This window comes from Paenibacillus sp. OK060 (assembly GCF_900101205.1).
Classification (GTDB): Bacteria; Bacillota; Bacilli; order Paenibacillales; family Paenibacillaceae; genus Paenibacillus; species Paenibacillus marchantiae.
In genome coordinates, this window is the sequence record NZ_FNFR01000015.1 from 1 (window position 1) to 57,671 (window position 57,671).

56 protein-coding genes and 1 riboswitch (1 of these 57 running past the window's edge) are annotated in these 57,671 nt (G+C 47.6%); of the genes, 3 read left to right on the top strand and 53 right to left on the bottom strand.

Annotated features, from left to right (window positions below; genetic code table 11):
• Positions 1-435 precede the first annotated feature (435 nt).
• Positions 436-993 carry a hypothetical protein gene (locus tag BLS14_RS30665; protein ID WP_342671838.1) on the bottom strand — a complete coding sequence of 186 codons (558 nt, stop codon included), beginning with the start codon at positions 991-993 and terminating at the stop codon, positions 436-438.
• 77 nt (positions 994-1,070) lie between these two features.
• Between BLS14_RS30665 and BLS14_RS30670 the strand changes: the two genes are divergently transcribed.
• Positions 1,071-1,670 (top strand): TetR/AcrR family transcriptional regulator, encoded by a 600-nt coding sequence (locus BLS14_RS30670; protein WP_063568393.1) that lies wholly within the window; start codon positions 1,071-1,073, stop codon positions 1,668-1,670.
• A 150-nt stretch (positions 1,671-1,820) separates the two neighbouring features.
• On the opposite strand, the gene BLS14_RS30675 is transcribed toward BLS14_RS30670, so the two are convergent.
• The 37 genes from BLS14_RS30675 to pth form a co-directional block, all read right to left on the bottom strand.
• Positions 1,821-3,158, bottom strand: a complete 1,338-nt coding sequence (locus BLS14_RS30675; protein ID WP_063568394.1) for a TrkH family potassium uptake protein — start codon at positions 3,156-3,158, stop codon at positions 1,821-1,823.
• Between the two features lie 190 nt (positions 3,159-3,348).
• Positions 3,349-4,866 carry a lysine--tRNA ligase gene (gene lysS, locus BLS14_RS30680; protein ID WP_072735838.1) on the bottom strand — a complete coding sequence of 506 codons (1,518 nt, stop codon included), beginning with the start codon at positions 4,864-4,866 and terminating at the stop codon, positions 3,349-3,351.
• A 121-nt stretch (positions 4,867-4,987) separates the two neighbouring features.
• A complete protein-coding gene (greA, locus tag BLS14_RS30685; RefSeq protein ID WP_053778901.1) occupies positions 4,988-5,464 on the bottom strand; it encodes a transcription elongation factor GreA in 477 nt (158 codons plus the stop codon).
• A 244-nt stretch (positions 5,465-5,708) separates the two neighbouring features.
• Positions 5,709-6,728 carry a tRNA dihydrouridine synthase DusB gene (dusB, locus tag BLS14_RS30690; protein WP_090811973.1) on the bottom strand — a complete coding sequence of 340 codons (1,020 nt, stop codon included), beginning with the start codon at positions 6,726-6,728 and terminating at the stop codon, positions 5,709-5,711.
• 113 nt (positions 6,729-6,841) lie between these two features.
• Positions 6,842-7,045: a helix-turn-helix domain-containing protein gene (locus BLS14_RS30695; protein ID WP_063568397.1), complete on the bottom strand. Its 204-nt coding sequence runs from the start codon at positions 7,043-7,045 to the stop codon at positions 6,842-6,844.
• Entirely contained in the window at positions 6,997-7,545 is a 549-nt protein-coding gene (gene folK, locus BLS14_RS30700) for a 2-amino-4-hydroxy-6-hydroxymethyldihydropteridine diphosphokinase (protein WP_072735836.1), read from the bottom strand. The genes BLS14_RS30695 and folK overlap by 49 nt, the downstream gene beginning before the upstream one ends.
• A 9-nt stretch (positions 7,546-7,554) precedes the next feature.
• On the bottom strand, positions 7,555-7,917 hold the full coding sequence (folB, locus tag BLS14_RS30705) for a dihydroneopterin aldolase (protein ID WP_053778905.1): 363 nt from the start codon (positions 7,915-7,917) through the stop codon (positions 7,555-7,557).
• Between the two features lie 102 nt (positions 7,918-8,019).
• Complete coding sequence (gene folP, locus BLS14_RS30710) at positions 8,020-8,883, bottom strand: dihydropteroate synthase (protein WP_090955690.1); 864 nt, start codon at positions 8,881-8,883, stop codon at positions 8,020-8,022.
• Positions 8,880-9,764: an aminotransferase class IV gene (locus tag BLS14_RS30715; protein ID WP_090955692.1), complete on the bottom strand. Its 885-nt coding sequence runs from the start codon at positions 9,762-9,764 to the stop codon at positions 8,880-8,882. Before BLS14_RS30715 ends, folP begins: the two co-directional genes overlap by 4 nt.
• Before the next feature lie 2 nt (positions 9,765-9,766).
• On the bottom strand, positions 9,767-10,342 hold the full coding sequence (pabA, locus tag BLS14_RS30720) for an aminodeoxychorismate/anthranilate synthase component II (protein ID WP_063567564.1): 576 nt from the start codon (positions 10,340-10,342) through the stop codon (positions 9,767-9,769).
• A 48-nt stretch (positions 10,343-10,390) separates the two neighbouring features.
• On the bottom strand, positions 10,391-11,962 hold the full coding sequence (locus BLS14_RS30725; RefSeq protein WP_079697643.1) for an anthranilate synthase component I family protein: 1,572 nt from the start codon (positions 11,960-11,962) through the stop codon (positions 10,391-10,393).
• A gap of 141 nt (positions 11,963-12,103) precedes the next feature.
• Entirely contained in the window at positions 12,104-13,042 is a 939-nt protein-coding gene (cysK, locus tag BLS14_RS30730) for a cysteine synthase A (RefSeq protein ID WP_063567563.1), read from the bottom strand.
• Positions 13,043-13,380: 338 nt separating this feature from the next.
• Positions 13,381-14,331 (bottom strand): peptidyl-prolyl cis-trans isomerase, encoded by a 951-nt coding sequence (locus BLS14_RS30735; RefSeq protein ID WP_072735833.1) that lies wholly within the window; start codon positions 14,329-14,331, stop codon positions 13,381-13,383.
• Positions 14,332-14,355: 24 nt separating this feature from the next.
• Positions 14,356-15,246 carry an Hsp33 family molecular chaperone HslO gene (gene hslO, locus BLS14_RS30740; RefSeq protein ID WP_072735832.1) on the bottom strand — a complete coding sequence of 297 codons (891 nt, stop codon included), beginning with the start codon at positions 15,244-15,246 and terminating at the stop codon, positions 14,356-14,358.
• A 95-nt stretch (positions 15,247-15,341) separates the two neighbouring features.
• Entirely contained in the window at positions 15,342-16,112 is a 771-nt protein-coding gene (locus BLS14_RS30745) for a type III pantothenate kinase (RefSeq protein WP_072735831.1), read from the bottom strand.
• A gap of 6 nt (positions 16,113-16,118) precedes the next feature.
• The gene (gene nadC, locus BLS14_RS30750) at positions 16,119-16,985 is read right to left on the bottom strand and encodes a carboxylating nicotinate-nucleotide diphosphorylase (RefSeq protein WP_090955694.1); all 867 of its coding nucleotides are present in this window, start codon (positions 16,983-16,985) and stop codon (positions 16,119-16,121) included.
• Complete coding sequence (gene nadB / locus BLS14_RS30755; protein ID WP_090955697.1) at positions 16,982-18,601, bottom strand: L-aspartate oxidase; 1,620 nt, start codon at positions 18,599-18,601, stop codon at positions 16,982-16,984. The genes nadC and nadB overlap by 4 nt, the downstream gene beginning before the upstream one ends.
• A gap of 36 nt (positions 18,602-18,637) precedes the next feature.
• The gene (gene nadA, locus BLS14_RS30760) at positions 18,638-19,576 is read right to left on the bottom strand and encodes a quinolinate synthase NadA (RefSeq protein WP_024633731.1); all 939 of its coding nucleotides are present in this window, start codon (positions 19,574-19,576) and stop codon (positions 18,638-18,640) included.
• 298 nt (positions 19,577-19,874) lie between these two features.
• Positions 19,875-21,920 (bottom strand): ATP-dependent zinc metalloprotease FtsH, encoded by a 2,046-nt coding sequence (ftsH, locus tag BLS14_RS30765; protein ID WP_063567558.1) that lies wholly within the window; start codon positions 21,918-21,920, stop codon positions 19,875-19,877.
• Between the two features lie 101 nt (positions 21,921-22,021).
• Positions 22,022-22,561: a hypoxanthine phosphoribosyltransferase gene (gene hpt / locus BLS14_RS30770; RefSeq protein WP_024633729.1), complete on the bottom strand. Its 540-nt coding sequence runs from the start codon at positions 22,559-22,561 to the stop codon at positions 22,022-22,024.
• Positions 22,562-22,614: 53 nt separating this feature from the next.
• A complete protein-coding gene (gene tilS, locus BLS14_RS30775) occupies positions 22,615-24,054 on the bottom strand; it encodes a tRNA lysidine(34) synthetase TilS (RefSeq protein ID WP_063567557.1) in 1,440 nt (479 codons plus the stop codon).
• A gap of 44 nt (positions 24,055-24,098) precedes the next feature.
• Complete coding sequence (locus BLS14_RS30780; protein WP_024633727.1) at positions 24,099-25,046, bottom strand: serine/threonine protein kinase; 948 nt, start codon at positions 25,044-25,046, stop codon at positions 24,099-24,101.
• Positions 25,030-25,782, bottom strand: a complete 753-nt coding sequence (locus tag BLS14_RS30785) for a vWA domain-containing protein (RefSeq protein ID WP_064641402.1) — start codon at positions 25,780-25,782, stop codon at positions 25,030-25,032. Before BLS14_RS30785 ends, BLS14_RS30780 begins: the two co-directional genes overlap by 17 nt.
• Before the next feature lie 85 nt (positions 25,783-25,867).
• Positions 25,868-28,375, bottom strand: coding sequence for a stage II sporulation protein E (spoIIE, locus tag BLS14_RS30790; RefSeq protein WP_170867968.1), 2,508 nt, complete (start codon positions 28,373-28,375; stop codon positions 25,868-25,870).
• A gap of 502 nt (positions 28,376-28,877) precedes the next feature.
• On the bottom strand, positions 28,878-29,411 hold the full coding sequence (locus tag BLS14_RS30795; RefSeq protein ID WP_063567555.1) for a S1 domain-containing RNA-binding protein: 534 nt from the start codon (positions 29,409-29,411) through the stop codon (positions 28,878-28,880).
• 198 nt (positions 29,412-29,609) lie between these two features.
• Positions 29,610-29,945 carry an FtsB family cell division protein gene (locus BLS14_RS30800; protein WP_063567554.1) on the bottom strand — a complete coding sequence of 112 codons (336 nt, stop codon included), beginning with the start codon at positions 29,943-29,945 and terminating at the stop codon, positions 29,610-29,612.
• 12 nt (positions 29,946-29,957) lie between these two features.
• Positions 29,958-30,527 (bottom strand): spore cortex biosynthesis protein YabQ, encoded by a 570-nt coding sequence (yabQ, locus tag BLS14_RS30805; protein ID WP_063567553.1) that lies wholly within the window; start codon positions 30,525-30,527, stop codon positions 29,958-29,960.
• Positions 30,524-30,808 carry a sporulation protein YabP gene (yabP, locus tag BLS14_RS30810; protein WP_053778920.1) on the bottom strand — a complete coding sequence of 95 codons (285 nt, stop codon included), beginning with the start codon at positions 30,806-30,808 and terminating at the stop codon, positions 30,524-30,526. The genes yabQ and yabP overlap by 4 nt, the downstream gene beginning before the upstream one ends.
• A 179-nt stretch (positions 30,809-30,987) precedes the next feature.
• Positions 30,988-31,266 (bottom strand): RNA-binding S4 domain-containing protein, encoded by a 279-nt coding sequence (locus tag BLS14_RS30815; RefSeq protein ID WP_024633720.1) that lies wholly within the window; start codon positions 31,264-31,266, stop codon positions 30,988-30,990.
• Entirely contained in the window at positions 31,266-31,538 is a 273-nt protein-coding gene (locus BLS14_RS30820) for an HU family DNA-binding protein (RefSeq protein WP_017691362.1), read from the bottom strand. The genes BLS14_RS30815 and BLS14_RS30820 overlap by 1 nt, the downstream gene beginning before the upstream one ends.
• Before the next feature lie 303 nt (positions 31,539-31,841).
• A complete protein-coding gene (gene mazG, locus BLS14_RS30825) occupies positions 31,842-33,335 on the bottom strand; it encodes a bifunctional methyltransferase/pyrophosphohydrolase YabN (protein ID WP_090955699.1) in 1,494 nt (497 codons plus the stop codon).
• A gap of 249 nt (positions 33,336-33,584) precedes the next feature.
• Positions 33,585-35,285: a putative polysaccharide biosynthesis protein gene (locus tag BLS14_RS30830; RefSeq protein ID WP_090955701.1), complete on the bottom strand. Its 1,701-nt coding sequence runs from the start codon at positions 35,283-35,285 to the stop codon at positions 33,585-33,587.
• Between the two features lie 189 nt (positions 35,286-35,474).
• On the bottom strand, positions 35,475-36,017 hold the full coding sequence (spoVT, locus tag BLS14_RS30835; protein WP_024633717.1) for a stage V sporulation protein T: 543 nt from the start codon (positions 36,015-36,017) through the stop codon (positions 35,475-35,477).
• Between the two features lie 319 nt (positions 36,018-36,336).
• Positions 36,337-37,479 carry a peptidylprolyl isomerase gene (locus BLS14_RS30840; RefSeq protein WP_063567550.1) on the bottom strand — a complete coding sequence of 381 codons (1,143 nt, stop codon included), beginning with the start codon at positions 37,477-37,479 and terminating at the stop codon, positions 36,337-36,339.
• On the bottom strand, positions 37,463-40,990 hold the full coding sequence (gene mfd, locus BLS14_RS30845) for a transcription-repair coupling factor (protein WP_063567549.1): 3,528 nt from the start codon (positions 40,988-40,990) through the stop codon (positions 37,463-37,465). The genes BLS14_RS30840 and mfd overlap by 17 nt, the downstream gene beginning before the upstream one ends.
• Before the next feature lie 278 nt (positions 40,991-41,268).
• Positions 41,269-41,499, bottom strand: a complete 231-nt coding sequence (locus BLS14_RS30850; protein ID WP_024633714.1) for an anti-sigma-F factor Fin — start codon at positions 41,497-41,499, stop codon at positions 41,269-41,271.
• A gap of 98 nt (positions 41,500-41,597) precedes the next feature.
• A complete protein-coding gene (gene pth / locus BLS14_RS30855) occupies positions 41,598-42,158 on the bottom strand; it encodes an aminoacyl-tRNA hydrolase (RefSeq protein ID WP_063567548.1) in 561 nt (186 codons plus the stop codon).
• Positions 42,159-42,519: 361 nt separating this feature from the next.
• Between pth and BLS14_RS30860 the strand changes: the two genes are divergently transcribed.
• A complete protein-coding gene (locus BLS14_RS30860) occupies positions 42,520-42,720 on the top strand; it encodes a hypothetical protein (RefSeq protein ID WP_064641977.1) in 201 nt (66 codons plus the stop codon).
• A 109-nt stretch (positions 42,721-42,829) separates the two neighbouring features.
• On the opposite strand, the gene BLS14_RS30865 is transcribed toward BLS14_RS30860, so the two are convergent.
• From BLS14_RS30865 to BLS14_RS30925, 13 genes are all read right to left on the bottom strand, one after another.
• The gene (locus BLS14_RS30865; protein ID WP_017691370.1) at positions 42,830-43,783 is read right to left on the bottom strand and encodes a ribose-phosphate diphosphokinase; all 954 of its coding nucleotides are present in this window, start codon (positions 43,781-43,783) and stop codon (positions 42,830-42,832) included.
• Between the two features lie 101 nt (positions 43,784-43,884).
• Entirely contained in the window at positions 43,885-45,276 is a 1,392-nt protein-coding gene (glmU, locus tag BLS14_RS30870; protein WP_371121682.1) for a bifunctional UDP-N-acetylglucosamine diphosphorylase/glucosamine-1-phosphate N-acetyltransferase GlmU, read from the bottom strand.
• Positions 45,277-45,668: 392 nt separating this feature from the next.
• Complete coding sequence (gene spoVG / locus BLS14_RS30875) at positions 45,669-45,953, bottom strand: septation regulator SpoVG (protein WP_017691372.1); 285 nt, start codon at positions 45,951-45,953, stop codon at positions 45,669-45,671.
• Positions 45,954-46,141: 188 nt separating this feature from the next.
• Positions 46,142-46,969, bottom strand: coding sequence for a pur operon repressor (gene purR, locus BLS14_RS30880; RefSeq protein ID WP_064641410.1), 828 nt, complete (start codon positions 46,967-46,969; stop codon positions 46,142-46,144).
• 98 nt (positions 46,970-47,067) lie between these two features.
• On the bottom strand, positions 47,068-47,922 hold the full coding sequence (gene ispE / locus BLS14_RS30885; protein ID WP_063567568.1) for a 4-(cytidine 5'-diphospho)-2-C-methyl-D-erythritol kinase: 855 nt from the start codon (positions 47,920-47,922) through the stop codon (positions 47,068-47,070).
• Between the two features lie 149 nt (positions 47,923-48,071).
• Positions 48,072-48,248 carry a small, acid-soluble spore protein, alpha/beta type gene (locus BLS14_RS30890; RefSeq protein WP_053778930.1) on the bottom strand — a complete coding sequence of 59 codons (177 nt, stop codon included), beginning with the start codon at positions 48,246-48,248 and terminating at the stop codon, positions 48,072-48,074.
• A gap of 223 nt (positions 48,249-48,471) precedes the next feature.
• Positions 48,472-48,747 (bottom strand): biofilm formation stimulator Veg, encoded by a 276-nt coding sequence (veg, locus tag BLS14_RS30895; protein WP_053778931.1) that lies wholly within the window; start codon positions 48,745-48,747, stop codon positions 48,472-48,474.
• Between the two features lie 153 nt (positions 48,748-48,900).
• The gene (gene yabG, locus BLS14_RS30900) at positions 48,901-49,797 is read right to left on the bottom strand and encodes a sporulation peptidase YabG (protein WP_063567545.1); all 897 of its coding nucleotides are present in this window, start codon (positions 49,795-49,797) and stop codon (positions 48,901-48,903) included.
• 59 nt (positions 49,798-49,856) lie between these two features.
• Complete coding sequence (rsmA, locus tag BLS14_RS30905) at positions 49,857-50,759, bottom strand: 16S rRNA (adenine(1518)-N(6)/adenine(1519)-N(6))-dimethyltransferase RsmA (RefSeq protein WP_063567544.1); 903 nt, start codon at positions 50,757-50,759, stop codon at positions 49,857-49,859.
• Positions 50,760-50,763: 4 nt separating this feature from the next.
• Positions 50,764-51,309, bottom strand: a complete 546-nt coding sequence (gene rnmV / locus BLS14_RS30910) for a ribonuclease M5 (protein WP_024633704.1) — start codon at positions 51,307-51,309, stop codon at positions 50,764-50,766.
• 156 nt (positions 51,310-51,465) lie between these two features.
• The gene (locus BLS14_RS30915) at positions 51,466-52,650 is read right to left on the bottom strand and encodes a 3D domain-containing protein (protein ID WP_063567543.1); all 1,185 of its coding nucleotides are present in this window, start codon (positions 52,648-52,650) and stop codon (positions 51,466-51,468) included.
• Positions 52,651-52,923: 273 nt separating this feature from the next.
• Positions 52,924-53,177: riboswitch (cyclic di-AMP (ydaO/yuaA leader) on the bottom strand.
• Between the two features lie 241 nt (positions 53,178-53,418).
• Positions 53,419-54,189: a TatD family hydrolase gene (locus BLS14_RS30920; RefSeq protein ID WP_176854894.1), complete on the bottom strand. Its 771-nt coding sequence runs from the start codon at positions 54,187-54,189 to the stop codon at positions 53,419-53,421.
• Between the two features lie 328 nt (positions 54,190-54,517).
• Positions 54,518-55,798: an HD domain-containing protein gene (locus BLS14_RS30925; protein ID WP_063567542.1), complete on the bottom strand. Its 1,281-nt coding sequence runs from the start codon at positions 55,796-55,798 to the stop codon at positions 54,518-54,520.
• A 319-nt stretch (positions 55,799-56,117) separates the two neighbouring features.
• Between BLS14_RS30925 and BLS14_RS30930 the strand changes: the two genes are divergently transcribed.
• Positions 56,118-56,372, top strand: coding sequence for an AbrB/MazE/SpoVT family DNA-binding domain-containing protein (locus BLS14_RS30930; protein ID WP_024633700.1), 255 nt, complete (start codon positions 56,118-56,120; stop codon positions 56,370-56,372).
• A 290-nt stretch (positions 56,373-56,662) separates the two neighbouring features.
• Here the strand turns inward: BLS14_RS30930 and rsmI are convergent, their stop codons facing one another.
• On the bottom strand, positions 56,663-57,544 hold the full coding sequence (gene rsmI / locus BLS14_RS30935; protein ID WP_063567541.1) for a 16S rRNA (cytidine(1402)-2'-O)-methyltransferase: 882 nt from the start codon (positions 57,542-57,544) through the stop codon (positions 56,663-56,665).
• Positions 57,545-57,671, bottom strand: partial view of a tRNA1(Val) (adenine(37)-N6)-methyltransferase gene (locus BLS14_RS30940; RefSeq protein ID WP_063567540.1) — the 3' portion only. Its footprint extends 653 nt past the window's final position; only the last 127 of its 780 coding nucleotides appear in the window; the start codon falls outside the window, past its right edge — the gene reads right to left on this strand; it ends in the stop codon at positions 57,545-57,547.

Here is a 57,671-nt window from a genome sequence, read left to right on the forward strand (position 1 = left end):
CAGTCCGAAGACGTGTACCGATTTCTCAGCGTCGATCTTGCAAGCAAGATCGTTACTCACTCGTTGTTCAGTTTTCAAAGATCAAACTTGTTTCACTGCCGTGTGTTGTTCACCTCAGCAACTTTTATATCTTATCACATCCGAACCAACTTTGCAAGCTCTTTTTTTAAGTTTCTTTCGAAGCTTATTTCATTCGCTTGCCGCACCTTGTTTCTCATGTTTTCTTGGCCGGAATTAGAATATACCATGTAGAGATTCGGAACGCAAGCTTTATTTTCAATAAATTATATTCAGTCTCTCGTATAGCTATTCACTTAATGCCGGAGTTATTTAAGATCCCTTCAATCCTTATTAAACACTCTCTTCCCAGAACATGTGATTCACCTTTCCTCCATGGATAATCCGCATGTTCCTCCCGCCCTATCCGATTATATGTTACTTCAATTTCTCCACAGGCATCTTTCGCGGCCATAAGCTATAACTGAAGCTGATTATAAAATCGATCCCCAGTATAATCCCCCATACTCTTATGAGATTAGAAAATGCCGCAGTACGCTCCGTATCCCCAATCCACCAGATCATCGCGAGCAAGAACAAGCTACCTATGCCCCAAGCCAATAGATGTCTAAGCCATCCCACTCTTTCACGACTAGCATGCTCGCTACCATACACCTTGCTGCTCCGAGGATTATCCCCTCCCTTAAACCAGTAAAGGAAATAACGATCAGCCCAAGCGATCATCTGATGACCATAAGCAATACTCACACCTATATATATAGCTGCAATGCCGTGAACCATACTTGCCGTAGCACCCCGTTGAAGATCCATCACCGTCGCTACCATAAGAAGAACATCCACAATGGGCGTTGCCATTAACAGCGCGACCCCTGTCCGTTTCATCCCAAACAGATAACGCACACTTAGACCTGAAGCGACAAATACCCAGAAGGCAATCTCACATCCAATAATAAAATAGGCAATCAAACGATCCACTCCTTTTATAATACGAATGTATTAAATATAATTTAACACGTTTGTATTATAATAATCAACAATGATATAATCTTTTTATGCCTAAAATAGTTGATCACGATAAACAACGTCTGCTCGTAGCCGAAGCGGCTTGGCGTGTCATCCGAAGAGATGGCATGGAACAGGCCTCCGTTCGAAATATTGCGGTAGAAGCTGGAATATCGGCCGGGTCTATGCGCCACTACTTTTCAACCCAATCAGAACTACTCCTATACGCAATGAATCTGGTATCCGAACGTGTATCGAATCGAATCACACAGATTTCCTTTGATGCATCTCCTTTGGAGAATATGAAGCTTCTGTTGTTAGAACTCTTGCCAAGTACGGATGAAAAAATGGCCGAAATGGAGGTGTGGTACGCTTTTACAGCCAAGTCCAAGACTGACCCTGTTCTCAAAGAGCATGCCGACAAAGTATATGATGAACTCAGACACGCGATGGCTAAAGTTATCACCTACCTCATGGAACTCAATCTCTGCCGAACAGACATCGACAAGGAACTGGAAATTGAAAGGCTGTACGCACTGGTCGACGGTTTGGGTATTCATGCGATTCTTCGTCCTGACCAGATGAACACCAAGATTATGGAGAACATCCTTACCACACATCTTGCAACGTTATGCCGGGATGCAGAATAACATTCGATCCCATAATTAAATACAGCTCAATCCTTCGTACCAGCAAGAAACAAGTAATTGCTTCTATGAAACAAAAAAACCGTCAGGCATTAGTTGTAACTAACCTATTCCATGATAGGGTTAGTCCTAGATGCGTGACGGTTTTTCTTTTTATCCAATAATAATCCGGCCCTCCGGATGGCGATACAGCTTTTTCTCTTTGCGCGGACGAAGCGCGTATGCAATGGTTAGTGGTCCAATACGTCCGATAAACATCGTGAAGGCGATAATCACTTTTCCCCATACCGTTAATTCATGTGTTACTCCCACCGACAGACCTACTGTCCCAATCGCCGAGGCCGCTTCAAACATAAGTGAAAGGAACGGTGCATCCTCTGTGGTAAGTAGTAGCATTACTACAACCATGAATATGATCAAGGAAACCATAATAATCGTCAATGCTCTCATCAGCAAATCTTTCGGAACACGCTGACGGAAAAATACAATATCTTTATTGCCACGAATCATGGCATACACCGCTCCAATCATGATCAGGAACGTTGTCGTCTTGATCCCACCCCCGGTTGATCCCGGAGATGCCCCAATGAACATCAACAGAATGAAGAAGAACTGAGTGGCCTGCCTCATCTCGGTAATATCAATGGTGCTCGTACCCGACGAACGTGTAGAGACCGATTGGAAGAACGAGGCGTATATCTTTTCACTCCAACTTAGAGACGCCAGTGTGTGTCCATTGGTGAACTCAAATACAAACAGTACAATTGCTCCAATACCAATCAGTGCACCTGATACGGACAATACCAGTTTGGACTGCAACGATAAGCGACGGCGCTTGCGGAACTCAAACAAATCATTCAGCACCACAAAGCCGAGTCCACCCGATACAACCAGCACGGAAGCTGTCAGGTTAAACAACCAGTCCCCTGTATAATACTGAAAACTGTTGCCAAACAGATCGAAACCACCATTATTAAATAATGAAACCGAGTGAAACGCCCCATAGTATACCGCCTGCCAAAAGGGCATCTCCGTTGCCCAGCGTAGTGCCAATATAACAGCAGCCACCCCTTCAATGGTAAACGAAAAAATGAGCACTTTGCGGATAATACGTACAATGCCTTCCATACTGTCAGCGTTGATAGCCTCTTTCAGCAGAAGCCTGTCCTTTAGCGAGATACGCTTACCCAATACTAATGCAAACAACGTTGCGATGGTCATGAAGCCAAGTCCACCTAGCTGCATAAGCACCATAATCACGATTTGACCAAACAGGTTGAAAGTCGTCCCTACATCCACAACGACCAGCCCGGTTACACATGCAGCAGAGGTAGAAGTAAAAAGCGCATCAATAAACGCCAAATGCTCGCCGCTTTGATTGGAGATAGGTAACATGAGCAGAATCGTACCGATCATGATAATAAGCATAAAACCACCAACCAGAATCAATGGGGGTGATAGGAATTTAGCAATGTGAAGCCTAAACTTCATGGAGGGCACCTCTTTTAACATAATACAAGCAGGTAGGCGAACAAATTCTGTCACCACACTTTGGTAAGACATGTTGTTTCGACGAATCTGTCACTTCGATGCCTATGTAAACCTAAAGAGGAACTTGCCACCAGCATCATACTGAACGGCAGGTTCCTCTTCTATTATGAACGAGTTAAACGTTCCTTATTTAATCCTGTGTACGAGGACGCATATGCGGGAAGAGCAGTACGTCACGAATAGACGGCGAGTTGGTCAACAACATGATCAGACGGTCAATACCGATCCCCAGTCCACCTGTTGGTGGCATACCATATTCGAGCGCACGGATGAAATCATCATCCATTTCGTGTGCTTCGTCGTTCCCGTGTTCTTTCTCCAGCAATTGTGCCTCAAAGCGCTGACGTTGATCGATTGGATCATTCAGCTCCGTAAATGCATTTGCATGCTCACGTCCAACGATAAACAGCTCGAAGCGGTCCGTGAAACGTGGATCTGAATCGCTCTTCTTCGCCAGCGGAGAAATCTCAACCGGGTGCCCCATAATAAAGGTTGGTTGAATCAATGTCTCTTCTACAAAATGTTCGAAGAATGCATTCAGAATATGACCAAATGTCATATGCTTTTCAACCGGAACTTTATGTTCTTTCGCCAAACGATGAGCTTCCTCGTTCGTCATGTGCACGGAGAAGTCCACGCCTACAACTTCCTTAACCGCGTCTACCATCGTTACACGGCGCCATTGTGGTGTAAGATCCACTTGATAGTCTGCATATTGGATAACTTGCGTACCAAGCACTTCCTGTGCGATGTGAGCAACAAGATTCTCAGTCAAACGCATAATATCCTGATAATCGGCATATGCCTCATAAAGTTCAATCATTGTGAACTCAGGGTTATGACGTGTCGACATCCCTTCATTACGGTATACACGGCCGATCTCATATACCTTCTCCAGACCGCCTACAATCAGACGTTTCAGGTGAAGCTCAATCGCAATCCGCATGTACAATTCCATATCAAGCGCATTATGATGCGTGATGAATGGACGCGCAGCGGCACCACCAGCGATGGTGTGCAGCGTCGGAGTTTCGACTTCCAGATAGCCCAGAGAATCTAGGTAACGGCGCATCGACTGAATGATTTTGGAACGAGTAATGAAGGTCTGCTGCACCTCACGATTCATAATCAGGTCAACATAGCGCTGGCGGTAACGCAGCTCTACATCCGCGAGTCCATGATATTTATCCGGAAGTGGGTAAAGTGACTTGGACAATACTTCGAGATTTTGAACTTTAACCGAAGTTTCACCTGTCTTGGTTTTGAAGATTACCCCAGAGACACCTACAATATCCCCTAAATCGAGCAGGCTGAACGCGGCGTATTTGTCTTCCGGTACAGTATCCTGACGAACATAGATCTGGATTCTGCCGCTCAGGTCCTGAATATGTGCAAAGCTCGCTTTACCCATTCCCCGCTTCGCCATAATCCGTCCGGCAATACTGACTTCGATGTGCTTCTCTTCCAGCTCTTCCTTGGTCAGTTCTTCATACTTCTTCAGAATGGAGCCGGCTTCTTCCGTACGTACGTATTTTTGGCCAAAAGGGTCGATCCCCAATTTGCGGAGCTCGTCCAATTTGTCGCGGCGAATTTGTAAAAGCTCACTTAGTTCGGTTTCGGTTTCCTGATTCAAGACTTCATCCGTCATGATCTATATTCATCTCCTTATTTACATTGCAGGCATCTTCAGAGGTATTCTGCCTCAAATGTTGAAAAAAGCTTCCCTAAGGAAGCTTTTGTCTCTGTACCCGACTGCTTCATTGCTTATATTACTTTTTGATGTCTACAATTTTATATTGAATTACGCCAGCAGGCACACTTACATCAACAACCGTACCTTTTTTCTTGCCCAGAATGGCTTTGCCAACAGGGCTTTCGTTCGATATTTTGTTTTGCAGCGGATTGGACTCCGCAGAACCTACAATCGTATATTCCGTGATATCACCGAATTCCAGATCTTCTACAGTGACTGTTGCACCCACGCTTACAGCTTCGGTATCGATCTCGTCGCTGTTGATAATCCGTGCGTTCCGAAGCAATTTCTCCAACGTAATAACGCGGCCTTCAATGAAAGCCTGTTCGTTCTTCGCGTCTTCGTATTCGGAGTTTTCACTAATATCTCCATACCCGATGGCTACCTTAATCCGTTCAGCCACTTCGCGGCGCTTCACTGATTTCAGCATTTCCAGTTCTTCTTCAAGCTTCTTAAGACCCTCTGGTGTAAGGATAACTTCCTTATCGCTCATCTCAACCGATTCTCCTGTCATGGGAATAATTTGATTGCACGGCAACGGAACCAGTGCTGTTTACAGAGCTCCGCCCGCATACATCTTCAAAACTATATGAAGTTCTCCGGAGAAACAGAACGTTCCTCCTGATGCACTAGCCTTATGACGCACATGGCGAATTTATACTGTGAAATTATAGGGTAACGGTCTCGAAAAGTCAATGTTACGCCCCCTATAGCTGTAAACGTTTTACAGCAGGAGATCAGGATGCATTTTCGGCTAGTGCTGGTTCTGACTCCAGATTGCCTTCCATATGCAGCTGGCCTACAAAGTTCTCCAGAATGTGCACCATCTCATCACGTTTGGTTTCTTCCATAATAACGTCTTTGATACGGGCAGATCCTTTCAGACCTTTCAGATACCAAGCCAGGTGTTTACGCATCTCGCGAACAGCAACAGCCTCACCCTTCAGTGCTATCAGACGGTCCATATGCAATATGGCAACCCGAATCTTCTCTTCCCCATTCGGGTCAGGAAGCAGTTCCCCGGAACTCAAGTATTGAATGGTCCGATACAACATCCATGGGTTACCCAGGGCGGCACGACCGATCATAACTCCGTCACAACCCGTTTCATCCAACATACGACGGGCATCTTCCGGTGAAGATACATCTCCGTTCCCGATAACCGGGATGGAGACAGCCTCTTTGACATTTTTGATGTGTGACCAGTCCGCTGTGCCTGTGTAGAGCTGCTCACGTGTACGGCCGTGAACACTTACCGCTTGTCCGCCAGCACGTTCAACCGCAAGTGCATTCTCAACTACGTAGATATGCTCGTTATCCCAGCCGATCCGCATCTTGACTGTAACGGGCTTATCTACAGCGTCCACAACAGCAGATACCATTTCATAAATTTTGTTCGGATCAAGCAACCAGCGTGCACCTGCATCACAGCTCGTCACTTTTGGCACAGGGCATCCCATGTTGATGTCGATGATGTCAGCATTGGTTTCTTTGTCCACAATTTTGGCTGCTTCTACGAGGGCTTGACGATCTCCCCCCCAAATTTGCAGGCTCAGCGGTTTCTCACGCTCATCTACAAATAACATCTCACGTGTACGCTTGTTACCATGCACGATGGCTTTGCCACTAACCATCTCCGCACATACGAGGCCTGTTCCAAATTCTTTTGCGATCAGACGAAAAGCCGGATTACACACGCCAGCCATCGGCGCAAGTACAACCTGGTTTTTCATTTCAATGTCACCAATTTTAAGCATGGTAGTCGTTCCACTCCTTTTTAAATCCGACTCTTGCATGAATCCTGGTTGTGTTTTAGTTTGTATAAAATAAACGAATAATGACGATATTTTCTTATTAGTAAAAAGCGACCTTAGTTCCCCTGTAACTCCTCAATGCTGATCGACAGCACCCCGGCAATTAGATTCAGCTCCCGTTCAACTACCTTGCGGTTGCCTCGTTCAATCATACCCAGAATGGCCAGCGATATGCCCGTCTCAGCAGCGAGTTCCTGTTGTGTTAAACCTTTCAGCTTCCGGAAAGCCCGGATTCGATTGGCCAATTGCACGTTTTCCAAAGCTGTATTCCATCCTTTCCATCCAGTACAGACAACGATGATTGTACAAAGGTATACAAACCTGAATGCTCATCTTCGGTTACGATATCAGCCAGTGGCACCAATACAAACGCCCGTTCACCCATCCGTGGATGTGGTAATTGCAGCCGGTCGGTATCACTCGTCTCTCCATCCATCCAAAGCAGATCCAAATCGACTGTACGAGGGCCCCAACGGATATCACGAACCCGCCCAAGCCGTGTTTCAATATCCAGCAGTTCCGTGAGCAGCTGCTCCGGCAAAAGTATAGTCTGTACCGCAGTTGCCATATTCAGAAACGCTGGCTGGTCCACATAACCTACCGGCTCCGTTTCATATAGCGCAGAACAGCGCAAGACAGATATATGAGGATGTGCATCCAGCAACGTTAACGCCTCAAGCAGCGTCTGTTCCCGGTCACCCAAATTAGCCCCTAAAGCAATATAAGCCTCTGAAGATTCAGAGGTCGAATGTGCAATCATGATCGGTTCTCACTTTCTTGTGCGGCGAAGCTCTACAGTTACGCCCCCAAAATGAATATCGAAAGGCGGATGCGGCTTCGTCACCTTGACTGTCAGTGCATTGATAATAGTATAAGTGTCTAGTAAAGAAGATGCAATATGTTCGCCCAAAGCTTCAATTAACTGGAATGATTTATTTTCAACGATCTGTTTGACCAGCTCATGGATCTCCGCATAATTAATGGTTTTGGTTAAATCATCGTTACGCCCAGCCTCACCCAGATCCATATCGATCTCCAAATCAATATAATAACGCGCCCCCAGCTTCCGTTCCTCGGCAAATACGCCGTGATATCCGTAATACTCCATTCGATGCATTACCATTCTATCCATAAGTTCCGCCTGCCCTCTATATATAATGAATTCATGGTTCGATGTTTGTTCTTATTGCAAAACGCTGCGCTTCCACTGCACGGGTCACTTGACCCGCCAGCATCATTTCCTCCGCAAGCCTGGAGATGCATACAACATGGCATCACACATGTCCACCGTGCGCCGAATCGGCTTCACATCATGGACCCGGACCATCTGGCATCCTTGGGCTATGCCAAAAGCAACCGTAGCGGCTGTACCCTCCAGCGCATCATCCGCCTGTACCTGTAAGGTGTTCTGGATGAACCTTTTACGCGAGGTGGCAAGCAGAACGGGATAGCCCATCTCATTGAGCAACCCGAGCGATGACATGAGCACTAGGTTTTCGTTCAGATCTTTCACGAAGCCAATGCCCGGGTCCAGAATAATCTGATCGGGATGTACTCCGGCCTCTAGCGCAATCTGTATACTCTCCTCAAGATTACGGACTACATCAACCAAATAGTTGGTATAGTCTCGTTCTTGCCGGTTGTGCATTAGGATCAGAGGACATCCCAGTTCTGCCGCAGTGCGTGCCATCTCCGGGTCAGCCTTGGCACCCCACACATCATTGATGATGTGCGCTCCAGCCTGAATAGCCTGGCGAGCGACATCCGCTTTATAGGTGTCTACCGATATCGGAATATGTGGAGCCTGCTGCCGCAGTGCTTCAATGACCGGAATGATCCGGCTGAGCTCTTCATCAGCGCCAACGATATCTGAACCTGGACGTGTAGATTCCCCGCCAATATCAATGAGATCCGCGCCGTCTTCCATCATCTGAATGGCGTGAGCCACCGCTCGCTCCACACTGTTATAACGCCCCCCATCCGAGAAGGAGTCCGGTGTGACATTCAGAATGCCCATAATAAGTGTACGTGTACCAAGTTTTAGCTCTGCTGGCCCCCACGCATAATTCCGTTCATAAATGACTGGTGTAAGTGTCATGAAGTATACCCCGCTTTCTGCCGGTACATACCCAGAAGCGTTTCTGTAACCGGGCCTATATGTCCGCTGCTGATTACTGTTTCTGTTCCATCCTGATCCCTCAACGTAGTAACTGGAACGAGTTCAGCAACAGAGCCTGTCAAAAAGATCTCATCTGCCTGTAACAGCTCCTCCCAAGGGAACAATCCTTCCTGGCAAGGTATTCCTTGGTGAACTGCAAGCTCCAGTACAACGGCTCTGGTGATTCCCGGCAAAATGCCAGTCGCAAGTGAAGGCGTGTAGAGTACGCCCTGTCTCACCCAGAACACATTACTGACAATCCCCTCAGCTATGTAGCCATCTCGAGTTAATTGCAGACCTTCCGCACTTTGTACATGCTGCCCGTATCCGTTCAGTTCCCGTTTCGCCAAGATGCTGTTCATGTAATGCAGCGATTTGAACCGCACTTCTCCTTCAGGCGTGTTACGGGGCGTCGACAGACGTTGAAGCATTTTACCATTTTCATATAGAGATGGAGAGGGTCCAGGTAGTGCTTTTGCCAATACGATATGATTGGGTTTCACATAATCCCCCGAAGGTAGCCCCAGCGGGGCTTCGCCCGCAGATACCGTATATCGCACATAGGCATCCTGGAGTTCGTTAGCAAGCAGCACACTTTTGATCCATTCCGTTACCTCCGCTGCTGTTGCTGTGAAAGGAATGCCCAGTTCACGACACCCTGCAGCCATCCGCTCCAAATGACGTTCCAGCAGAAAAGGAACTCCCTGATACGTTCGAAACGTCTCGAACAATCCGAGTCCGTACAAAAAGCCGTGATCCGTCACCGGAACCACGGCTGCCGCCATATTGACCAATTCTCCGTTTATCGCGGCATATTTCATCTCTATACCTTTACCTGCTGAGACAGGAAGTTACGCAGCATTTGATGACCGTGATCCGTAATGATGGATTCGGGATGGAACTGAACACCTTCAATCGCATATTCCTTGTGACGCAAGCCCATAATCTCGCCTTCCGCCGTCTCGGCCGTAATCTCCAGACAATCTGGCAGACTGCTGCGCTCCACGATCAGAGAGTGATACCGCGTTGCCGTAAAGGGAGATGGTAATCCGGTAAATACGGATGTTCCGTTATGGTGCATCTCCGATGTTTTGCCATGCATCATGCGGTCCGCACGAATAACATTACCTCCGAAAGCCTGTCCAATCGCCTGATGTCCCAGACATACGCCAAAGATCGGAATACTACCCTTGAATTGATCAATGACCGCCAGACTAATGCCTGCCTCATTCGGAGTACAAGGACCGGGTGAGATCAAAATATGATCAGGTGCCAATGCCTCGATGCCTGCCAGATCAATTTCATCGTTACGGCGAACTTCCACCGTCTCCCCCAGTTCACCCAGATATTGAACCAGGTTGTACGTGAAGGAATCATAATTGTCGATAACCAGTATCATATCGTTGTTCCTCCTGTTCTTCCGTCCACACAGGGGACGGCTGCTTGATTATTTTAATTTAACGGCTTCAGCTTCCTCGCTGTAATTCACAGCCCTCATCATGGCTCTTGCTTTGTTCCGGCACTCCTTATATTCCCGATATGGATCGGAGTCAATAACGATACCTGCTCCTGCCTGTACATATCCCACTCCATCTTTAATGGAAAGTGTACGAATGATGATGTTCAATTCCATATTGCCACTGTAGTCCAGCCACCCAATCGATCCTGTATACGGTCCACGACGCACAGGCTCCAGTTCTTCAATGATTTCCATGGTGCGAACTTTGGGTGCACCCGTAATCGTTCCACCTGGGAACGTAGCTGCGATTACATCAAATACGGATAGTCCCTCGGCCAGCGTTCCCTCAACTTGAGACACCAGATGCATAACATGCGAATACTTCTCGATCGTCATCAGTTCAGGCACATGCACTGATCCATAAGCTGCAATTCGTCCGATATCATTCCGCTCCAGATCGACCAGCATAATATGTTCTGCCCGCTCCTTCTCACTGTTCAGCAGCTCAGCGGCCATCAACTCATCCTCAGCTTCATCCCGGCCTCTTCTCCTTGTTCCTGCGATCGGACGAGCACTCACCTTGCCATGATCCACTTTGACTAGCAATTCAGGCGAACCGCTCACCAGTTGGAAATCCGGACTACGCAGCAATCCCATGTAGGGAGAGGGATTTACTAGACGAAGCCATTCATAGATGTGCTCTGCACTGGACTTGAGACGTTTTTCCTGCCGCAAGGACAGATTCACTTGAAACACATCCCCCTGCCGGATATATTCCTGCACTGTACGTACCGCCTGCTCAAAGTCCTCTTGAGGAAAGGAGGTGTGCCATCCTTCCGTTTCCCGCTCCGAATCCGCTGATTGCGCAGTGAGATGAATGTGGCTATGGCGATGCTCCAATGCCTGCTGCTGCTCTTCCGCCTGGGCAAAGCCCAGAATATGCAGCCATCGCTGCTGCATGGCTGCTGCTCGCTCTTCTGCTTCTGCGTACAGCTTGCGAAGCTGAGCTTCATCCTGATCCGGCTGTACAGCCAGATGAACCATGCAGAACAGCGCCTGCTGTTCATGATCATACGCCCATATTTCTTCAAATCGCATCCACCAATAATCCGGAAGTGCCGGGTTATCTTCTGCCAAGGTTGGCAGCTTTTCCAGGGATCTGGCTACGTCATAGCTTAGATAGCCTGCACATCCACCACCAAAGTCTGGAGCCCCGCTCACCTTTGGTGCCCTGTATGGCGCAGCCCACCTTTTTAATACTTCAAGTGGTTTACCACCGTCCGTTCGGGTACCGCCTTGAATAAGATCATGAATAACAGCTTCGTTGCCCTTGCCGGAGATAACGGATACCGGGTTTAATCCCAGAAAGGTATACCTTCCGCCTTTACCATTCTCCAACACCATTGCATAGGGTGACGCCTGCTGCCAGGCTGCTTCCCACGTTAACGGTAAACCGCCATGATACGGTCCCTTATCCGACTTAATCATATACGGCATCATGGTCCAACCTTTTCCGGCCCACTCTGTCCAGTCGGCGTATGTTGTCATCAGGTGTGTCATTGCGGTTTGCCGCCCTCCATCTGTCACTAGTTCTATTGTCTGATAGTATACTAAAGCGCCGCTGCTTTTAAAAGCATTCAGCAAAAAATCCTCCACACCCGGCATGCGGGCAAGGAGGATTTGTTTCATCACTTGTTAGGCTTAAGCTTCGAAGTTGTAAAGTGGCGTACTGAGGTAACGTTCGCCGTTACTTGGAACGATCACGACAACGCGTTTGCCTGCACCCAACTGTTTAGCCACTTGCAGACCTGCGCGGATGGCTGCACCGGAAGAAATACCGGATAGAATACCTTCTTCCTTCGCTACCTGACGAGCCGTCTCGAACGCATCATCATTCTCGATGTGAATGATCTCGTCATAGATTTCCTGATCAAGAATCTCAGGAATAAAGTTAGCACCGATCCCTTGAATTTTGTGAGGACCCGGTTTGCCACCTGCCAAGATTGGCGAAGCTGCCGGTTCAACGGCAACGATTTTAATCCCAGGGTATGATTCCTTCAATACTTCACCTGTACCTGTAATCGTTCCGCCTGTACCGATTCCTGCAACGAAAGCATCCAACGTACCGCCTACAGATTGAATGGCTTCAACAATCTCAGGGCCAGTCGTTTCACGGTGGATCTTCACGTTAGCTTTATTTTTAAATTGCTCAGCCATGAAATAAGATGGATTTTCCTTAAGCAATTCCTCAGCTTTTTTAACTGCACCATTCATACCTTCGGCTCCCGGTGTGAGCACAAGCTCAGCTCCATAGGCGCGAAGCAGGTTACGACGCTCCATGCTCATCGTTTCCGGCATAACAATAACAGACTTATAGCCTTTGGCTGCAGCCACCATAGCCAGTCCAATTCCTGTGTTACCACTTGTTGCTTCGATAATGGTATCACCCGGTTTCAGCTTGCCTTCTTTTTCCGCTTCTTCCACGATGCTAATCGCGATACGGTCTTTGACGCTTGAACCTGGATTCTGGTATTCCAGTTTCACGAATACTTCAGCACTGCCTTCAGGTACGATACGGTTCAGACGAACAAGCGGAGTACCTCCGATAAGTTCTGTTACGTTATTAACTACTTTAGCCATATGAATGCCCTCCTTAGTGGGATGAATACTACTTAAGTCCTGTTGCCATATACATGTGTGGCCGAGCAGCCTCTAGATGTTATAGAAGAACTTCGGAAATCCGCCTGAGTTCATTCCGTCTGCAATAAATCGGACAGAACCTGGGTTTTCGAAGATTTCTTTGTTCATATAAATGGTTTTATTCCGAGTAAATGAGTAGGTTTTTGATTATTTTTATCTTATCAACGTTACACCCTATTGTCAATATGAGTACTCAAAAAAATACTCCGCCCTGGGCCCTAAGGCCGTAGACAGAGTATTTTTATCAAGATGCAGTAGGACATTCGTTTGCAGGATAATCAGGATGCCGGAATTTCAGCGATGATGACAGCTTCATACTTGCTTCGCAGCCTTTCCTCCACCTGGGGCAGGGGATCAGCCTGGCTGAGAGCAAGCTGCATCCGAATTTCTTCGCGAACCTCTTCTGCAGGTTGCACCTGACGCTCTTGTTTGTCATTCATTTTAATGATGGCGTATCCTTCTTCCACCTTCACCGGCCCTGCAATATCGCCAACGTCCAGTTGAGCTGCAAGTTTGAGGATCGCTTCGGACTGAAACGGATCGTTCTGCTCAACCCATCCCAGACGACCACCCGCATCACGGGAGTAAGTGTCCGTCGATTCATTACGCGCAGTTTCTTCAAAGTCTGCTCCCTTGTCGAGCGCATCCAGGACTGATTCAGCCTGTTCCTCTTCCTTCAATACAATGATAGACAGATCATATTTTTCTGGGGAAACATAGTCTTCATGGTGTTCGTTCCAATAATGCTCAATATCTGCATCCTTGATCTGTATACCGCTCGTCGCGATTTTCTCAAGCAGAAGTCGGTATCCTGCCTCCAACTCAAGATCTTGCCTGGATAAACCCAGTTGGGACTGCGTCTCGTCAAAATATGCCTTCTCCGAATCATATCCATCCATGGCCGCGGCAAGTTCCTTCGCAATTTCTTTGGGAGTCACCGTCAGATTACGATCGAGCGCTTCTGCATATACAGCTTTACGATTGAGCATCTGAAGCAGCAATTCACTGCCATAGCGCCGTTTCAATGCCTCGGTCCATTCCTTGTCGGTGATGACCTCCCCATTGATCGTTGCTACCGCATTTCCCTCTTCTTGATTGGTATCCTGAGGCGAATCTGCTCCTTCACGTCCATTTCGTAAGCCTTGCACAACCATAACCGAACCCATCACCAGCATTCCAAGCGTCAAGACAATTACAGCCGTCCATAACCCTTTTTCCTGTCTTGTCATTCCGCGTCCCGTCCCCGCATAAAATCAGTTCTTGGCTTGCTCTAGGATGGTTTCAAGTTGTTCCTTGTTGAAATCGTAAGCCTCATTGCAGAATTGGCAGACCACTTCAGCCTGGCCTTCTTCCTCAATCAATTGTTCCATTTCGGATTGACCCAGACTGATCAACGTTTTCTCTACCCGCTCACGTGAACACTCACAGTGGAAATGAATATCCATTTCGTCCATGACCTGTACATCAGGCAGTACGCGACGAAGCAGTGCTTCCAGTTCAAGCCCCTCAGCCAACAGAGACGTCACTGGCGGCATTGTACCAATGGCATTTTCAATCACCGTAATCTCATCATCCATCAAACCTGGAAGCAACTGTACAATGAATCCACCGGCTACAATAACCGAATTATCGGTATCCACTAGTACACCAACGCCTACAGCAGAAGGCGTCTGCTCCGATTTGGCAAAATAGTACGTAAAGTCTTCGCCAAGTTCCCCTGAAATAATCGGCACACTGCCGCGATAAGGCTCTTTCAGCCCCAAATCCTTCGTTACGTTCACGAATCCCTCTGTTCCGACTGCGCCAGCAACGTCCAGTTTGCCCATACTGTTGCTCGGCAGATGTACATGCGGATTGCTTACATAGCCACGAACTTCACCCTTCGCATTAGCATCGGCAACAATCTGTCCAATGGGGCCGTCGCCTTTGACTTGAATTGTCAGCTTCTCTTCTCCCTTAAGCATAGCCCCCATAATGGATGCTGCTGTAACCGTACGCCCCATAGCTGCTGTAGCCGTGGGAAACGTATCATGTCTTCTGCGCAATTCCTCAACCAGTTCCGTCGTTTGAACAGCAAAGGCCCTAACCCGTCCGTTCATTGCTGTACCGCGAATTAACCGGTCTTGTTTGTTGTTGTTTTCCAAGTCATTCAGCCTCCTTTGGCGTAATCGCCAGTTATAGAAAAAACGGCATAACATATAAGACTGTAACCTCAGCCCGCTGTTTGCCGTCTCTGTTCTTACCTTTCCCGGTTCCGCTCATAAACGATACGCAGCCCTTCAAGCGTAAGCAGCGGATCCACTTCATCGATGCTGCGTGTTTCTTCTGCAATCAGCTTGGCAAGGCCTCCGGTTGCAATGACTCTAGGCTTGGCTCCCATTTCCTCGCGAATACGCTCCACAATGCCGTCCACCTGTCCTGCATAACCAAATATAATGCCGGCCTGCATCGCATGAATGGTGTTGCGACCAATGACTTTCTTGGGCTTCTCCAATTCAATACGAGGTAGCTTGGACGCTCGTTCATAGAGTGCTTCGGTTGCAATATGGATGCCGGGTACGATAGCCCCGCCCAGATAATTTCCTTTCTCGTCAATACAGTCAAATGTAGTCGCTGTACCAAAATCGACCACAACGAGAGGGCCGCCATACTTCTCAACGGCTGCTACTGCATTAACAATGCGATCCGCGCCAACTTCACGAGGATTCTCATACCGCAGGTTCAGGCCGGTTCGAATACCAGGCCCAACGAGTAGCGGTTTTTTGCCTACGTATTTCTCACACATGGCTTCAATCACATTCACTAGTGGTGGAACCACGGATGAGATGATCACACCTTCAATGTCGCGTGTTGAAATCCCCGACATATGAAATAAATTATAAATCAATACGCCGTATTCATCCACTGTCGACTGCCGGGATGTACTCAGGCGAAAATGGTGGAGCAACTCCCGGCCTTGATACACGCCGAGTACGATATTGCTGTTGCCCACGTCTACCACAAGAATCAAAGAGGTTCACCCCTCTTTCTTTTCGTTTAAATCCAGGCTGATATCCAGGCTCTCAAAAGAGTAGGTTAACCTGCCAACTGAAATTACATCCACTCCGCTCTCTGCAATACCACGAATGGTATTTAGCGAGACGTTGCCCGATGCCTCAACTTTCACATGCGGAGCCTGCTCACGAATAAGAGCGACGGCCTCACGCATCCGATCTGGGTGCATGTTATCCAGCATAATGATATCTGACCCAGCCTGCAAGGCTTCTCTGACCTGTTCCATGTTTTCGGTCTCTACTTCAATGGTCATTGTATGCGGAATGACGGCTCGCGCACGCTGTACCGCTTCAGTGATCCCGCCTGCGCCCTTGATGTGGTTATCCTTAATCATGACGGCATCATAGAGACCGAACCGATGATTTGCTCCGCCACCAACCCGCACTGCATATTTTTCAAGCAAGCGGTGTCCCGGTGTTGTTTTACGAGTATCGACCAGTCGTGTAGAAAGGCCTTCCAGCGCGTCAACATAAGTACGTGTACGGGTAGCGATACCAGACATGCGCTGAAGCAGGTTAAGAGCCAGACGCTCTCCTGTCAGCAAGCTATGTGTGCTTCCTTCTACCTCAGCCAGAATCGTACCATGTGTAACTGCATCACCGTCTTTTACCATTGGTGTGAACGCAAGACCAGGATCCACTACCTGAAACACGAGTTCTGCTACCGTAATTCCTGCAATGATTCCATTGTCTTTGGCATGTATAACGGCCTTGGACTGACTGCCAGCGGGAATCGTCACATTTGTTGTGACATCCCCTGCACCAATATCCTCACGAAGCCAGTTTTTGATTGATTCGATGAGTCCTTCATTATATCCGTTCAGTATCATGACATCAATTCCTCCACAATCGCTTGTTCTCGCTGCTGCAGACTATGCTTCTGCCATACGGCATCGTCACGCTGCGGGAAATCCTCACGGTAGTGGGCTCCCCGACTTTCCTCGCGGTGTAATGCTCCAGTGGTAACCAACCAGGCACAGGTCAAAAGGTTGGCATATTCCATCTCTTCTTTGTGAGTAAACTTCTGATCAAAAAATTGCAGTTCTTGTTGCAGTTTCTCTATTGCTGCTTGCAGGTTAGCGCCATTCCGGCGCAGCCCCACTTGACGCACCATCATTTTTTGCAGACGCAAGCGTCTTTCGGACACCGGCTTCTGCTCTTCCTTTATGATCCTGCGAATAGTTGTTAATGTGGGAATATTTGTCTGGAGTGAAGCAAGCGGAGGAAGGGATTGAATACGATCCACGATTCTCCGGCCAAATACGATTGCTTCAGACAGAGAGTTGCTCGCCAGGCGATTGGCTCCATGTACTCCAGTAGAAGATACCTCACCGCAGGCAAATAACCGGCCAATGCTGCTCTCCCCACTGAGATCCGTCTTCACTCCGCCCATCATGTAATGTGCAGCAGGAGCAACCGGAATCCAGTCTGTGGTCATATCCAGTCCGTATCGCATACAGGTCTCATAAATAGTAGGAAACCGATGCTTAATCATCTCCGCCGGTTCATGAGTGATATCCAAATATACAAAGGTGCTGTTTGTCGATTCCATCTCACTGACAATTGCCCGCGCGACGATATCACGTGGTGCCAGTTCAAGCTGTGCATGATACCGTTCCATGAAGCGCTCGCCTTTCACATTACGCAAATAGGCTCCTTCGCCACGTACCGCCTCGGACACCAGGAAACGTGGTGCTCCCGGATAACAAAGGGAGGTCGGGTGAAATTGAATAAACTCCATGTCCCGGACAACTGCCCCGGCACGATAGGCCATCGCCACACCATCTGCTGTAGCCACTTCCGGATTAGTCGTATATCGATACAATTGTCCAGCTCCGCCAGAGCATAGTACGGTTGCCTCTGCCTTCACAAATACTTGTGAGCCGTCAGCCTTCTGAACCAGCGCACCTACACATTCTCCCTGCTCTGTAATCAGGTCAATGACAAAATGCTCATCCCACACTTCAATCCCCGGATGTTCATTCGCCTGTGCAGCCAGTGCACGCACAATCTCATATCCCGTTGCATCCCCATTGGCATGCAAAATACGGCGGTGGCTGTGCGCACCTTCCTGCGTCAACGCCAACTCGCCGTTCTCCAGATCAAACAAAGTACCCAGTCGAATCAGTTCTTTCACTCCGTCCGGGCCCTCGTTCACCAATGCTTCGACTGCTTCGGAGCGGCATAATCCCGCTCCTGCAACAAGTGTATCCTGCAAATGGTAGGCAGGTGAATCATCCTCAGCAATAACCGCAGCGATTCCTCCCTGCGCATACCGGGTGTTACTATCCAGTAACGACTTCTTCGTGATCATCAACACACTGCGTTGTTCACTCGCCTTGATCGCAGTAAACAAACCAGCAATGCCCGAACCAATAACCAGCACATCCGTCTCCACCATCGGCAGCGCGGACAGATCAAAATCCACTAAATATTGCGGTATCATGTTATTTCACCTGTCTTGGAGCAAGAGTAGCGCATGCTACTTCACCAGTAACATGCGCTCTAGTGATTCTCTGGCTTTGTCGGCAACCGCTGGCGGTACGTAAATTTGCGGCTTCATCGTTTCCAGACATTTAACCAGCTTTTTCAAGTTGTTGACCTTCATGTTCGGGCATACGAGGAACTTGGTAGCAAAGTGGAATTGTTTATCCGGGCTATCGAGACGCAGTTGGTATCCTGTACCATCCTCGGTACCTACGATAAATTCTTTAGCGGACGAATTCTTACAATATTCCAGAATGGCGGTTGTGCTACCTACGAAGTCACCCATCTCTACAACCTCAGGACGACATTCCGGGTGAACAACGAACTCGGCATTTGGATGCTTCGCTCTCATCTCAACCACGTCTTTGACCGTCAGCATATCATGGGTATTGCAGTAACCTTCCCAGATAATCATTTTCTTGTCTGTATGTTGTTGCACATAATGTCCCAGATTTTTATCCGGTACCCAGATGATTTCATCGGAATCAACAGATTGAATGACTCTGACAGCATTGGCCGATGTACAACAGATGTCGGTCTCTGCCTTGATCTCAGCTGAAGAATTGATGTACGTTACAACTTTGGCATTCGGGTGCTGTGCTTTCAATTTACGTAAGCCTTCAACGTTCACCATGTCTGCCATTGGGCAGCCTGCACGCTCGTCGGGGATGATAACCGTTTTGTTAGGGGCAAGAATTTTAGCGCTTTCACCCATAAAATGAACCCCGCAGAAAACGATAACATCCGCATCGGTTTGTGCCGCCTTCTGGGCCAGCAAAAACGAATCTCCCCGGAAATCAGCGACCTCCTGTACCTCGTCACGTTGATAATAATGGGCAAGAATAATGGCATTACGTTCCTTCTTCAACTCCATCAGCCGCTCGCGCAGCTCCCGGTTCATCTCAGCCTTGCGCTCTAAAGCCAGAGCTTCCACCTGTGATCCTCTCCTTATCGGGACAGCCTTATACGCTGTTTCATATGGCAAATCCAAGTCGTTATTTTCGCTTGAGAAACGAATCACAAGCGGTTTAACACCTAATGTACACAACGTTCACGACTCTGTCAATAAATGAAAACGCCCCAGAACAAGGGCATAACCGCCCATTTCCTACGTGGTTCGCCCTATAGCTCCCCGTTATCATTATCTATACAATTTAAAGGAATATATAAAAAAAGAGAGCCCGAAGGCTCTCTTTGTTCATCTGCCACTATAAACAGATGGTTGTTATAAATTAAGACGTTGGCTTCGTTCCACCATCATCCGGGTCATTGCTGTTTCCTTTGTCCAGATTCGGAGCTTCGTTAGGAATATCTCCGGCTGGTGGCTCAGGCGTTTCATCTTTGCCTTGGATACGGACGCGTACATCACCGATGTTGTCGATGATCGCCTCTCCGCTTTCGCTAGGCGTGCCTTCTCCATCATTGCTGTTCTCACTTTTTGGAGTCAGGGAACCTGTCTCGATCAATTCCTTGATCTGATCCATTTCCAATGTCTCCACTTCGAGCAATGTTTGTGCGATCAGATGCATCTCTTTCGAATGTTTTACGAGCAAGTCCTTACATTTCTCGTAACAATCGTTAATGAAGCGTTGCATTTCCTGATCAATCTCATATGCGATGGAATCCGAGTAATTCTGTTCATGACCAATATCACGGCCCAGGAATACCTGTCCCTGTGAACTTCCGAATTGCATAGGACCCAATTTCTCACTCATACCGTACTCCATAACCATACTTCGAACAATACCTGTCGCTTGCTGGAAGTCACTGTATGCGCCAGTACCAATTTCACCAATGAACAATTCTTCTGCAACACGGCCCCCAAGGAGTCCCGTTATTTTGTCCAACAGCTCCTGCTTGGTTACAAGCATACGATCTTCTTTTGGCAACATGATTACATATCCACCCGCGCGTCCACGCGGAATAATGGTAACTTTATGTACCATATCGGCATGTTCCAGGAAGTAACCTACAATGGTGTGACCTGCTTCGTGGTAAGCAATGATACGTTTCTCACGATCACTGATGACACGGCTTTTCTTCTCCGTACCTACGATAACACGGTCAATCGCCTCGTCTACCTCACGCATGGAAATATCTCTGCGATTACGACGTGCCGCAAGCAATGCCGCTTCATTCAAGAGATTTTCCAAATCTGCACCGGAGAATCCGGTAGTACGCTTCGCAATAATGTCCAGCTTCACATCTTTGGTGAGTGGTTTGTTGCGTGAGTGTACTTTCAGAACCGCTTCACGACCTCTCACGTCAGGGCGATCAACCGTGATTTGACGGTCAAAACGTCCTGGACGCAGCAAGGCAGGGTCCAGAATATCAGCACGGTTCGTTGCAGCAACGATGATAATACCTTCATTGGCTCCGAATCCGTCCATTTCAACAAGCAACTGGTTGAGTGTTTGTTCACGTTCGTCGTGACCACCACCAAGACCAGCACCACGCTGACGTCCTACAGCATCGATCTCATCGATAAAGATGATACATGGGGCGTTTTTCTTCGCATTTTCAAACAAGTCACGTACACGAGATGCACCGACACCGACAAACATTTCAACGAAGTCAGAACCGGAAATACTGAAGAATGGTACACCCGCTTCACCGGCAACAGCACGAGCGAGTAAGGTTTTACCTGTACCCGGAGGACCTACAAGCAATACGCCTTTAGGAATCCGCGCACCTACTGCTGCGAATTTACGAGGGTCCTTGAGGAAGTCCACGACTTCAACCAGTTCCTGTTTCTCTTCGTCAGCACCCGCAACATCTTCAAACGTAACCCGTTTCTTCTCTTCGTTATAGAGACGAGCACGGCTTTTACCAAAGTTCATTACTTTACCGCCGCCGCCTTGAGCCTGATTAAACAGGAAGAAGAACAGCAGGAACATAATGATCAAAGGAATAAAGGAAGTCAGCAACGTCAACCAGATGCTGTCACCTTTCATAGGTTCCTGATGATATTCAAAATTGTTCGTTTCGCTTGCAGCTACAAGCTCACTAATCGCCTCATCCGTAGGAGGAATATACGTTGAGAAATTTTCTGATTTGGCCCCGTCAGGTATCTTTCTGTATTGACCGGTCACGAGGTACGTCTGACCGTTGAATTGAACCGTCAATTCAGAGACGTTGTTGGCCTTGATTGCCGTGCGCAACTGATCATATCTAGGATTATCGGTGGCTTCGCCGCCATTGCTGACGAACTGGACTATCCCCACCACAACTAAAAAAAGAATCAAATAAAAACCAGAATTCCGGATGAACCGATTCATCCCCTACCTCCTCTCGAGACACTTTAATTATTTTAACATAGCCCGACATGGCTTCTCAACAGAAGCCACCAACAGATATGGGCTTGGAACTAGCTTAAGCATTAGTTGCTGTAAACTTCCGGTTTCAGAATCCCGATGTAAGGGAGGTTCCGGTACTTCTCGGCATAATCCAAACCATAGCCAACGATGAATGCGTCCGGAATGTCAAAGCCGGTGTAATGAGCTTCAAGTTCGACTTTGCGACCTGAAGGCTTGTCAAATAGCGTAACCACACGGACGGATTCAGCACCGCGGTTCTGCAAGAGTTCGATCAGATAACTGAGCGTGAGTCCACTATCAATAATGTCCTCTACAATCAGAACCTCGCGTCCCTCGACGGATTCATCCAGATCCTTAATGATTTTAACAACGCCTGATGATTTGGTGGAAGCGCCATAACTCGATACTGCCATGAAATCCATCTCAACAGGTACCGTAATGTTCTTAACCAAATCAGCCATAAATATAAACGCACCCTTGAGCACACAAATGACCAAAGGATTGCGATTTGCATATTCGGCACTTATTGTTGCGCCTAATTCCTTGATTTTACTCTGAATTTCTTCTTCACTGATCAATACTTCCTGAATGTCGTTCTGCAACTGTGCGAACCTCCTAAGTTATACATATGAAAGCCTTACCTGAACCATAACCACTACCCCTGAATCGCTGAATCGCCTACAGTCATGTACAGGATTGCGGAAGTATCCTCCCTGACAGGAGCTACACTAGACCGGCGAACACCCGGTAACCAAATGACATTGCCTGCTCCATCACATACCACGGGAACCCGTGAACGGACAGATGGGGGAATTTTCTCATCGATGAAAATATTTTTCACCTTTTTGCTTCCGTTTAATCCCATCACTTTCATGGTATCTCCAGGTAACCTTGAACGCACAACCAGCGGCATAAGCAGTTGATCCGCATCAAATGCGGCATGATCCGCCGATTCCGGTACATGATAGTCCTCGGGACTCATCGGAACGATCCGAACATGCCGGTCGATTTCCGCGAGAGAAAGCTCATAAGTTCCGCTCCATTGAGCAAGACGATATTCGTAAGATTGATCCTGTACGTCAGTCCGTATGCCGAAAGAGATCAGATCATACTCCCGGGTGCAGGCGAGTGTCTGTCCTATATCCAGGCTCCAGGTCGTCGCGTCAGGCTGAATTACCTTGCGGCGAATGGTCTCAATACGGGTAAAGTCGACAAAATCACTGTCCAAAGGCAGATAATTCAATATTAGTTTAATCAACCTTCGTTGTAAAGCGACATGTAACTTCAAAAAGGAAGGCACCTCAAAGGTTTGCCTTCCGCCGTTCGCCTGCACTAGACACCTGTATGCGTCATATGCACCTTGTTCCATGAAATCGTCTTCATCGCCTACAATTTCGGCAAGTCGATTCAAAGACGGCGTCAACTGTCCATTATATTGCCCCAAAAAAGGAAGCACATCCAAGCGAATGGCATTACGCCGATATTTACGCAGGGAATTGCTTTCATCATTAAAATACAGAAAACCCTGGGTATTACAAGCTTCTACAAGGTCTGTCTTGTTTATACGAAGGCATGGACGAATAAGTTCCACATTTTTTTCTCGCCGTTTAAACTTCATTCCTGCGAGTCCGGAAAGACCACTTCCTCGCAGCAAATGGAGCATAACCGTCTCTGCCTGATCGTCGGCATGATGGGCCAGTGCAATGCTCGCCGCATCGTATTTGACAGCCACTTCATGCAAAAACTCATATCTTTTGTTGCGCGCAGCTTCCTGAGAGCCTTGACCGGTAAGCTTCATATAAGAAGGTACGTCGGCCTTAACCCATTCAAATGCAATGCCAAGTCGGTGCGCAAGTTCCTTCATCATCTCGGCTTCATGATCGGATTCAATCCGAAAACCATGGTGTACATGGGCGCAGATCAATTCCAGCGGGACATGCCTGGTACTGATTTCATGCATGATATGCAAAAAAGCTACCGAGTCCGGTCCGCCCGATACTGCGACGACAATCCGATCCCCGGGAACCCATAACTGATGCTCTTCCGCTGCATCCAGCACGTTATTCACCAGCTTGTTCCAGCGTAAAGCTTCCATACCTGTTCCTCATTCCTTACGTTATGTATATGCACTCTCACAGGTCAGAATCGCAGTGCATAGATGAGTACCCCAATAAGTAATATAACGGAGACGGCAAATGCATTTTTGAGCCAACGCGGAGTTGTACTCTTGGAACGGCGACGAAGAGGAGAAGGGCGTGCCATCATCTCTTTCCAGACCTTAGCCGCGTGTCCGGCATCCTGAAATTGACCTCGTAATGCCTGAATAGTCCAGTTTCGAAAAGGGCGGAGACGTTCGCTGCGCTCCACGAGAGCTGTGAGCTGATTTACACTTCGCAGTTGAGGTAATCCCTCTGCAGCTAGCGCTTTGAGTGCATCAGCTTCAAGTACATGAATCAATAATAGCGCAAAAGCAAACACATCATAGGTACCGTCTGCTGTTCGACTGCCTGCATTCCAGAATCCGCGATCATACCATTCAGTGAACTGCTTGACGCTCCGGCCGATAGAAGTCACTCCGCCATAGTCGATAAGTTCTACCTGCCCATAATCCGATACCAGTACATTTTGAGGTTTGAGATCGCCAAACACCCATCCAGCCTGATGCAATTGAGCCAGCTTTTGCAATAGTCTGAGTCCAACCAGAAGTGTCCAGTCCGTTCCCTGACGCCGAATGAAGTGGTGCAAAGACTCCCCCCGAACGTAACGCATCACATAAAAGGGAATATCACGACCACGAATAGCGTAGTCATCCACATCTTTCAGATAAGAAGGAATGCCACTCTGCCGAAGGGCCTCATGATTACGCTGTAATTGAAAAGATTTGAGCACATTAATTTCCGATTGCAGATCTACTGGGTCAAATCCCATTTTAAGCGCATAATGTTTGCCATTCTCACCCCGCTGGACAAGAAAAACGATGCCGTTGGCTCCTTTGCCCAGCAGCTTCCGAATCGTATAACGGCTGCGATTCCATTTCCCTGTGATGACTGTTCCTGGCGGGAAAGAGGCGTCAGACAACGTTGTCACCGAGCATCCCTTCTCTTTCAATGCGATAGTTCCCTTCTATTTCCTGCTGTCCCTCCAGTGTACCATAACGGTAAAAATCAATCACCCTTTGAATCGCAGGACCTGTCGGCGTCGCTCCCTTCATTTGCAAACGTCCAAATAGTGAACGAACACGGCTCGGGTCAACTGTCCAGTCGATATCCATGACAGCTTCTTCTCCGCTATGGCGCCCAGGAAAATGAAAGACGGAAAGATGGCTCTGACCCATACGTGCCTGCAAGCTAAGCATTAAATCGCGAATCCCTTCCTCCACCGCAGCAAGCTTCGGCTTCATACTGGCACTTACGTCAATGAGAAGCACGACCTGAAGTGGTGTTGTCTCGGCCATATCATCCATCACTTCAACGACCTGCGCACGTTTTGCCGGTTCAAGGTCTGTTACCGTTTTCGGCTCGTGCTCTCCCAGAATTTGTGTTAACTCTCTATTAACCGCCTGTTGAATGGTCTGAACCACCGTTTTTCTTGTCATCATCTGCATCGTATGGGCAAGCTGTCTTGTGCCTACGATCTGACTAATTCCACCTCCGGCTTTGGCAATATCCTCGATCTCCCGACTACCCAACTCACCAATGGTTCCATAATCAATAACGCCGACCACGTTGACCGTAATTCCTTCTTCTCGCGCTTCCGCCGCAGCCAGCACTGGACTTGGGCCTACATTGGAACAACCGTCGGTGATCAACAAGATTTGTTTCATCCGATATCCCTCCGTTTTGGGTTACTCTCCAACTCTATGACTAGCATTGCCAGAATGAAGAGACTTCAAACAGAGGAATATGCAATTAACTGACAGTGCGCGGACGCTCCATCCGGCTTATTCCGGGTACTCTCAATGTGGCCCACTCCGGGCGATAATGTTCTATTTTGCCTACAATTACAGTCATATCATCATAGATCTCATGTTGCTGATAACGTATAACACTTTCAAGCAGACAGTCTGCTACCTCCTGAGGATCATCACTATCAATTTCCTGAATGAGCCGCTTCATCCATAGTTCTTTATTGACGGCATACCCCGGTGCATCATAGATACCATCTGTCATCATAATTAAAACATCCCCTGGCTGAAGCTGTACGGTTACCAGATCCACCTCAATATCTTTGATAATGCCAATCGGCAGATTGCTTGCCGAAACTTGAATAACCTCCTGCCCTCGTTTAATAAAACTTGGAGTCGAGCCGATTTTCATAAACGTGGTCTCTGCCGTATATTCATCGATCAGAGCCATATCCACTGTTGCATACATTTCTTCAGGAGAACGCAGCATCAGAACGGAATTCACCGATTTGATCGCCAGCTTCTCATCCATGCCCGACTGTAACAACTGCTCCAGTATATTTAGCGCAGCACTGCTCTCCATGCGTGCCCGTTCGCCATTGCCCATGCCATCGCTAAGCGCAACTGCAAAGGTCCCGTTACCCAGTTCAACCGTGCTGAAACTGTCCCCGGACATCACATCTCCCCCTTTGGCGGCAGCAGCAACACCGGTTGTTATCTCGAACGTTTTGGCAGAACCAAAGGTGACTGTCGCCAGCCCTTGGCGAGGATCGAGCATGGTCTCATTCAAGACGGCAATATGCTCGTCCAGTACATCCGAGATCAGCGGAGCAATTATTTTCCGGCACTCGTCAAATCCGCGTGTATAGGCATGAACAATCTCAATTTCCACATTCCCCGCTTCCAGATTAATGATTTCAATAGAATGTATGGACAGACCCAACGACTCAAGCGCATCCCGAATCTGCTCCTCCTGTTGTACCATCTCCTCACTTTCCCGTTGAATTTCTTTCGCCAGGTCCTCCATCACCTGGGATACCCCTGATAATTGCTCTGCAACCAGCTGTCGACTATCTATAATCTGACGTTTCCATTGCATGTTATGTTGATGCAGACCATACTGGGCACGCATCACTTCAAGTACGTCCTCCGGTTTCGCACATACCCTGTTCCATTCCACCGGAATCTGCTTGCCTGACATCTCCGGGTTGGCTTCAATGGAACTCATCACGTCCGTCATGTATTTATAGGTTTGAATAAACTTCGCATCCCAACATTGATCCTTCTTAAAGCAACCCGAACATGTGCCTTCGGCTACGGCATTCATGAAGTGTTCCATCCCGCCTTCGTTCTGTACCGGCTCCCCCGCGCCGGACATCTGATCGAAGCTGCGTGACAACTGACGGAATACCTGAGAGAAGCGGGTAACCCGTTCTGCGGTGACATCCCGAATTCTCTTCGCATATTCATGTTGCGATTTCGTGTGATCCTGAGTGCCAGGAACATATTTGGAGATGGCCGTCAGCATACTTTTTGGCGTTAACATAAACAGAACAATGGCTGCGCATGTCTCCCATAAGGAGTTCATGACATCTCCCGGTCCACCCAGGTATATGGATAGGATAGAGGAACCGAGCAGCATGCCCAGAGCAACCGCCGCACGTTTTCCTTCCCGGAGCATACCCGCCAGCATACCAGCAAAAGCAAGCAGACTCATCTGATATACCGCCGACATATCGGCCAAACTCAGAATGAGACCAGTAATGACCCCAACCGATGCTCCGAGGGGGGCTCCGCCCACCAGCGCGAAGATTAGAATGAGATAACGAGAGAGCATATGCTCTACAGACAGGGACTGGATCGTCCAGCCCACCGCCCCCGTCATTACGGAAGCCAGCAAGATGATCAGACAGAGGATCTCCTCGTTCTTTAGGTTGAATTTTTTTTTGCGATACGTGAAGATCGGTATGGCCTGTATGAAAACTAAGGTAAGCACAAAGCTGAGTACGGAATCCATCGTGAGCATTAGCATGGCGTACCAGCTGAAAGACGGCCCAATAACGACGGCGAATAACTTGACCATAAAAGTAGTCGTAAACACCATCGTTGGCGCATAAGATAATTCAGCGCGGTCATAAGACTCCAGTCCTCTGAACAACAGATAGAAGATAGCGAGCTCCGAAGCAACAATCAGAGGTACCGGAAACGGGGCGAAGAGACTTCCTGCCAGCAACGCAGCTCCTACCGGAATAATATAATCCCTGCGCATGAAGGCGATAACCGCAAAGTAAGCAATCGCAAAGGGTGATAATTCATTCAGAATCATGGCCTTACCTAGCAAAAATCCCATAAAGGTAAGAAGCAGCACCCATTTACGTGCAGCAACGATCTGGACGGCCTTGCGGGAGCTAATCCACTGTTTGAGACGTACCGACAGCTCCTCCCGAGCTTCTGTACCTCCTTTACCAGCTTTCATTCCCGGAAATTGAATGACATTCCACTTTTCCATCATCCTCAAGGCACCCCATTCGATTAATTTAATTTTCGTGTTTCGTTCTCGATGGTTCTGATTATAGATAGAATAGAAGACGTAGTTTGTCACAATTGGTGGGTAGGGTCCAAAAACTTTACGACAAAAGAAACAGACGCGGCGCGGTGGTGCGGAACCCCCGGCCTTATTGTGGTTTCATCCATTTGCCACAACCCTTGCCGACAAGGCACTTGTCTGATTTTGAACCGGACGCGCTTCGTCATCGCCACGATTTGAGCAGGATACCTGTGGAATGCCACGGAAACCTGTCGGTAAAAAATGGTAGGCGACAAATGTTCTTATGTACTTTTTTTCTTGTGCAGAAAAACTGGGGATATGGAGCTTCACTTTACAAAAACGGCTATGAATCCAGTTAATTGTCTATATCTGAACGGTTAAACTCCAAAATTAAAAACAAACGCAAAAAAACCGTCAGCCCCAAGGCTAACGGTTTTTCTTATATTTTAAATCAGGTTGAACCAGATTACACGCGTTTGGCTCCACGGCCACCACGTTTGCCTTCTGTGTTCTTCTTCAGCGAAGAGATTCGTTCTTCGCTATCTTTCAGGAAGCGTGACATTTTATCCTCAAATGAAGGTTTGCCTGCTGCGGGCTTGAAAGAACGGCCTCCGCGGTCACGGTTAAAACCACCACCACCGCCACCGCCTCCACGGCCTTGGCCACCACTTGGGCCTCCACCGCTGAATCGTTCGCGATCTCCTCCACTGCGTTCCGGTCTAGGAGCTCTTGGGGGTCTGGACTGTGTTTGTTGCTCAACCGGTTTGTCAACAGCTTGCTTAATGGAAAGCCCAATCTTGCCATCCTTGTCAACGTTGATGACCTTAACGGTAACAAGGTCATTAAGCTTCAGGTGGTCGTTGACATCTTTGACATAATTGTCGGCGATTTCCGAGATGTGAACGAGACCCGTGACACCTCCTGACAGATCCACAAATGCTCCAAAATGCGTGATGCCTGTCACCTTGCCCTCTAACTTGGTGCCCACTTCAATTGCCATAGAATAAAATGATCCTCCCTTAAAAATATACAACCCGATTTTTTGAATGCCAAAATCAATGCTGTGCTAATTTAATTATACCTTATGCCGCAAACCAAGGTCAACTGAGCACTACCCCTTAAGGTAGCCTATTTTTTCCGGTATAACGGCTTCAGACACATAGATAACAATCCTTGCTCGATAATGAGCCAAATTACATCAGTTCCCTGACTCTTCAACCTGAATTGGTGTTTCCTCAGGCAGATAGTATCCTTTTTTCCGAGCCAGCTGTCCTATGTATTCGGGATCCTTCAACCGACTGACTTCGTACTTCAATTGATCCAGCTTCTTCAACGTCTCTTCCTTTGAAGATTGCTGGGCAGCCAGATGAGAACTCTTGTCCGAAATTTGCGCAGTCTGCACAAGGAACGTATATCCTGCCCAAATGATAAACACAACCATAAAGGTCATCCATAGCATGAGACGCCTTTTGGCACCTGCAGATTTTCCTTGGCCTGCTGGAGCTTTTGATTTGTTCATAGGTGTTTTACCCATTATCGGACCTCCTTAAAACCAGCGTTTCCACATCGCTGCGATACTTGAACCCGCACGGATCAGGAAGTGTGGCGTAACCCAATGTTTCAGGATTGGCCTAAACATCCAGCGGAACAACTTGCCGAAAGGTACCAAACATTGCAGCACCAGCTTACCCAGGAATAACAGTATGGCGAGTACGAAACCAAATAATACACGCACTAGCTTGTAAAGTCCTTTAGCGGGCATAACGATCAGGATGTTAAGGATATGTCCACACCAATGAATCAGCGTTCTTGCGAGTTTAATTAACATTACCACAAAACGCTGGGTTGTAACACTTAAAAGCCAAAAATAGAAGCAAACCCCTATAATCAGCCCCAAAAAGACATAAAACCGCAGCTGTCCGTGGTTTCCGGCGTACAGCATCCGGAAGACGAACAGCGCGGAAGCGACCCAATACAACAGATCTAGCGTGTGGACGCTCCATCTCGGGAACCGTAGCTGACCGGACAGTACCCGGTAACTGTCGTAGGCCATCCCCATCACGGCTCCCGACATCAGCATCCACATCAATGTGATCCATTGAGTATCCGGACTCATCGGAACATCTTGCCGAACAGGCCTTTACCGTTTTTGGACTGAGAACCGGGGTCCAGATATTGAAGAGAACTGACAGTGCCCTCGATGGATAACAAACCGTCCTCCAGGCTCAGGTTTTTGATATGTAAATTGTGCCCCCGGATGGTCAGATGCCCAAGTTCAGTTTGCAGCAAAAATTCCTCACTGTCGAAGCTCTCCACATTGGAGACACCCGTCAGATCCAGCAGTTTCCGATTCTGCATGCTCAGATGATGCTGTTTCGTCTTACTTTGCTCAACCATGGCATGTACCCCTCCTTCTTAACCCTAGCTTATGGATCAGAAGTGCAGAATAGAACCAAGGTTGGATGAAAGCAAATGTCCGGATAACGGTTGAACACAAAAACGCCCTTCCCTATACGGGAAAGGCGTTTCTTTTCATTTTACAATGAATGTGTATAAAAGTATATCAGGCATCCCTGTTACCAGTTCAGACCGTTATCCTTGGCGATCGGCTCTTCCTTAACCAAGGTGTAGAGGCTGCTCGCCTCATCCTTCTTGGTACTCTCGGCAAGACGTTCCACCTTCACGGTGACCAGCTTTTGACCGAACTGAACCGTAAGCTCATCGCCCACTTTGACAGCGGCGCTTGGCTTCGCTTCACGTCCGTTCACCAGCACACGTCCCTGTTCGGAAACGTCCTTGGCTACGGTGCGGCGTTTGATCAGCCGGGAGACCTTCAGGAATTTATCAAGACGCATTATTTTACGGCTTCTTTAAGTTTGTTGCCTGCTTTAAACGCAGGAACGGTGGACTCAGGAATCACGATTTCATTCCCTGTTTGCGGGTTACGTCCGGTACGACCGGAACGTTTGCGGGTCTCAAAAGTGCCAAAGCCGATCAGTTGTACTTTGTCTCCGCTGGCAAGTGCATCTGTAATTTCTCCCAAAAAGCCGTTCAATACGGACTCAACGTCTTTTTTAGTCAAACCGCTTTTGGTGGAAATGTTGTTAATCAGATCTGTTTTGTTCATTTTTAAAAGCCTCCCAAATTGAAAAAAAAGTATCTGCGAATCCGTGACAACAGATCTGCTGCTGTTGGCTCCGCGCAAGGTTACTACACATGTATTCTGGCTTGGCATCTGAAATCCTGCCTCGGTCTTCGACTTTTTTCACTTTTTGTCGGTCCTGCCCAAGAACAGTCTAAGTCCAGTACCCGAAACGCCTCTGCATTAATCACACGGTTTCTCGTGCAACCGCACCCGAGATGCTTCGACGACACGATACGCATGATGCAACTAATGATATCGGATCAGCGCCCAAAATGCCAGAACCCTTTACAATCCAGCCTTCTTCGCTGCCTGCCAGTATTGCTCCATTTCATCGACATTGCTGTCTGATGGAGTTCTTCCCTGTTCACGCAGACGCTCCTCAATATACTGGAAACGCTGAATGAATTTCCGATTGGTGGCGGCAAGCGCCTCCTCTGGATCGGTATCAATAAATCTCGCTACATTGGCAGCTGCAAACAGTAAATCGCCCAGTTCCAGCTTCCGTTCTTCCGCAGACTGGTTATGCTGCACTGCTTCTTTTAGCTCTGCCAGCTCTTCCTCAATCTTGGCAAAGACACCTTCCACGTCATCCCAATCGAAGCCAACTTTAGCCGCTTTTTTCTGTAATTTGTACCCTTTCATCAAGGCAGGCAAGTCGCGGGGAATACCGTCTAGCACAGAAGTCTGCTGTAGATCCTGTCCCTTGCGCTTTTTCTCCTCTGCCTTCATCTGTTCCCAGTTTTGCAACGCTTCATTCGCATTCTCTGCCTGTTGTTCACCGAATACGTGCGGATGACGGAAAATTAGCTTGTCGTTCAACCCTTCGATAACGTCGTACACGTTAAATGTGCCAACCTCTTCTTCCATCTGGGAGTGCAGCAAAATCTGCAACAGGAGGTCGCCCAGCTCTTCCTTCATGTGATCAGGGTCATCTTCATCAATCGTTTCAATGACTTCATAGGTTTCCTCAATCAGGTTTTTACGAATCGACTGGTGGGTCTGCTCCTGATCCCATGGACAGCCACCTGGACTGCGAAGGATATTCACGATTTCATGCAGTCGTGCGAAGGAGCGCCGACGAAGCGCGTCATCCGTATTCTTGGGCACATATATCAATGAGAGATTACCGTACCCTTCAATCCGATCCAGATCATGCAGCGGCACCTTGTGTATGATCTCCTGTCCCTGTACACCCAAGGCATGTCCGACAAATACCGGATAATCGTCAGGGTAAACGTCCATCAGGCACAGTTTTACGTCGGAAGCGGTAAACACATCATATACTTGTCCAATCAAGGTATGAAGCTGTGGCTGCACCAGTTCCGTATTCAGACTGCTGGCATCGAGAAGCTGAAAACCTTCAATCGGATCGAATCCAAGACGAATAAACGCTTCATCCAGAAAGCTTTCCCCACCCATAACGCGCAGCGAAATGCCCATTTCTGGGCAGCGCTCCTTCAACAGGCGTACGCTCGCTTCAGCGACCATGGGATGCCCTGGCACGGCATAAACGATCTCGGTACCCCGCTCACCCTTGCGTGCGGCCTCAATCAGTCGATCTGCAATTTCGTCGTACACTTCCGGAAAAGAATCCTTCGCCTCATAGATGGCATCGAAGGATGTCATCTCCAACCCTTCCTGCTTGAGATCATTCAATACGGGATGATCCAGTGTGCGTACATACAGCGTCGCTGCATGTTTCATTTTTTTGATGATTCCTACCGTTAGCTGATCTGCATCTCCAGATCCAAGACCGACTACTGTCAAAGTTGCACTCATCTTTATAAGCCTCCATCCGAACTATCCCGTTCCGACTCCCCATCCTTGGTCAACCAATCTTGGATGGGTCATACATAGTACAGAACAGGGCTCTATAATTAAACGTATTATACCAGAATTAGACGTTATCCTATAATTGCATTTGCATATGACACGGTGTGACTCATTCAATCACTTTTGCTCCGCTTTAATGTGGGATCCGGGTTGAATGGCTGACGTAGCGCTAACTGTAGCAGCGCAACGCGAGGGTTAGCGCAGCACACGCAGTCTGCGCAGCAGCTTCGCCAGCAGCGGCCCCAGCTTGGGCACGGCCGCCAGCTCTGCGGCGCTCAGCAGCCTCGTCCGGGCCGCGGCCAGTAAGAACACGGCCGAGCCTGCGGCTATGCCTAGCAGGCTCACGCCCATCGCGGCCAGCCTACGATCGGCCGCGATACCGATGCCGCCGAGCACTGCTTCGGCGGCCCAGGCCGTGCCTGCCGCCGCCAGGCTCATGGCGGCGATCACCAGCGCCGGCTTCGCCAGAACGGCGCCCGGGGCCGGGCGCATGGCGACAAGTCGCGCCAGCAGCGCCACATTCAGGCCAGCCGCCAGCATGTAGGCGACTGCGCCTGCCAGGGCCGCGCCGCTGATGCCCAGCGCCGGCACAAGCATGACGTTCAACAGCGCCTTGACGCCTGCGGCGGCCAGCATGCTGAACGCGGGTGCGCGCACGGCGCCGAGGCCTTGCAGCAGCGCCGCCGCGATAATGCTGACGGTGCTGCCCGCAGCCGTCAGCGCCATGTACCGCAGAGCTTCGGTGCCTGCGGCATCGCCGTACAGCATGCGGTTAATCGGCTCTGCCAGCACCGCTAGACCTGCGGATGCCGCCAGGCCGATCAACCAGAACCAGCGCAGCGCAAGGCCTGCTTGCTGCCTCACGGCTTCTGGCCCGCCTTTCAGCCTGGCTTCGGCCATCGCCGGAATAAAGAGCACAGACAGCGACGTGGCAAGCATCGTCACCAACTGAACCAGCGGCAAGCCCCGGTTGTAAATCCCGAAGGACACCATAGATTGAAGCTCATCCAACCCTTCTCGTCTTAGCAGTCGGGGTACCGTAAAGGTATCCACCAAATTCATCAATGGCACAGCCAGTGATCCGAGACAAACCGGAATGGCATAGATCAGTAGCGTCCGCATCCACTCACCGTTGGATCGCCGCTCCTCAGACAGAAGGCTGCTCCCCCCGCTTCGGTGTTCTTTGGTTTTCTCCATTTGCTCAGCTGTCTCAGTACTTTTCATAACAGCGAGCATTTCCCCATTTTTCCGTCGATGATGGTACACATATCCAAGCATCGTAACTAACCCGGCAAACCCTCCTGCCACTGAACCAATCATGGCTCCAGCTGCAATGGTCTCCAATGAAGCGTCCTGTCCCATGAGCCACAACAACAGAACAATCATCACCGTGACCCGAACAGTTTGCTCTACCACCTGGGATACCGCCGTAGGCACCATTTGCTGCAACCCCTGAAAATATCCGCGCAAGCCTGTCATCACCGGTACAAACAACAATGCCATTGAAGCTGCCCGAATGGACGGTACGACACTTCCGTTTCCAATCAGATCTCCAATAAGCGGTGCACCTATGTACATCAACAAGGCCAGCGCTAGTCCAATTCCACCGAGCAGCATCGAGGACAAGCGTATAACCCGTCTGCCCTCCTCCGGTCGACCAAGAGCATTCTGCTCGGCTACGAATTTGGATACAGCCACAGGCAGCCCTGCAGCAGCAAGGGTAATGATGAGCATATAGAACGGGTACACCGTATTGTAGATGCCAAAAACACCGTCTCCCCCCAGATTCTGTAGCGGAATCTTCTGAAAAGCACCAATGATTTTGGATATAATGGCGGCAAGCCCAAGCACAAATGCGCCCTGAAGCAATCTTGAGCCTGTAGACAACTGTTTCATATGTCCCTCCTGCGTATGTCCGTGCATTCATTCCTTCAAAGTATACCTAGCTATTATACCTGTCCCAAGGCGCACAGACTAACCCTTCAAGACACCATGCACTTCAGGACATCATCCACACTATCTACAGCTTCCCTAAAATGCAAAAACTCCTGGTTGCCCTCTGGGCACCAGGAGTTGATCTGCTATTTATTGCTCCATCTGTTTGCCAAGGAACCCGGCAGCTGTCTCGGACATTTTAATTTCCATCTGAGACATCTTCACCGATTCATCCTTGTTGAAAAGGATAACCGTTCCGATGGGGTCACCACCTGAAATGATCGGGGCAATAACAAAAGACGATAACGTCTCGTCATGATCTTTGCTAAGCTCATAAGAACCATTGTTGGTCTCCAAAATCGTCTTCCGGTTTTCCATACAACTCTCCAGCAGAGGACCTACCTGCTTATCCAGATACTCTTTCTTGGAGCCACCTGCCACGGTAATAATCGTATCACGATCAGAGATCATCGTTACATGGCCTGTACTTTCATACAGCGATTCTGCATATTCTTTGGCAAAATCACCAAGTTCGCCAATCGGCGAGTATTTTTTAAGAATAACCTCTCCATCGCGGTCCACAAAAATCTCAAGTGGATCGCCTTCACGGATACGTAACGTACGGCGGATTTCTTTCGGAATGACCACTCGACCGAGGTCATCTATACGGCGGACAATACCAGTAGCTTTCATTTCACATGTTGCCCCACTTTCTCGAGAAGATTTTTCAACTACTGTTCCTTAATGGGTAGAGGAAAGTCCCAGAACGTTTAGTGTGATATCTTGACCATAGTATTCATCTGTTCCCATTTCCTTATACATACTTTGGAGAATATAGTTGTGTAAACTTCCACAGAAGGAGACCATGTACCCACTTTGCTCCACAGATACAAGGAAAAGCAAGAGGGAGGCCTTAAGTCCCCCCCTTGCTTTTCTGTATGGTTGTCCATATTAGAAGCGTTCAGTGTATCACCCAGACAAACGTATTTGCTGAATGTGTGCACTCGCTATTTTACTTACCGCTTGTATCTGTACCTTCACCTGTTGTTGTATCCTTGTCGGTTCCAGTTGTTCCTTGATCCGTTTTGGTATCCGTACCCGCATCGGTTTTTTCACCCTCAGTACCCTTTTCCGTTCCTGTACCGGTAGTACCCTCAGTCGTGCCTTCTTCAGCTTTGTCTGTTTTCGGCAGTTTTACTTCTTTAACGATTTTGTCCAGTTCACTGGTCATGAATGTGTCGATCTCAGCAGCGGCCAATTGACTTTTCAGTGTTTCTTTTTGTTCAGCAGTCAATTTCGTGTAGTCCGCTTCTGTACGTTTTTCTACTTTCATGATGTGATAACCATATTCAGTCTCTACAGGATCACTGATTTTGTTCAATGGCAGTGTTTTAGCAGCTTCTTTGAACGCATCTACCCAGCTGGCTACAGGTGTATCTTCATACAAGCCGCCTTTTTCTGCAGAACCTGTGTCTTCGGAGTATTTCTTCGCGATTTCAGCAAAGTCTGCTCCGCCGTCCAATTTCGCTTTCACTTCTTTCGCAAGTTTCAGAGCATCTTCCTTTTTACGCTCTTTTTGCGTTTTTGGATCAGTGAAATTGATCAGTACATGACGAACAGACGCCGTTGTGAACTGATCTTTATTTTTCTCAAATTCAGCTTTAATCGCATCTTCAGTAACGCCCGTTTCTTTATCCTTAATTACCGTCATGATGCGAGTCATGTAATCCTTAATGTTCTGGTCTGTCAGATTCTGAGCTTTCAGCATCTCAGTCCATTGGTCAGCTTGAACAGAAGCTTTCATTTTGTCGAATTGCTCTGTCGCTGTTTTGGCACCCTCGGTTTTGGCTGCATCACTTGCTTTTCCACTCAAATATTCATAAGCAACTTCCTGTTTTACCAGGTACTCCTTGAAATCATCCATATCCATCATTTGTGCATATTCCGGATAGAGGAATTTCATGACCCGTTGCTCCATGTCGAATTCATTGGCTGTAATTGTACCGCCATCATACGTAGCGACTACAGCACTTGTATCCTTCGGTTCTGTTTTCGCTTCTTCCTTCTTGCCACAAGCAGCAAGCAGTGATAAGGACAGTACTGCTACCATACTCACAGACAGTACTTTCCCTACTTTTTTATACTTTGCTAACATCCTTTAGTTCCCCCTTTGATTTAAAAGCACTTTTCATGGACTCCAGAAATTTCTCTACCAGCTCCATCAGTTGCTTGTCCCCAAGCCCTTTGCCCTTGACATGAATAAGCATATGGGGCCCTTGTTCAAATTGTACACGTCTTTCGAACTGATTTCCAATGTGTGCGATTTTTGAGAGCTCAAATGCATGTTCTCGACCTTCGTAGAATTTCACTGTAAGATCATCTCCGCGTTGGGAGATTGATTCAATACCGTAGATCTTGCCATAGACTTTCATTCTGGCCACCGCCAGCAGATTGATCACGGCTTCCGGCAGATCTCCGAATCGGTCAACCAATTCGTCTTCCAGTTCCATTGCATCGTCGAAGGAGGCAATAACCGCCACTTTTTTATAAATTTCAATCTTCTGAATACTGTCATAAATATAATCAGACGGCAAGTATGCATCGATACTGAGATCCAGTGTTGTGTTCCACTGATCGGATGGCACCGGCTCTTCGCCGAGCATCGTAACTTTGCGTTTGTTAATTTCCTCTGCCAGCATCTGAGAATATAGATCGAATCCGACAGACGCAATAAAGCCGTGCTGTTCAGCTCCGAGCAGATTACCCGCGCCGCGGATCGACAAATCACGCATCGCGATCTTGAATCCCGAACCCAGTTCGGTGAATTCCTTAATCGATTGCAGACGTTTCTCAGCAACTTCGGTCAGCACTTTGTCCCGTTGGTACGTGAAATAGGCATACGCGATCCGGTTGGAACGTCCCACCCGTCCACGAAGCTGGTACAGCTGGGAGAGCCCCATTTTGTCCGCGTCATGCACGATCAGAGTATTTACGTTAGGAATATCTACCCCAGTCTCGATGATGCTAGTGCTGACAAGTACGTCGTACTCACCATCCAGGAAGTCCAGAATGGTCTTCTCCAGCTCCGTTTCCGACATCTGGCCATGTCCCACACCAACCTTGGCCTCAGGCACCAATTCGGAAATTTCCGCAGCCATCTCCTGAATTCCCTGAACACGGTTATACAAGTAGTAGACCTGACCGCCACGAGCCAATTCACGTTCAATCGCTTCACGAACAAGTGCCTGACTGTGTTCAACGACATACGTCTGTACCGGAAAACGGTTTTCTGGCGGAGTCTCAATAACCGACAGATCCCGAACGCCCAGCATGGACATGTGAAGGGTACGCGGAATCGGCGTTGCTGTCAGTGTCAGCACGTCCACGTTTGTCTTCAGCTTTTTCAGTTTTTCCTTGTGCGTTACACCGAAGCGCTGCTCTTCATCTACAATTAACAGCCCAAGATCCTTGAAGACTAGATCCTGTGACAATAACCGGTGGGTACCGATGACGATATCGACGGTGCCTGCCTTAATACCTTTGGCCGTCTCGTTCTGTTCTTTACGTGAACGGAATCGGCTAAGTACATGAATGTTGAATGGATAACCCGAGAAACGCTCACGGAACGTTTCATAATGCTGCTGCGCCAAAATGGTTGTAGGGACTAATACAGCAACCTGTTTCCCCTCAATGGCAGCTTTAAATGCAGCACGGATAGCGACCTCGGTTTTGCCGTAACCGACATCCCCACACAATAAACGGTCCATCGGACGATTTTGTTCCATATCCTTCTTGATTTCTTCGATGGCACGCACCTGATCACGTGTCTCATCATAAGGGAACATGTCCTCGAACTCCTGCTGTTCCGCAGAGTCTTTGTCGAAGCCAAAACCTTTTGACGTCTGACGTTCCGCATAAAGCTTGATTAGATCATCAGCAATATCCTGTACAGATGTGCGGACTTTATTTTTAACCCGTGTCCACTCATTGCCGCCCAGCTTATATATTTTCGGCTCTTTCTCTTCCGAACCGACATATTTCTGAATTAGATCAATCTGCTCAATCGGTACAGACAGTTTGTCTCCACCTGCATAGAGAATATGCATGTAGTCCTTGTGAATACCGCCAACCTCAAGTGTGCCGATCCCGAGATACTTACCAATCCCGTGATTCTGGTGAACGACATAATCGCCCACTTTCAGCTCACTATAGGATTTAATTCGTTCAGCATTGTCCACATTGCGAATCGGTTTGCGTACTTTGCGTTGCTTCTGTGAGAACATCTCGCCTTCGGTGACGACAGCCAGATGAATAGAAGGCATTTCAAAACCCGTTTGCAAGTTGCCAATAAGCATCTCCGGCTCAGGGATATCATAGTCCATGAGTACCCGGCGCATCCGATCAAGTCTTTCCTCACCGTTAGCCAGCATGAGCACCTGAACTCCGGCTTTCTGCCAGCGCTCCATCTCTGCTTTGAGCACGTTCATCTGACCATGGAAGTCCTGCATTCCACGGCTGATAAAGTTGAGGATATTCTGCGGCTGGGTATGAGGAACCTGACGCAAAAAGATGGACATAAACAGCGTCTGGAATGGACGTTCATATATCAGATCATCCCCATCGGCCGACAGATGCAGGTCTGGAAGGGTCTTCCCGTTTTGCATCAAATGCAGATTCCACTCCGACTCATCTCGGTCAAGCTGTTTCGACGTCTCCGCGAGCCTTGCTGGCTCGTCGAGTACAAGCAACGTATCTTCTGGCATGTAGTCGTAGATCGTCTTGTTTTCCGGATAGAGCGGTGAAATATATTTGTACATTTCGGAGAAATACACATGCTCCCGCAGAAGTTCGATCTCGCGATGAATTTCTTCTCGCAGACGCAGCTTCGCCTGCCGGTCCGTCATTTTCTCCAACTGTTGGTCAAGCAAAATAACGGCCGCATCCGCAGCCTTCTCCATACGTTCACGATCTGCAATTAACTCTTTGCACGGCAGAACCGTTACTTCGTCAATTCGTTCAATGGAACGCTGATCTGCAGGATCAAATGTACGAATGGAATCGATCTCATCGTCGAATAATTCCACACGATACGCAATGGACGATGTGACTGGATAGAAATCAATAATTCCTCCACGCACGCTCATCTCACCGCGTGATTCTACACGCTCTACACGTTCATATCCGAGCTTCACCATCTCCAGCAGGAATGCATCGAGCTCCAGCGTATTGCCTTGTTTAATTGTAATCTGAGCATTAGCCATCACTTCTGGAAGTGGAACATAGCGCCGTACCCCGGAAAACGGGATAACAACAACGCCCCTAAATCCCTGGGCGCAACGGACCAACACGTCAATACGCTGACCCAATGTTTCCGGACTGGAAACAGCAGCTTCAGCGGCAACAAGTTCGTTGGCAGGATAGAGCAACACCTGATCAGGTGAAAGCGCTTCCTGTAAATCTTCTGCGATTTTTTGAGCGGAAAACATATTGTGTGTCACAACGAGCAGGGGTCTGTTCATTTCCTGATGTAGAGCAGCCAGCATAATCTGACGCGCCGAACCGGATAAGCCCGAAACCAATTGCTCTTTCATGCCGGATGTAATCCCGGCCGTAATGGACCCGAAGTCCGGATCTTTGGAAAAAGCCTGTATAAGTGCTTGTAACAAAAGGGGCACCTCTCTTATAACTTACTTGAGTATCTCACGCATGCGCGCAGGTTCACCACATTAAAAATTGGATACAAATTCCTTTTTGTCCTGTTTCATCATAAAGGATTAATCGCTACTTTGCCACATCCGTTTGATGTGGCTGGGGGCTAATTTGGATATAGTCTGGTTTCATCCCAACTGAAAAGAAGCCTCAGCAGGCTGCCAAGGCTATAAAGGTGGAGCGGTATTCCGCAGCCGCCATCATCTGTCATAAGTTCTTGCTGCGGGCGAGTTAATTATTGAAGCGGACTCGCAAGCAGGCTCAGCTCAGGATTGAACTCCAGAGCTTCTTTGCAATAATCACATGTAATCCGAACGGTTATATCGCCACCGGAATTATACGCTATTATATCCCTCCGCTCGTCGGGGGTCAAGAAATGAAAGCCCAATTGCGCTTCCGTTATCCGTGCAGAATCGATTCGTCCAATAAAAGTACGGCAATGCCTACACACATAATTCACTGACATGTTTATGCCTCCTGAACATGGTTTATACGTCCAGTATGCCCATTAAGACCGAATCGAACCCGAATCTTGATCATTTTTCCAGTGTCACTTGCAGCGGTTCATCCGTTGAACTTGGCCATCGTCTGCTCAAACGTATGATCCAGACTATATTCCAATGCATCACAGGTCTGTTCGATCGTTTGATCGAGCGCTTCCTTTTCGTTCTTCATAAACTTCGACAGCACGTAGTCTACAATGGCATGTCCCGGTTCTGGTCGGGATATTCCCATCCGTACCCGGTTAAACTGCTGTGTACCGGTATGCTGGATAATGGATTTGATTCCATTGTGACCACCTGCACTGCCCTGGTAACGCAATCTGACTTTGCCTGTTTCTGTGTCCATGTCGTCGTAGACGACAATCAGGTCTTCCAGACTAACTTTATAAAAGTCCATATAAGCCCTTACCGACTCACCGGACAGGTTCATAAACGTCATTGGTTTAATCAGCACCGTTTTGACGCCACCAATTACACCTTCTCCAATCAGCGCCTTGCATTTGCTCTGCGTTATGGAAATATTATGGCGCTCTGCAAGTCGATCAAGTGCCATAAAGCCAATATTATGACGGGTTTTAGCGTAGTTCGGGCCTGGATTTCCGAGGCCGACAATCCACTTCATCTTGTTCCCTCCTTCGGATCAGCCTAAGGTGAAGCATAGACTTCGAATGTTATATTTCATATAATATCAACAAAGTGAGATTCGAATTGGTTATATAATTTGAACGATAATTACACCTAATCACTCCGATAGCAGTACCATCTTTCGATCGCTCTTATCCCCAGATTTTATTTATTCTCTTGATCCAAGGGAAAAATCCGGTGATAGCCTATGCTTCCGAAGTAGCATTCTTGCAGAAAGCTTTCAGGCGCACGCTCCGCTTCTTCAGATTGGTTCTGCACTCCCGTTTTGGTGTAAACGTCAGTTCAACTTATATTATTTTTACAGCTTTTATTCATCAACCCAGGAAGGTGAGCGGGTTTTGCGCGAAGACAACGGACAACTGACTCAACATAGCGATTTTATCTATCATCTGGAATATCATATACCTGTACAGGTATATGACCGCGACACCCATATTGAGATCGGACTAATCACACGTTTCGATAATCAATTTGTCGAAATTGCCGACACTCTTTTTCATCGGCGCCGGTTCCGTTTTATCTCCCGCCCCGGATACTAGAAATCCGGCAGGCAACTGCTTCACTTCCAATATAACGGAACGCCGACAGGGGTTACATTTTCCATTGATCCGGAAAACGTAACCCCTCTACTACTTTATGCAGACATCCTTATTCAATTTCAAACAGCTTGCTGATTGACAATTCCTCATGAACCCGGATAATGGCTTCTCCGAGTAAAGGTGCTACAGACAACACTTTAAGTTTGCTTGTCGGATTAGCATGCGTAATCGGAATGGTATCCGTTACGATAACTTCCTTCAGCGGTGCATTCTCCAAGCGTTCCATCGCAGGTCCAGACAATACTGGGTGAGTACAGCAAGCGTATACTTCCTTCACGCCGCCTTCCATCAGAGCATTCGCTCCCAATACAATCGTTCCCGCCGTATCAATGATGTCATCGATCAGAATTGCTGTTTTACCTTCGATGTTACCGATAATGTTCATCACTTCGCTGACGTTCGGCTCTGGACGACGTTTGTCGATAATTGCGAGAGGTGCATTCAAGAAGTCCGCCAGTTTCCGAGCGCGTACTACGCCGCCGTGGTCAGGCGATACAACAACCGGATTTTCGATCTGTTTCGAGCGGAAATATTGAGCCAAAATCGGCACGCCGAGCAGATGATCAACCGGAATATCGAAGAATCCTTGAATCTGCATTGCATGCAAGTCCATCGCGATTACACGGGTTGCACCCGCTTTTTCGATCAGATTAGCAACCAGTTTGGCTGTAATCGGGTCACGCGAACGGGCCTTGCGGTCCTGTCTAGCATAGCCATAGTACGGAATAACGACGTTAATCGTCTTGGCAGATGCCCGTTTAAGTGCATCAATCATAACGAGCATTTCCATCAGGTTGTCATTAACCGGCAAGCAAGTAGACTGCACGATATAAACGTGACAGCCCCGAACACTCTCAGAGAGTTTCACTTGGATCTCACCATCACTGAAGCTAGTTGTGTGAGATTCACCCATAGGAATTCCGATATAATCAGCAATTTGATGGGCAAGCTTGGGGTTAGAATTGCAAGTAAATATTTTTAATTTCGAATCAAAATAAGTCATAAAATAAAAACCCTCCGTGCTGGTTCATTGGAATCTATAAGCGTCTGCGACATGTCGGCACCCCCCGATGTTCGGGAGGCAATTCTTAATATCAATACCCCTTATTCGGGTTTGGCATTTTGTTTCTTGGCTTTGGCACGACCACGGATTTTCTCCGCATATCCAGGTTTGTTCTCCTGGCGTGGGCGGGCAATCGCGAGATCATTGTCGGGAACTGAATGGGTAACGGTAGAGCCCGCAACAACATATGCGCCTTTTCCTACCGTGACAGGTGCAATCAGATTGACATTGCTGCCTACGAACGCATCGTCTTCAATCGTCGTTACAGCTTTATTATATCCATCATAATTCACCGTTATTGCCCCGCATCCAACATTTACGTTTTTCCCTACTTTAGCATCCCCAATATAACTGAGATGAGATACTTTGGAGCCTTCATCAATTGTAGCATTTTTCACTTCAACAAAGTCACCAATTTTTACTTTACGGCCCAGTTTGGTACCTGGACGCAAATAAGCAAATGGACCTACAGTTGCTTCTGATCCAACCTCGGCTTGTGACAGTACAGAATGCTTAATTGTAACCCCATCCTGAATGATACTGTCTTCCACATCTGCCTGAGGACCAATATGGCATGCTTCACCAATGGTAGTTGTACCTTTGAGTATGGTACCCGGATACAATACTGTATCTGATCCAATGGTAACATCCGCCCCGATATATGTCGATGCCGGATCGATGATTGTAACACCGTTCAACATATGTTTTACCGCCAAACGTTCACGCATGAACGCTTCTGCTTGTGAAAGAGCAAGTCGATCATTAACTCCGATGGATTCCGCGATGTCATCTGACATGTAGGCTTCCACCACTTCTCCATCATTACGGAAAATGCCAACCACGTCAGTGAGATAGTACTCTCCCTGAGCATTCTGGTTCGTCACTTTCTCCAGCGCAGCGAACAATTTAGCATTATCGAAGCAGTACGTACCTGTGTTGATCTCGTTCACAGCATCTTCCTGCTCCGTGCAATCCTTCTGTTCCACAATGCGCTGTACAGAACCATCTTCTCCGCGAATAACGCGGCCGTACCCTTTGGGATTGTCCAGTTCAGCTGTGAGTACCGTTGCTGCTGCTCCGCGGCTCTCATGGAGTTTCATCAGTCCTTCCAGCGTCTCGCTGGTCACAAGTGGTGTATCTCCACAGACAACGATGGTTGACCCTGCTTCACTGCCGAGCAGAGATTTAACCTGCTTCACCGCATGTCCTGTTCCCAATTGTTCAGCCTGAAGCACGTACTCTGCTCTGGAACCCAAAAATGACTGCACCGCTTCGGCACCGTGACCGACCACAACGACACTGCGTTCAACGCCTGCGCGAAGAGCTGCATCCAGCACGTGACCCACCATCGGTTTACCGCATACGGGATGCAGTACCTTGTACAATTTCGATTTCATCCGTTTGCCTTGCCCTGCCGCAAGAACGATTGCCATTCTTTTCAAAATTTACGACCTCCTGTTCTGAAAAACCCATCGTCTGACCTTACCTGTATATATCCGATGAGTAACGTTCAGCCGGCCCTGCGCCGGTCTTGTTCATCGCCTGCTGTCTCTGTAATCACGCGTAACAACGCGGACACCAACAAATCGTGACCTATATGTATACGCCGTGTACTTGCGAGCTTAACCGATTCCCATGATTCCTAGATGCCGCCCTGTTACCAAGCGCACGCTGCGCTTTTTGTTCTTTCAACATTTTGCAACATTTAAGCTGCGAAAATGCTCTTCTGTGAATAAACTCAATACTGAATATATCTTATTCCGGTCAAAAAGAAAAGAGAGCCATAAGACATGGCTCTCTTTTCCTTCGAACCCCAATAATGTTCTCAGGCACCTTCTTCAATGACTTCTTCCTCAGTTGCTGCGCGATCATACTCAGTCAAAACAGCTGCTTGAATCTTCTCGCGAGTACCGGAAGAGATCGGGTGGGCGATATCACGGAATTCTCCGTCAGGAGTCCGCTTGCTCGGCATAGCAACAAACATTCCGTTATTGCCATCGATGACGCGAATGTCATGAACGACGAATTCGTTATCGATGGTAATGGATGCGATAGCCTTCATTCTCCCCTCAGAGTTAACACGGCGGAGTCTGACATCCGTAATTTGCATGTGTGTGTTCACCACCTTTTTCCATCAGAACTTGGTGTATAATTCCACACAGCACATACGAACTCCTTCTTTTTATAACCACAAAAATGTCCTAATTTCAGGAATTTTTTTATTTAATACACAATTCGACAATGTTAGTGCCAGGTCGATGGAAAAGAACCTTTCCCGACATGTAATTCGTCATGATTCTACAGGTCAAAATAGTTGCCAGGCTTGACGGAAATGTGTCTGCTCTTCGCATCAACCGCCGTCAGCTTCGCCAGAGATATGTAATCCGTCAGCAGTCGTTCTTCCGAATCAACCGATCCAGATTCTACTAATACGCCTACCCCGGCTACCGTGGCATTAAACTCGGCCAATAGGTCGATCATCCCTTGGACGGTTCCCCCAGCTTTCATAAAATCATCTACAATGAGCACTCTGGAGTGCTCACGCATTGCCCTGCGAGATAGGGACATGGTATGTAGGCTTTTATGGGACCCGGATACATAATTGATACTTACGGCCGATCCTTCCGTAGCCTGATGGTCCCTGCGCACGAGCACTACAGGCAGGTTGAGCTGGGCTCCGGTCGCATAAGCAAGTGGAATCCCTTTGGTTTCGACCGTCATCACCACATCAATATTCATATTGCCAAAGGCCGTTGCAAAAATCTTGCCGGCTTCATTCATCAATGCGGGCTGTCCAAGCAGGTCGGACATGTACAGATATTCACCAGGGAGTATCCGATCCGGCTGCGCGAGCTGGGTAGAAAGTCGTTCTGCAAAAGCCAGTGCCAGTTCTCTGGACACCTTTGGAATCCACTTTACTCCCCCGGCTGCTCCAGCCAGTGTATGCAGTTCTCCCGAACCACCTTCTTCGAACACTTCCTTGATAATCGCCAAATCTTCACTGATCGACGACTTCGCAGCTCCATAGCGTTCGGCAAATGTAGTCAACGGAATAACCGTATGCGGTCTAGACAATAAGTACTGCGTCATTTCAACCAGCCTTGCGCTTCGTTTTAATTTCTTCACAGAGATCCATCCTCACGATCACGGAAAACATCCAAATCCGAATAATTATTTAAAAATATACCACCTTTATACGTGTTTGTACATTATAAAAGCGAATTTTAAGTTAGCATGCGTACTGCATATACTTCTTTACAGAAGCCTCGCAGTCCATTGTATATCCGAGCAACCTTGGACTCCTTAGAGACCAGTCCAAACACAGTTGGACCGCTGCCTGACATTAATACTCCGTCTGCTCCAAGCCGAATCATGGCATCCTTCAGATGCTGAACTTCCGGATACAGCTTCAACGTTACGTCCTCAAGCACATTCCCCATCTGCCCGCACACTTCGGCAAAGGATTGGTTGCGAATGGCCTGCTCCATTTTGGCAGCACTCGGATGACGAACAATCTTGTCGCTGCGGAAACGTCCATAGACATCGGCTGTAGACACATTAATCGGCGGCTTGGCCAAGATCACCCAACATTGCGGGGGATTCGGCATTGGTGTCAGCTTCTCTCCACGGCCTGTGGCGAGTGCTGTTCCGCCTGTAATGCAGAAAGGCACATCCGAGCCCAGTTCTGCTCCAAGTTCCTGCAGCTCTTGATCCGGAATGTTGAGACGCCAGAGGCGATTCAATCCACGCAGCGTTGCTGCTGCATCACTGCTGCCACCAGCAAGTCCGGCGGCCACCGGTATTTTTTTGTCCAGATGAATATGAACTCCGGTTTTCACGTCGTAACGCTCTTTGATAAGCCTGGCTGCCTGAAAAGCCAAGTTCTTCTCATCCAGGGGGATATATCCCGCCTGACTGGAGATAAAGATCGTGTCACGAGGTAGCTCAGACATTTCCAGTCGATCGGCAAGATCCACCATCGTCATGATCATCTCAACTTCGTGAAATCCATCTCTTCTTTTATGTAAAACGTCTAGCATCAAATTGATTTTAGCAGGCGCTTTTTCGTAAATTTTCAAGGCGTTCACCCGTCCTCACCTTTTCCCTAAGACAACTTAACATATTATATCAAAATGGGGCTGTCAAGTCATTTCTATTCCGCATCCATGGGGAAAAAGCGAGGTCATTCCTGCCGGATTGCCCCGCTCTCCAAACCGATTGAACCGGATTACGATTTGCGTGCCGCTTCTTCCGCAAGTTGAATGGCCCGTTTCACCATATTGCCCGCATCCTTCGCTTTGATCCCGCCCCAACCTTCCTGCTGGACGGTATCATAGAATCCTAGGTCTTTTGCCAGTTCATTCTTGAGTTCATCCGACATTACACTTCTTCTTCTCCGGCTCATGGGTCATCCTCCTCGAAATAGTTCATTCATGATAAGTCCATTTGTATCCGGGACTATTTGCCCCCAGGCCAAGAAAAATGCCTTGAACCTGTCCAAATAGTATGCCGCTTCTTCCCCAGACTCATTCCTGATCAACTATGCCTCTCCGATGAATCGAGCGGGATTATTGCAAAAATAAAAAAAGCGACCTGCCCAAGGGGGCAGAATCGCCGTAAATCGATACTTACGTCTCCATGTAGGAGCTATGCGTCTGGCTGCCTGGATCAAATACCATGACTTCCACCGATTCCGTAAGTATATCAGCATAACTGTAGGATACTCGCTTGAAAGTTTCTTGCTCCTCATCAAGCTTAACAATAAAAACAGAAGGGTACGTTTCTTCCAATACACCCGTACGCTCAATGGTCTTACGGCGGCCACCATTAGCCCGCAGCATAATTTTCTGACCGATATGTGCATCGAGATTGCGTTTGATATCCAATAGCGTATTTTTAGCCATTGTCGACGACCACCTCTTTTCTTGTCCATTATACCGGATTTTACAGTCATTGTCAAATCAAAACTAATTATTATATCAGTATCAAAAAGTTGTTGTCAATGAATTTTTTTGCAAACAAAAAAAGCCCCTAAATGGGACTTTCTTCTGCCATCATTAGACGGCTGATGGATTCACTTTTAACGTGGATAGATCGTTCAATCCGGGCAGACCTACCCGATAACTTCCCCGTGTCTCTACGCCACCCACACCCTGGCTACCACTAATCGTGTTATGCAAAATATCATTCATGTTCACCGTTTCCCGCACCGACGTGAAGGCTGCCTTAGCTGCCACATAGACCGGGTCCAGGGCATGGATGAGAATTCGTCCTGGTGAACTGGCAAAGTTCGCTCCAGCCCGCAGCAAGGCCTCAAAGTGGGACTGACACGCGCCAGCTACAATCGTGAGCGCATCGAGATGACGTTCATATTGCCTAGCCACCTGAATAGCGGATACAAAGTTCTGCGAATTCTTGTAGCTTCCCAGACTATATAAGTCATAGGGCTGACGGGTCTTGAGTACCCCGTCATGGCCAGTAATGACAACGATATCCGGACGCACTTTGGGCAGCAGACGATATAAAGTGTCCGCCATGGCAGACTCGTGTACATATTGACCCTCTGCGGGAACACGAAGCTGCTCATAAAGGTTCATGCTTTTTTTTAGATAATTAGGATCGCCATCCAAGTGCAGCACTTTGCCAGGCATCTCGAAATAAGCCGGGTCTTGTTGAACAGACCATTCCTGAACCAAACCTTCACGATTGCGCTCCGCCTGTTCCATTCGATTTTGCTGCAGGCGTGAGAGCGTCTGATGTGCCTTCACATGGGCCTGCCTCGTCTTCGCACTCTGCGGTTCATAAGGAACCTGTATCAAATCGTCCACAGGGGAATCGGCTAACAGCCGGAACTCGGTCCCTTTAATGATGGCACCGTCCGACTGGAGGCCTTCCAACCGGAAAGTCACATCTCCACCGTATGACTTTCGAACGACCAAGTCTCCGATATTCATCAACATAATCACCTCTACCCCATCGTATGGGCAGAAACCCGGATTGGTTCATCCGAATTTTACAGAGCTGATCGTACCCCAGCTTCCCACATTACGGTACTGAGTGTCGCATACTCCTGCAGGCTCAATGTTTCTCCCCGTCTTGAAGGCTGAATACCGGCCTGCTCCAACAACTGATCAGCCTGTTCTCTGTTCTCCTTCGTGAAGAAACGGGCTTTCAGATTATTGGAGATGGTTTTTCTACGCTGCGCAAAGGAAGCCTGTACGACTTCGAAGTAATGTGCCTCGTCGGGAACTTCAACCGGTGGTTGTTCACGCACCTTTAACTTAATTACAGCCGATTCCACATTAGGCTGCGGAATAAAGACCGTGGGCGGAACAATACATACCAATTCCGGCATACTGTAGTACTGAACCGCAATGCTCAAACTGCCATAGTCCTTTGATCCTGGTGCAGCAGCCATGCGTTCAGCCACTTCCTTCTGGATCATGACCACAATGCTGTCTACAGGCAGCTTCTCTTCGAGCAGCTTCATCATGATTGGCGTCGTTACATAATAAGGCAGATTGGCTACAACACTCACTTTATCTACCGTTCCAAAATCGGTATGGAACAACTCAGCTAGATCCAGCTTCAGCACATCCCCGTGATGCACACGAACGTTTGGATAAGGCTGCATCACTTCACCCAGAATCGGGATCAATCGCTGATCAATCTCTACAGCCGTTACAGGACCGGCTACCCGAGCCAGACGTTCTGTGAGTGCGCCGATCCCTGGTCCGATCTCAAGTGCGCCCTTGGACTCGTCCAAATCAGCTGCATTTACAATTTTGTTCAATATATTTTGATCGATCAGAAAGTTCTGACCTAAGCTCTTCTTGAATGAAAATCCGTGTCTTTGAATAATTTCTTTGGTTCGTTTGGGTGTTGCAATTTCTACGGTTTCTTCCATGCCTTTCATACGCTCACAATCCTTCACGTTCAATTTGCGATAATGCTTCGGAGAACTCTTCCCGGGTAATCTGGAATACACTCAACCGCTTGTGGAACTGCTTGCCATTGCAATAACCTATGCCCAGCAGATTGCCCATCTCCATACGACGTGCAGCAGCCTGTGGGTGCACAATCAGTCCCGCCGCAATCAGATCCTCCCAATCGATCAAACTTGGTGCGCCTTCATATGACGTGTGTACACGTGCTAATGCATGACGAATCGCCTCCGGTGAAGCGTTCTCCACTCCGATGTCGCCTTTGCGCGTAGCATCTGCCTCCGGAATGAAAGCATGCTTGCAACCAGGTACTTTATTGGCGATGATTTTACGAATACGTTCACCAGCATGATCCGGGTCTGTCAGTACGATGACACCACGTCTCTCTTGAGCAAGTGCGATCCGCTTTAGAATGCGCTGGTTGATGGCGGACCCACCAGTCTCGATCGTATCTGCCTGAACCGCACGTCGAATGGCTACGGTATCGTCACGGCCTTCTACCACGATCACTTCTTTTATCATGTTCCATTTCTTCCTTTCTAACGCAAAAAGAAGAGGAATATCCCTCTTCTCTGCCAAACGGCGGGGGAGACTGAATTCAGACCCCTCCGCCGCATATTCCGCATGAATCATTCATGCTTATATTTTATAGCATTCCCATTTCAAAGTAAAACGATTTTAGTTCGCTTCCGGCTTCACCGGACCAATCACATATACCGTCTTGCCTTTCTTCCGTCCGAAGTTCAGGGCATGCTTCACACTATCATAATACACATCAATTTTGTTGCCTTTAATGGCACCACCTGTGTCTTCCGCACGACGGAAGCCAAGGCCCTCGATATACACCCACCAGCCAATCGGAATGATTTTGGGATCAACCGCAATGGTACGTCCCTCAGTTACCCGAGTACCTGAAGCTGTTTTTGTGCCGATACCAGGCTCTTCAGAAGAGTATGCCGTCATGGATACATTTTTCAAGACTTTTGAATATTTAAAAGAACTGCCTGAGACGGTAATTACTTTGCTGCCCGAAGCAGCGGTTTTCTTCGAGTTCGTGGTTGTTGCTGTTTTTGTCGTGGAAGTCTGCGCCGATACCGTCTGAATCACTGGCTCTTTCACAACAGGTTTGGCTTTGGTACCAATGGCAATCACTTTATCGACGCGATTCGTTGCGACCGATTTACCCACCATTTTTTTGGAGACCAATTCTCCATCCTGAAACACTTTTTCAATATGCTGTACAAGTGTGCCTTCTTTACCGCTCACAACGACACGATTGTCGCCTTTGTACAAGCTAGGGTCAGCCGTTTTGATCACTTTATAAGCAATCGGATGTTCCACTTCCACCGTACGCTTTGTTACCCGCACTACACGGATTTTCATATCCGCTTCAATAGTGGTTCCAAGCGCCGGATATACTTTGTCTTCACTTGCAATTTGAATACCTGATTTTTTAATCGCATCTTTTACCGATGAATCGGTTGTATACAGAGTCTTGGTGTCCCCGTCTGCCGTAATATTAACTGGAACGGCCCGCTCAATAACGATGCGGTCTCCATCTGTGATCGCCCCATTCAAGGGCATGGATACCTGATCGTGAGGGCTGACTGTGATTGACTGCTCCTCCAGCATTTCCTGAAGCATTCCTGTACGAGTCTCTACCGCTTGAGCTTTGCCATCAATAACCAGTGAAATTTGTTTCCCGGCCTGACCGTAAACGACTAACAAGATCATGATTGTAAGCGCAATTGAGAAAATCGCGATCAATGCCATTTGACGCAAGTTCTCATGCTTCCACCGCAACGCGAAAGACTTACTGGATGATCGTGACTCATGGGTCTCTTCTGGTTGGAATGTGCCCACTTCTCCGTCCTCCTTCATAGCCTCGCCGTCTAAAGTAATGCATGATGTCTTTGACGCGACTATACCAAATTTTCTACAGAACACAGATCGGACCAACATAATCCGGTTCTGCACCATGAATCAATCTTCGCAACATGATGTCATCCTCCTGAATACTTACCGTATGATGACAGTATTTCTTTTATTCAAAAACAAAAAAGCCAAAGAAAGAGTTTAAGAGGAACTCTTTCGTGGCTTCCGAATGATTCTGAATATCGGAAATTCATGCACGAGGTTGCCTCTCTTTTTCCGCTTGCGAGGTTAGCTGTCGGGTTCGGGCGAAAGAGAGCCGCCCTATCTCCGGTCATCCGCTCATGGCGGACGCCCTTGAATTCACCCCGAGACCCAAAGAAGAAATCAAATACGGCTTCGCAGATTCATACGCTGCTTTTGGGTCAGTGCATGTTGCGCATCGGCTGCAAACACCGATGTTTAAGCCCTATTGGTTCCCCCGCTCTCCGTTAACGGAGACTCAGCGAGACTGATTCATGAAAGTAATGTTGTTTCATCGGAAAGTGTCCCTTTGTTCATCCCCCGAACATCTGTCCAATTTTCCGCACAACAATTCACTGAAAAGATGATATCCTGTTTCTATGCATGTTGTAAAGCGTTGTTCAAGTACGTTTTTCTAAATATTTGGTTAAAATATTGTAATATTCTTGATTTATTTGGATCAAAAAGCAAATTAACTCCGCCTAACTCACTTTTTCACCCGTTTTGCTCGATCTTTTAACGAATCCCAAATCGTTCCATGGCATTTTTGGTCGTTATTGCTGCAATTCCCTCTACCGAAATGCCTTTAATTTCCGCTGCTGCTTCTGCAACCAGACGTACATGCGCTGTCTCATTTCGTTTTCCACGATAAGGGTGCGGTGTCAAATAAGGAGCGTCCGTTTCGATGAACAATCGGTCCATAGGAACCTTCTCAAGTACCTCTTTGGGCTGCTTTGCATTTTTGAACGTGATTGGCCCTCCGAAGGAAAGATGAAAGCCTAAATCCAGACACATTTTCGCCGTTTCCCAGCTGCCAGAGAAGGAATGCATGACACCGCCTACTTCTCCAGCTTTCTCTTCACGCAGAATCTTTACAATATCCTCATGCGCATCCCGGTTGTGAATGACAATCGGCATATTCAACTCACGGGCAAGACCAATCTGTTGTCGTAATACGCGATGTTGAACCTCTTTCGGTGAAGTGTCCCAGTAATAGTCTAGACCAATTTCACCGATGGCTACCACTTTTTCATGCTTGCATAAAGATGCAATCCATTCCATATCACCCTCTTGCATTGTGATTGCATCCACTGGGTGCCAGCCTACGGCAGCATATATAAAATCATAGGTTTCAGCCAGCTTCATCGTGGTTGGAATGGTCTCCCGGTTAAAGCCCACATTAATCATGCGACCAACGCCTGCATCCACAGCACGCTGAATCATTTCCTCGCGGTCCTCGTCGAATTGTGGTGCATCCAGGTGTGTATGTGTGTCGAACAACATCATGCTGTATTTCTCCCTTCATGTCGAATAAACGACTATCTCTATTTAATCCATCCTGCAGTCTTAACCAGAACATAACTATTACTAAATTGGATCATGTTTTTTTTATATTTCTTTCATTGTTTGTTGAGCACAACATGTAGAACGAACAAGTTCCTTCATATCTATATGTGCTCATTTTTAGGCAATCGGGTTGTATTCTAATTACTTTGATTACAAAATTATGTCGATCTACATGTACTCTCCATTAAAGCAGATTACTGTATCATGAAAAATAGCTCTTTTCGAAAGCTTTTTTACATCATGATTCTTGAACAGCATTGCGCATCATTTAATGGGAGAAATAGGGGCGTATATGGGACGGTAATTCATGAACAATCGCATCCACCTTATTCTGCGGATAATACAAATGATGTTTTCCGCGATGAAGACCACTGATTGAACGGACAATGTCGGACACCTCTGACAACTCATGTAACTTGTCTTGCCGATCAAGCAGCAAAATCTGCTTGTCCGTGGATTCATCCGGACGAAACACATCATACGGATTATCCGTTGGAAAATCAATTTCTAGATCATACTCGGGATTGAGACCGGCTACAGTGAAGGCTTCCCGAATCTCTTCAATCATGTTTACGTCGATCTGTTCAATCTCTACATACTTATATAATTTGCGATCTATAAATCGTTCGCATAACTCACTTAGAACAGTATCGTCCTCTTTGCGCCACTGCATAAATGCCGTCTGAATCAAAGCTTCGTCCAGTTGTAAATATTCATCCACCGATAGATCTCCAGCGAATAACTGGGGTAGTGGATCAATCATGAAGCGGAATTTGAAACCTTGCTGTATGAGACTTTTTGCCCGCTTAAATATTTGCCGCAATATAATTTCCGAACTTCGGGTAACCGGATGAAAGTAAATTTGCCAGTACATCTGGTACCTGGACATCAAGTAATCCTCCACGGCGTGCATGCCCGACTCCTTGACCACAATTCGTCCGTGATATGGACGCAGCATACGCAAGATACGGTCAAGGTCAATCGTCCCATAGTTTACACCTGTAAAGTAGGCATCCCGAAGCAAGTAATCCATGCGGTCCGCATCGAGCGGACTGGTAACCAAATTAACGACAATAGGTTGCTCATACGTTTTTTGAATAACAGAAGCCACTTTCTCGGGAAAATCAGGAGCATACCGTCTTAAGATCGCCCCTACTTCGGTATCACCTGTAATGATCCGACAAGTCCAATCCTCATGATTCATATCGAAAGCTTCTTCTATAGAGTGAGAGAATGGCCCATGTCCAAGATCATGGAGCAATGCTGCACAAAGGGCTACTGTTTTTTCCTCCTTTGGCCAATCTGAATAGTGACTTCTTTCGAATTGGGAAATAATCTTACGTGTAATTTCGTAGACGCCCAAGGAATGTGAGAAGCGGCTGTGCTCTGCACCATGGAAAGTAAGAAACGAAGTTCCCAATTGACGGATTCGGCGTAAACGTTGAAACTCGGGCGTGTTGATCAACTGCCATATAATCGGATCTTGCACATGGATATAATTATGTACCGGATCTTTAAACACCTTTTCTTCCGTTAAACGCTGTTCCATGTCTATTCACTCCTTTAAAATATCGTTTGTATTTGTCGCTTTTCAGTATAATACCACCAAGGATTCGACAGGCTTTGACGAATCTTGTCGAATAAGGTAGTTTTGTCGTTTTCCAAATCGACAAAGATGACATTGATGTTTAAATACGAAAAATGGCTTCCAATCCCTTACCACTCGTAATCTTATCAAAAACAGCCTTTATTTTAAGCTAATTTTAAGGTTGACTGTTTTGGGAATCGTTGGTATGATGAGTATCATAAAACATAAAATAATGTCGAATAATGACAATGATCGTTAGCTGAGAGGAGCACTGATTATAATGATGAAATCAACAGGTATTGTAAGAAAAGTGGATGAACTGGGACGGGTAGTTATTCCAATCGAATTGCGCCGTACGCTCGGTATTGGTGAAAAAGATGCTCTTGAGATCTATGTTGACGGCGAGCGCATCATGTTGAAAAAATACGAACCAGCTTGTATCTTCTGTGGCAATGCAGAGAACGTTACTTATTTCAAAGGTAAAATTGTTTGTAACGAATGTATTTCCGAAATCCCTGCACCTGTGACAAAATAAGAAATATCAGGTATAATGGTCTTATTAAATTGTTATTTCTAACCTTTTTATATTCCTTGATCGCCTTCCCGGTGTGAACCCCACCGCTGGAAGGTATTTTTTTGCTTTATTATTGGTTTTCATTACCCAAAAAATCGAGCTACGAGTCTGTTCAACTCCAAAAAGAAGAGCGGTGACGTTCGTAATATATTTTTTCTCCGCTCTGCTCGTTTTCATATTCCATTAAGGTTGGATCTAAGGTCCCTTAAAGTTTATGTTCCCTATTCCAGCATATTTTTGTTGATTCGTTATTAAATTAAAGCGTTATATACATCTCGTTTCGTCAAACCTCGATCCGTTGCCGTTTTCTTCATCGCATCTTTACGACTAAGTCCTTCATTCTCATAATGGCTCACATGATCCTCCAAGGACAGCAGTTGCCACCAGGCTTCCCGCTCCGCCTTACGCTCTTCTTCCCTGATACCTTCTACAAGCAAACAATATTCCCCAAGTGGCGGATGTTCCTCAAGCCATTCTATGCACTCTTGGATACTGCCTCTTGCGAACTCCTCATGACGTTTCGTCAGTTCACGTGCCAGTACGATCGACCGATCACCCAGAATCTCTTCGAGATAGGCCAAAGTTTTACGAATACGGTGAGGGGACTCATAAAATAGCAACGTACCGTTGGACTCATTAAAAGCTTCCATCACTTTTCGCATGTCTTTTTTCTCCCGCGGCAAAAAGCCGCCGAATGTGAAACGCTCCGTCGGTAAACCAGATACGATCAGAGCTGATAACGCGGCATTGGCTCCAGGGATGGGAATGACCGTAATTCCAGCTTCAAGCGCAAGTTTTACAAGATCGGAACCAGGGTCCGAAATGGCCGGCAGACCGGCATCACTGACGAGTGCCAAATTTTTTCCTTCTATTATATAGCGTATGAGTTCAGGCCCACTAGCTCCCTTATTATGCTCATGGTAACTGAACAACATCGATGGTGTAATTTCAAAATGGGTAAGCAGCTTTCGGGTCTGACGTGTGTCCTCCGCTGCAATGATGTCACAGCTCTGCAATGTTTTAATTGCTCGAAATGTCATATCGTCCAGATTACCGATTGGTGTTCCTACCAAGTATAGTTTACCGGCACCACCCGACTGCTCCGCGTAGCTCTTCTGAATATGCAATGTCATCTATAACCCTCCTTCCGTTGTTCGTTGTGCATGCTGCGCACCGTAATATATGTCCATGATTTCTTCGCAGTATTTCCCTTCTTCATTGTAAACAATCAGTGGTGGAAGCATGCGTACCTCCGGTTTC

What these genes read in the sequence shown, in the direction of transcription:
- spoIIE (WP_170867968.1), bottom strand. Translation starts at nt 28,375, where the DNA reads ATGATGGAAAAGTGGAATGTCATTCAATTTCCGGGAATGAAAGCTGGT.
- BLS14_RS30815 (WP_024633720.1), bottom strand. Translation starts at nt 31,266, where the DNA reads ATGCGTCTTGATAAATTCCTGAAGGTCTCCCGGCTGATCAAACGCCGC.
- BLS14_RS30800 (WP_063567554.1), bottom strand. Translation starts at nt 29,945, where the DNA reads ATGGGTAAAACACCTATGAACAAATCAAAAGCTCCAGCAGGCCAAGGA.
- veg (WP_053778931.1), bottom strand. Translation starts at nt 48,747, where the DNA reads ATGGCTAAAAATACGCTATTGGATATCAAACGCAATCTCGATGCACAT.
- lysS (WP_072735838.1), bottom strand. Translation starts at nt 4,866, where the DNA reads ATGACGGATGAAGTCTTGAATCAGGAAACCGAAACCGAACTAAGTGAG.
- mazG (WP_090955699.1), bottom strand. Translation starts at nt 33,335, where the DNA reads ATGAGTGCAACTTTGACAGTAGTCGGTCTTGGATCTGGAGATGCAGAT.
- pabA (WP_063567564.1), bottom strand. Translation starts at nt 10,342, where the DNA reads ATGATACTGGTTATCGACAATTATGATTCCTTCACGTACAACCTGGTT.
- rsmI (WP_063567541.1), bottom strand. Translation starts at nt 57,544, where the DNA reads ATGACATTGCATATTCAGAAGAGCTACGCGGAGCAGTCGGGTGGTGCC.
- BLS14_RS30920 (WP_176854894.1), bottom strand. Translation starts at nt 54,189, where the DNA reads ATGATGTTGTTCGACACACATACACACCTGGATGCACCACAATTCGAC.
- rnmV (WP_024633704.1), bottom strand. Translation starts at nt 51,309, where the DNA reads ATGATAAAAGAAGTGATCGTGGTAGAAGGCCGTGACGATACCGTAGCC.
- spoVT (WP_024633717.1), bottom strand. Translation starts at nt 36,017, where the DNA reads ATGAAAGCTACTGGTATTGTCCGCCGTATAGATGACCTCGGTCGAGTG.
- dusB (WP_090811973.1), bottom strand. Translation starts at nt 6,728, where the DNA reads ATGCTTAAAATTGGTGACATTGAAATGAAAAACCAGGTTGTACTTGCG.
- BLS14_RS30670 (WP_063568393.1), top strand. Translation starts at nt 1,071, where the DNA reads ATGCCTAAAATAGTTGATCACGATAAACAACGTCTGCTCGTAGCCGAA.
- BLS14_RS30735 (WP_072735833.1), bottom strand. Translation starts at nt 14,331, where the DNA reads ATGACAAGACAGGAAAAAGGGTTATGGACGGCTGTAATTGTCTTGACG.
- BLS14_RS30785 (WP_064641402.1), bottom strand. Translation starts at nt 25,782, where the DNA reads ATGAAACAAATCTTGTTGATCACCGACGGTTGTTCCAATGTAGGCCCA.
- BLS14_RS30930 (WP_024633700.1), top strand. Translation starts at nt 56,118, where the DNA reads ATGATGAAATCAACAGGTATTGTAAGAAAAGTGGATGAACTGGGACGG.
- yabG (WP_063567545.1), bottom strand. Translation starts at nt 49,797, where the DNA reads ATGAATATCGGAGACTTGGTCGTTCGAAAGTCATACGGTGGAGATGTG.
- rsmA (WP_063567544.1), bottom strand. Translation starts at nt 50,759, where the DNA reads ATGAAAGGCATGGAAGAAACCGTAGAAATTGCAACACCCAAACGAACC.
- pth (WP_063567548.1), bottom strand. Translation starts at nt 42,158, where the DNA reads ATGAAGTGGATTGTCGGCCTCGGAAATCCAGGCCCGAACTACGCTAAA.
- BLS14_RS30865 (WP_017691370.1), bottom strand. Translation starts at nt 43,783, where the DNA reads ATGACTTATTTTGATTCGAAATTAAAAATATTTACTTGCAATTCTAAC.
- BLS14_RS30725 (WP_079697643.1), bottom strand. Translation starts at nt 11,962, where the DNA reads ATGACACACCTGATGACAACATACGCCGACTGGACAGAGTGGGCCGGA.
- yabQ (WP_063567553.1), bottom strand. Translation starts at nt 30,527, where the DNA reads ATGAGTCCGGATACTCAATGGATCACATTGATGTGGATGCTGATGTCG.
- BLS14_RS30830 (WP_090955701.1), bottom strand. Translation starts at nt 35,285, where the DNA reads ATGAAACAGTTGTCTACAGGCTCAAGATTGCTTCAGGGCGCATTTGTG.
- BLS14_RS30795 (WP_063567555.1), bottom strand. Translation starts at nt 29,411, where the DNA reads ATGGCAATTGAAGTGGGCACCAAGTTAGAGGGCAAGGTGACAGGCATC.
- BLS14_RS30850 (WP_024633714.1), bottom strand. Translation starts at nt 41,499, where the DNA reads ATGTCAGTGAATTATGTGTGTAGGCATTGCCGTACTTTTATTGGACGA.
- BLS14_RS30840 (WP_063567550.1), bottom strand. Translation starts at nt 37,479, where the DNA reads ATGTTAGCAAAGTATAAAAAAGTAGGGAAAGTACTGTCTGTGAGTATG.
- BLS14_RS30820 (WP_017691362.1), bottom strand. Translation starts at nt 31,538, where the DNA reads ATGAACAAAACAGATCTGATTAACAACATTTCCACCAAAAGCGGTTTG.
- nadB (WP_090955697.1), bottom strand. Translation starts at nt 18,601, where the DNA reads ATGATACCGCAATATTTAGTGGATTTTGATCTGTCCGCGCTGCCGATG.
- folK (WP_072735836.1), bottom strand. Translation starts at nt 7,545, where the DNA reads ATGATTGCACATTCGACCTCTGAATCTTCAGAGGCTTATATTGCTTTA.
- spoVG (WP_017691372.1), bottom strand. Translation starts at nt 45,953, where the DNA reads ATGCAAATTACGGATGTCAGACTCCGCCGTGTTAACTCTGAGGGGAGA.
- BLS14_RS30675 (WP_063568394.1), bottom strand. Translation starts at nt 3,158, where the DNA reads ATGAAGTTTAGGCTTCACATTGCTAAATTCCTATCACCCCCATTGATT.
- nadC (WP_090955694.1), bottom strand. Translation starts at nt 16,985, where the DNA reads ATGATACTGAACGGATATAATGAAGGACTCATCGAATCAATCAAAAAC.
- BLS14_RS30925 (WP_063567542.1), bottom strand. Translation starts at nt 55,798, where the DNA reads ATGGAACAGCGTTTAACGGAAGAAAAGGTGTTTAAAGATCCGGTACAT.
- tilS (WP_063567557.1), bottom strand. Translation starts at nt 24,054, where the DNA reads ATGGAAGCTTTACGCTGGAACAAGCTGGTGAATAACGTGCTGGATGCA.
- ftsH (WP_063567558.1), bottom strand. Translation starts at nt 21,920, where the DNA reads ATGAATCGGTTCATCCGGAATTCTGGTTTTTATTTGATTCTTTTTTTA.
- glmU (WP_371121682.1), bottom strand. Translation starts at nt 45,276, where the DNA reads ATGGCAATCGTTCTTGCGGCAGGGCAAGGCAAACGGATGAAATCGAAA.
- yabP (WP_053778920.1), bottom strand. Translation starts at nt 30,808, where the DNA reads ATGGTTGAGCAAAGTAAGACGAAACAGCATCATCTGAGCATGCAGAAT.
- folP (WP_090955690.1), bottom strand. Translation starts at nt 8,883, where the DNA reads ATGACACTTACACCAGTCATTTATGAACGGAATTATGCGTGGGGGCCA.
- folB (WP_053778905.1), bottom strand. Translation starts at nt 7,917, where the DNA reads ATGGATAGAATGGTAATGCATCGAATGGAGTATTACGGATATCACGGC.
- BLS14_RS30715 (WP_090955692.1), bottom strand. Translation starts at nt 9,764, where the DNA reads ATGAAATATGCCGCGATAAACGGAGAATTGGTCAATATGGCGGCAGCC.
- BLS14_RS30890 (WP_053778930.1), bottom strand. Translation starts at nt 48,248, where the DNA reads ATGAGCCGGAGAAGAAGAAGTGTAATGTCGGATGAACTCAAGAATGAA.
- greA (WP_053778901.1), bottom strand. Translation starts at nt 5,464, where the DNA reads ATGAGCGATAAGGAAGTTATCCTTACACCAGAGGGTCTTAAGAAGCTT.
- cysK (WP_063567563.1), bottom strand. Translation starts at nt 13,042, where the DNA reads ATGGCTAAAGTAGTTAATAACGTAACAGAACTTATCGGAGGTACTCCG.